This is a genomic window from Granulicella aggregans (assembly GCF_014203275.1).
Lineage (GTDB): Bacteria > Acidobacteriota > Terriglobia > Terriglobales > Acidobacteriaceae > Edaphobacter.
The window spans coordinates 57,098-114,768 of sequence record NZ_JACHIP010000008.1 but is presented as its reverse complement, the minus strand read 5'-3'; the positions used below and the strand labels follow the sequence as shown (position 1 = coordinate 114,768).

Genomic DNA, 57,671 nt, shown 5'->3' with positions numbered 1-57,671 from the left:
GGCGATGCTGGGTCGTCGCAAGGTCTGGCTGGCCACCCTGGCCAACTCTGTCTTCCCCGGCATAGCGGCCGGATTCGCAATCAACTTCTGGAACCGCCCGAAACCTGGCTATGTCCCGAACTACTGGCTGATCTACTGCTCGGTAGCTACCCTGTCGGCGATCGGCATGTGGTACATCCCTTACCTGCGCGGAGCTCCTGAGAAACAAAAGATCGAGTATCTCAACATGTATGCGGGAACCCGCCACGTTCTGCCCAAGCGCGGCGACAACCCGCGGCCGAACCTCTTTCACATGGGCATCCATGTCCTCTTTGTGGTGAACCTCTGTCTAGCGCTCGCGCTCCGCGAACACCGCACCTGACAAGTCTCCACCCGCTGGCCCCCAATCACATTCCAGCCCCGCAGGTCATCCCCGCATTCTCGGATTCACCACCGCATACGTCACATCCGTCAGCAGATTCACTCCCACATAAGTCAGCCCCACCGCCAGGATGCACCCCTGCACCAACGCATAGTCCCGGTTAGAGATCGCCGACAGCGTCAGCCTCCCAATCCCCGGCCAACTGAAGATCGTCTCCGTCACAATCGCCCCTGCCAGCAGACTCCCAAACTGCAGCCCAATCACCGTCAGCACCGGGATCAGCGCATTCCTCAGCGCGTGCCCGTAGACCACCTGCCGCTCCGTCAGCCCCTTCGCCCGCGCCGTCCGGATGTAGTCTTGCCCCAGCTCCTCGAACATCGCCGCCCGCACCATCCGCGTCAGAATCGCCGCCAGCCCCAGCGCCAGCGTCAGCGACGGCAACAACAGATGCAGCAGAAACTCGCCAACCTCGCCCGTCCCCGCGCCCGAAACCGGCAGCCGCCCCAGCCATATCGAAAAAATCAAAACCAGAATCGGCCCCAGCGCGAAGTTCGGAAAAGATAGCCCCCCAAGGCTCACCACGCCCAGCAACTTGTCCTGCCATCGCCCACGGTGCACCGCTGACCACACTCCCGCCGGCACCGCCACCAGCACGCCCATCAGCAGCGCCGCCAAAGTTAGCGCCAGCGTGTACGGATACCTCTGCAGCACCAGGTGCAGCACCGAGTCATGCATCCGCAGCGACTGTCCCAGATCACCCTGCAGCAGACCGCCCCAGTAATGCACATACTGCACCCGCAGCGGCTCATCGAACCCATACGCATGCCGCAGCGCGGACACATCCGTAGCCGTCGCTCCTTCGCCCAGCATCTGTACGATCGGATCTCCCGGCACAATGTGGATCAGCAGAAACACCACCGACACCACCACCCAGATCACCGGCAGAGTCACCACCACCCGCCGCAGCGCCGTCCAGACTGCTCTTCCTCTCACCGCGCTGTCAGCTCCACGGTCGGAGTCACACCGCTCACCGTCAGGTCTTCCACCCGCACCCGGCTGATCCGATGTCCCGTCATCTCGGCAACGATGTACCGCCGGCACTCGAAGTCCAGACTCTCACCATTCTTCGGAATATGTCCCAGGTGCGCCAGCATGAATCCCGCTAGCGTCTCCACGCCGGCCTCACGCGGAAACTCCCAGCGAAGCTGGGTTCTTAGGTCTCTAAGACTCGTCGATCCATCGAGCGACATCACGCCGGTGCTGCTGAACAACGCCGTCCGGCTGGCAATGTCGAACTCATCCTCAAGCTCGCCCACAATCTGCTCCAGCGCATCCTCTGCTGTCACCAGCCCTACCGTCGACCCAAACTCATCCACCACGATCGCAATCTGCCGCCGCCGGACTTGAAACTCCTGCAACAGCTCAACCGCCAGCTTGGTCTCCGGAACCACCACCACCTCGCGCATCACCTGCCGAACGGTCAAGCCTGAATTCCCGGCTCCCCCAAGGCCCAGTGAGACGCTGCGGAAGTGCATCAGACGCGAGATGTCCTTCGAGTACAGCACCCCGATAATCTGCTCCGGTCCGCCCTTCGGATCGAAGACCGGAACCCGCGAGTGCTGCTCGTCCACAATCCGCGCGCTCGCCTGCTCTACCGGCATGTCGGCAGGCAGAGAGAAGATCTTTCCTCTGGGAGTCATGATCTCGCGCACCGTCACGTGGTTCAGCTCGATCGCGCGATGAATAATCTCTTCCTGAAACTCCGGCAGCAGCCCCATCCGCCGCGTCGCCGTGGCAATCAGCTTCAACTCCTCGGGCGAATGTACCGCCCCCTCACCATGCAGCGGCGCCCGGAACAGCTTAAGCACCACCGCTGCCGACCCATTCATCACCTTCACCGCGGGCCGCGTCATCCGGATAAAGACATCCATCGGCCCCGCCACCGCCAGCGCAATCCGCTCCGCCCGTTGCAGCGCCAGCGACTTCGGCACCAACTCACCCAGCAGCACCTCGAAGTACGTAATGATCGAGAACGCAATGACCGTTGCAGCAATGTGGACATAAATCAGAGAGTGTCCGTCGACCATCCACCCCATACCCGTCCACAGTCGCAGGATCACCTCGGCGATCGCCGGCTCTCCCATCCACCCCAGGGCGAGACTCGCCAGCGTTACTCCAAACTGCACCGCCGGCAGGAACTCGTCGATGGACTTCTTCAGATGAAGCGCCGTCCGTGCTCCCGGGCGCCCCTGTGCCAGCAATGCCTGGATACGCGTCTCCCGGACGCTCACCAGCGCAAACTCCGCAGCCACAAAAAAACTGTTAGCCAGAATGAAGAAGGCCACCAGCATCGCGCGAAAGAGAGTCCACTCAAGCATCTTTGAAGTGTACTTGTAGCCACAAATCCGGGTGCCCCACATCTGGCTTTTGAGATGTGGGAAGTGACGCCACAAACGAAAAGGCCCGACGATCCCCTCGCCGGGCCTTTCCTATCCGCAAACAACCTCGCAAAAACTTACGCGAGAACCTTGATGATCGACTTGTCGATCGTATCCTTCGGTACAAATCCAACGATCTGATCCGCAACCTTGCCATCTTTGAAGATGAGCAAAGCGGGAATGCCGCGGATTCCATACCGCATCGGAGTCGATGTATTGCTATCGACGTCCATCTTCATCACCTTGATTTGGCCGTTGTACTGAGTTGCAACCTCATCCACAACCGGCGCAAGCGCGCGACAAGGACCGCACCACGCTGCCCAGAAATCGACCATTACAGGCTGAGAAGACTGAAGAACCTCTTTTTCAAACGATGAATCGTTTACTTCGGTGACGAACTGACCTGCCATTCCAACTCCTCCCGCTGCGCTGGCCTGTATCTTTCATCGGCGCAACGTAAGCATCTCTAATACTAGATGTACAAAACCACAAAACGTTGCGGACCGCGTAAAAATCGCCGTCCCACAAAGGAGGAACACGCGAACCGCCATTGGTACCGGAACCTGGCTGCCCTCCCACCTCACAACCTCACCTGTCCAAAACTTCTTCGTTAAAAGGAGAACGCCCGGACCTCTGAGATAAATCACCAGAGGTCAACGGGCGGCGCAGGAGCCCTCCCCAGAACTTCCTACGTTGATGACATTACGATAATCGGCCCTTCATGTACACGTCACTTACGTAACCGAAATGATGGTACCTTGCGTGGTATTCGCCTCAATCAACTCGACTTGCCCCGCCGCGCGGGCGATCGCCGACCGAACCTCCGACCCCACGGCGCGCTCGTGAATCACCAGAACCGACGGCCCGGCACCACTTAGCGAAACTCCGAGCACCCCCGGCTCACCAGCCAGCGGAAGCAGCAACGGAAGCAGAGGACAGGCCTCCATCCGGTACGGCTGATGCATCCGGTCCGCCATAGCCGTCCGCAGCAAATCGCCTCTCCCAAGCGCGAACGCCGCCACGATCAGCGCCGCATGTTGCACATTCAAAACAGCATCCGCCTTGCTGTAACTCTCCGGCAGCAGCGCCCGCGCCTTGGTTGTCGCCAGCCCGGCACTCGGAATTGCCAGCATCAGCCCCCACTCCTTCGACGCGGCAAAGCTCGCAGCGACAAACTCGCTGCCATTTCCAGGAATTTTCGGTGCCGATGTCGTCATTCCGCCCAGCCAGCAGGCAGCTACGTTGTCTGGATGACCCTCACGCCGACACGCCTCTTCCATTGCCTGGTAACCCGTCATACCAAGCCCGCCAAAATGGTTAGCCAAAAGCACACCAGTTAGTAATGCAGCTGCACTTGACCCGCAACCCATCCCTAGCGGAATCTCGTTGTGCAATAGCAGATGAAGCGCAAGCGGCTCTCCACCCGCGTTCCGAACCACATCCCTGTACGTGTCGAGAATCAGGTTGCCATCCAACCGCCCGCAGAGCTCAGCATCCCGCCCTGTCGCCTCAATGGCAAACAGCCCATCCGGCGACACCACGGCGTCGATCGACAGGTAAAACGACATCGCCAGCCCTAGGGCATCGAACCCCGGCCCAAGGTTCGCCGAAGTCGCTGGCAGCTTTAAATAGATTGATCCCGGCCTTCCCGAAGCCGTCAAAACCGCCTCGGTCATACCGTCTCTGCCACGCGCGACGACGCCATCTGCGCTTCAAGCTCCCGCAGCACCACGTCCATATCCGCTTCGAGCACCACCGGCGGCTTCCTCAGCCCAGCATGTTCTTCGCGCTCCGCCGCCGTCGCCCCGGCCGTCTCCTCGGCCGTCAGCAACTCGCCACGGTGATACTTGATGGTGTACTCCGAGTCCTTCAGCGTGTGCCCAGTCAGCACGATCACGACCCGCTCCTCGCGCGTAATCTTGCCCTGCGCCACCAGCTTCTTCAATCCCGCTAGCGTCACCGCCGAAGCCGGCTCGCAGCCAATCCCCTCAGCGCCGATCTGCGCCTTCGCCAGAGCGATCTCCTGCTCGGTCGCCTGCTCTACCCATCCGCCGGTAGCCCGCAGCACCTCAACCGTCTTCTTCCACGAAGCCGGGTTACCGATCCGGATCGCCGACGCCCGCGTCTCCGCCACCACCGGCTCCAGAGTGTCGCCGCCGTTCGCCTGCATCGCGCGATACAGTGGGTTCGCACCCTGCGCCTGTACCACGCTGATCTTCGGCACACGAGAGATCAGCCCCAACTGCTTCATCTCCGCAAATCCCTTACCCAAAGCAGCGCCGTTCGCCAGATTCCCGCCCGGCACAATCACATGCTCCGGAACCTGCCACTCAAGCTGCTCCACCATCTCGAACGCCGGAGTCTTCTGCCCCTCCAGCCGGTACGGATTCACCGAGTTCAGCAAATAGATCGGAAACTTCTTCACCAGCTCAGTCAGGATCTTCACGCAGCCGTCGAAGTCCGTCTTCAACTGGATCGTAAGCGCGCCATAGTCCATCGACTGCGAAAGCTTGCCCCACGCAATCTTGCCCTCGGGAATAAAAACGATGCTCCGCAGCCCAGCCCTTGCGGCATAAGCCGCCATCGCCGCCGAGGTATTGCCGGTCGAAGCGCAAGCGACCCACTCAAACCCACGCTCCGCCGCCACCGAGATCGCCGCCGTCATCCCCGTGTCCTTGAACGACCCCGTAGGATTCATCCCCTGGTGCTTCGCCAGCAGCCAGTCGACACCAGCAATCGCGCCGCACTTCGGCATCTCATAAAGCGGCGTATTTCCCTCGCGCAATGTCACCACGCGCTCGAAGTCCTTCACGATCGGGAAAAGATCGCGAAACCGCCATACTCCGCTCTGGTCAATCGAAAGCGTCGACGTCCGCCGCTCCTGCCAAAGCCAGCGCAGCGCATTCGGGTTAGGAGGCATCGCCGTCCCGCCAGAGCTAGCCGAAGGCACAGCGCTCCAGGGATAAACCACCTCGTACAAACTTCTGCAGTTGGTGCAACGGAAATCGCTCGCAACCTCACGGCCAGGTATCTCGTACCCGCACCCCGTGCATCGTAGACTGTGTGTATCGAATGTCATTGTCCCCTCTAGTCTATTGCAATCAACGGAAGCGACCAACCCACTCCCTGCAACAATTGGGCCAATTCCGACGCAAATCAGTCGCTCAATTCGTTATTAACTTTGTTGCCCTGCTGCTTGGCGCCGCCAGCTTTCAAGCACACGCCCAGGCTGCGAAGGAGATCCGCGTAGCCGCCGCAGCCGACCTCCAGTCCGCGCTACCTCCGATCGCCCAACGCTACGAAGCCAAGACCGGCGTGAAGCTTATGGTCAGCTACGGCTCATCAGGCACTCTTGCCACTCAGATCCTCAATGGCGCTCCATTTGACCTCTTCCTCGGCGCGGACTACGTCTTCCCAGAAAAAATAGTCGCCGCGAACCTCGCCGACTCGAAAGACGCCATCCCCTACGCCAAGGGTGCGCTCGTCCTCTGGGCACGCAAGGACAGCCCCCTCCAGCCGTTGCACCTCGAAGCTCTCTCCGACCCGCGCGTCCAGAAGATCGCCATCGCCGACGAACTCCGCGCCCCCTACGGCCGAGCCGCCGTCGCCGCCCTGACCAAGCTGAAGCTCTACGACCAGCTCAAGCCCAAACTAGTCGTCGCGGAGAACGTCGCCCAGGCCAGCCAGTTCGTGCAGTCCGGCAACGCCCAACTCGGCCTGATCTCTCTCACCACCGCCATGTCGACGACCTTCAAAGAACAAGGCACCTACGTCCTCGTCCCTGATGTCTACCCCGCCATCCGCCAGTGCGCCGTCATCATCGCCAAGTCCGACCGCCGAACCGAAGCCCACGCCTTCCTGGACTGGCTCTTGACCACCGAAATCCAAGCCGAACTCCCCAAATTAGGTCTAGACCCCGTCCGCTAAGAGCGGTCGCACAGTCGGGAATGATCGGGTGCCCATCCATCGCAGCACTATCGCGATGGGTGGGACGTGACATGTCCGATCGACAACGACCTACTTCCTACTTCCTACTTCCTACTCCCTCGCATTTAGACTTACCCTCAGCATGGACATCCCTGCCCTCCTCTTGACGCTGCGGCTAGCGCTCTCCACGACCGCAATCCTGCTCCTCATCGCGATCCCCTTCGCCTGGTGGATCGCCTCAGGCAATGGCCTCCTTCGCGCCTTGACGCAAGCGATCGTCGCCCTCCCGCTAGTCCTTCCCCCGACCGTCCTCGGCTTCTATCTCCTCGTCGCCCTCGGCCCGCTCACTGCTCCCGGTCGTCTCATCACCCATCTCCTCGGCCATCCACTGGCCTTCAGCTTCTCCGGACTCCTCATCGGATCGGTCCTCTACAGCCTTCCCTTCGCAGTCCAGCCTCTCGTCGCCGGATTCGCAGCCGTCGACCCCGCTCTCATCGAAGCTTCTACCCTCCTCGGCGCATCTCCCTCGCGCACCTTCCGCTCCATCGTCCTTCCCCTAACGAAGCCGTCGCTGCTCACCGCCGCCGTCCTTACCTTCACCCACACCGTCGGCGAGTTCGGCGTCGTCCTCATGCTCGGCGGCAACATCCCCGGCGCAACCCGCACCCTCTCCATCGCTCTCTACGATCAAGTCCAGGACTTCGACTACACCGCCGCCAATCACACTGCAATGCTCCTTCTCGGCTTTGCCCTCGCGGCACTTCTGGTCATCTATCTTCTTCCGGCGACTCGTCGCAGCAACGCTTTGCGAGACGGCCTTGCCTGAACCAATCCCCCACCTCTCCTGCGAGATCCGCCACCGCCTCGGCAACCTCGACATCGACGTCGCCTTCGAACTCACCCACTCTTGGACCGTTCTCTTCGGCCCCTCAGGCAGTGGCAAGAGCACCATCCTCCGCGCCATCGCCGGCCTCGCTAAACCGCAACATGCCAAGATCGTCCTTCGCACCGCCAACAGCACCCAAACCGTCGCCGACACCGCCGCCCGAATCAACCTCCCACCGCACAGGCGCAACGTCCGCTGGGCCGCCCAACGCCCCGCACTCTTCCCCCACATGACCGTCCGCGAAAACCTGCAGTATGCGACCGAGATAAGAAACGCTGACTCCGGGCAAGCCCTGGACCTCGCCCTCGAACGCTTTCATCTCACAAAATTCGCGGACAGCAAACCCGCAAATCTCTCCGGTGGCGAGCAACAAAGAGTCTCCGTAGCCCGCGCCGCCATCGCCGCGAATGGTCGACCCCTGCTCCTTGACGAACCCTTCACCGGCCTAGACGCCCCGCTCCGCGACGCTCTCCTCACCGACCTGAAAGCGTGGCTGGCCGTCTCGAAGACCGCCGTCCTCTCCGTCACCCACGACATCGCCGAGGCCTTCCACCTCAACGCCGAAGTCATCAAGCTCCACGAAGGCCGCATCGTCCAGCAAGGCGTCGCGGTAGAAGTTTTAGCCGAAGAACGCGCCCGACTGCTTAGCCAACTCAGCGACCGTCCATCCTTGTCAAGCCCCTAAAGTCCGCAACCGCTTCATTCTAAAAGGGATATCAAGTGCCCAAAGGATGTGTGCAACCTGCTATCCTTAAATCAGAGTGGAGGAAAGGCCAACCATTCACCCCTGCTTTTCCATTCACTCTAAGAATCGCGGCTAAGCCCTTTGTTTGCAGGACTTTGACACTCAAACCCTTTATTTTGAGGAACTTAGTTCCATCTAAACCGGGCAAACCATTCAGAATCAGTACTTTACCTCGAAAGTCCGATTGCTTTTTTCTCGGATTTTTCCACAGCCTTCCATAGGCAGGTGCCCTTGATCGCCACATGGGAAACCGAGCCATGCCGGTTTATGGGTAAAGGGTCACACCATCACCGGCTCCTGCTCCAGCCGCACCCCAAACCTCTCCTTCACCCTCCGCACAATCTCATCCCTGAGCGCCACAATCTCCCCCGCAGTCGCATCGCCGCGATTCACCACCGCCAGCGAATGCCTCGACGAAATCCCCGCCCGACCCATCACAAATCCCTTGTGAAACCCAGCCTGCTCCACCAGCCAGGCCGCCGCCAGCTTTACCTTCCCTCCACCAGCATCCCAATGCGGAACCGTCAAAACCGAGTGCCCCACCCATGGCTCGCTTCTGGCCCTGGGTGGGTTCCCAACCGCCCCAGCAATCGCTTCATACACCGCCAAATCCACCACCGGATTCTTAAAAAACGACCCGGCACTCCGGCAATCGTCTTCCCCGGGAACCAGCAGCATCCCCTTCCCATGCCGAATCTCCCGCACCACTCCGTAAACCTCGATCGGCGTCGGAGACTGCCCCTCAAACCGCCGCTTCAACTCCGCATACTTCAACTCCACGCGACGTCCGAGCGGAAACCGGAACGTCACCGCCGTCACCACATACCGCCCCCGCTCCGTCGAATTGAATACGCTCCGCCGATATCCAAACCCACACTCCACCGCGCTCAGCGAAACAAACTCCATCGTCGCCAGATCCAGCACCCTCACCGACACGATCGTCTCCGCGACCTCCTGCCCATAAGCTCCCACGTTCTGAACCGGCGTCCCGCCCACCAGCCCGGGAATCCCCGCCAGGCACTCCACCCCGCTCAGCCCGCGCTCGCAGACCGCCAGCACAAACGCATCCCAGTCCACTCCCGCCGCCGTCCGCACCTCGACCGCGCCGTCCTTCTCCTCAAACTCAAGAGCGCCATCAATCTCCATCCGCAACACCAGGCCGTCGAATCCGCCATCTCCTACCAGCAGGTTGCTCCCGCCGCCCAACACAAACACGGGAAGCCCTTGCGACCGCGCAAATGCCAAAGCCTCCACCAAATCGCCTTCGCTGTGAACGCGAACCATAGATTTCGCTGGCCCACCTACCCCCAGCGTCGTCAGCGGCCCCAGCAAAACATTCTCTTCAGTCGTCACCGCTTGAGACTACAACAGCCCTGCGCGCATCAGATCTCTGCTGGCGCCAGCGTTTGCCAGTTGGCGCGCCGCTGCCCCAGCCCTTACAATCAAAGTTGTCGCCAGTAATGCCGGCTTTAGCAGGTCAACGAAGAGCCAAGGAGAAAACATGTACCCAGAGATGATGCTGATCCCGATGCGCGAGGAACTCACCCGCGCCGGTCTCAAGGAAGCCCGCACCGCCGCCGAAGTGGATGCCGCCCTCGCCGAATCCGGAACCACGATGCTCGTCGTCAACTCCATCTGTGGTTGCGCTGCCGGCAAGATGCGTCCCGGCGTCCGCCTCGCGCTGCAGAACGGCACCCAGCCCGACCACAAGGTCACGGTCTTCGCCGGCCAGGACCGCGAAGCCACCGAGAAGGCCCGCGGCTACTTCGGCGGACACCCACCCACCTCGCCCGCCATTGCGATTCTCCGCGACGGCCAGCTCGTCTACCTCATGCAGCGCTCGGCCATCGAAAGCTCCACCGCTCCGGCCATCGCGCAGGAACTGGCCCGCGCCTTCGACACCTACTGCGTCAAGACGACCGCATAGCCGAAGCTGATTCAACGCAACTCGAACGGCCAGCGCCCATTGCGGTGCTGGCCGTTACCATTTGTAGCCAACCCGCTCATCTCGGCGGAGTTATCTGCCGATTACATCTCTGCAGATGAGCGAACAAGAACACTCCGTCAGGGCCTCCCGCGCATTCGCCCGTGCACCGGCCGCCGCCCTCCGCCCCTATCTTGAAGACCTCGGCCTCTGCGCGCTCGAGGACTACATCTGCCTCACCGGCGACAGCTTCGCCATGCGCTCTCTCCGCGCCCAGCTCCGCCGAGTCTCCCCACACTTCCGCGTCGCCCTGGTCACCGGAGAGACTGGCACCTGTAAGGAGACCGTTGCGCTAGCCCTGCACCGGGTCTCCGCCGACTCCGACGGCACCTTCTCCACCCATACCGCCTCATCCCTTCTCGAACTCCTCCCCGGCGTCTCCGCCCAGGTCCGCGCCACCCTCCGCGCCTTCGGCGGGCCGCCGCGCTTTCGCATCGTCGCATCGAATGGAGCGCCCCCCACGCTCCAGCCGATCCCTTTCCTTCCACCACCCACTACCACTCAACTTCCTCCCCGCACGGAACCCGAACTTCTCCCCACCTTCACCGGCCCCGGCCGGACGCTCTTCATTCGCGGCGTGGATGAGCTCTCCGCCCCACAGCAGGTCCAGCTACGCCAGACCCTGCAGCGCCTCTCCAGCGCCCGCATCGGGCCCGAACGCCCTCGCATGATCTTCTCCGCCGGTCGCGATCTTCGCTCCCTCGCCGGCGCAGGTCACTTCGACCGCAAGCTCTACCGCCTCATCTCCGCCGTCGAGATCCTCATCCCGCCGCTCCGCTCCCGCCTCGAGGATCTCCCCCTCATTACCTCCGCGATCCTGGGCCGATGCACCACCGAGGGCTGTCACCCCACCGCCGCATTCGATGGCCGCGCCCTCGCCCAGCTCCAGGCCCACGACTGGCCCGGTAACGTCCGCGAACTGGAGCGCGTCGTCGAACTCGCCCGCCCCCACAGCGCCGATGGTGATCCAGACTGTCCGGACGGAGTCATCGACGCCGCCCACCTCCCGCCCCTGGGCGAGTTCGACCGCGAAGAGCACTCCACCCAGATCGAAGTCCGCGTGGAACGCCTCGACGATGTCATCCACAACCACGTCCTTGACGTCCTTCTCCGCTGCAACGGTAACAAAGTCCGCGCCGCAGACCGCCTCGGCATCAGCCGTTCAACCCTCTATCGTATGTTGGAGGCTGGCGCCGCACCCGCAAGGAAAAAAGCGTAGCCTGCGACCAAATCGGAGCGTCGTTTCGTCGCACCACATTTGACCGAGCACAGCTCTGTCCCCCATTCATCGCGCCTCTGTCTTTCACGATGAGTGGGTCTCGCCACGAGCGTCGGTACCAACACCTCGCCAAGATAGACTGAAGACTCATCAACTCCGAGGTTTGCGTGAAGAGTTTGCTCCGTTCCACCGTCGTAGCTGTAGTGCTTGTCGTCACCCCGTTCTTTGCCGCCGCACAGGCGACCCCATCCGCAGCCCAGCGCAGCAAGGACCTCGCCGCTCTCTTCCACGACATCTGGGAAGACAACCTCAAGCACTCCCCCGAGTACGCCTCCTTCCTCGGCGACAAGCGCTACAACGACCAGCTCTCCGACTACTCCGCCAAAGAGGTCAACGCAGGGCTTGAGCGCGGCTTGGGCTTCGTCACCCGCCTCTCTATGATCGACACTACCGGACTCTCCGAGCAGGAACAACTCTCCGCTGACCTGATGCTTCGCTCCCTCACCGAAGACCAGGAGGCGGCCCGCTTCAAGGAGTGGGAGATGCCGGTCAACCAGTTCAACGGATTTCACACCGGCCTCGCCCAGATGCCCGAAGACCTCCAGTTCGAAACTGTCAAGGACTACGACGACTACATCGAACGCCTCAAGAAGGTTCCCACCGCCTTCTCCCAGATCATGACCAACATCCAGCTCGGCATCGACGAGAAGCGCGTCCCGCCGCGCTACATCCTCGAAAAAGTTCTGGCCCAAACGCAGGATCTTGCCGGCAAGCCAGCCAAAGATAGCGCCTTCGCTTTGCCACTCAAGAAGTTCCCCGCATCCATCACCTCCGCGCAGCAGACCCGCATCTCCGCCGACCTCATCGCGGTCATCAACGCCAGCGTTCTTCCCTCGTACCAGCGCTTCGCGAAGTTCCTCACGGCCACGTACATCCCCGCCGGCCGCACCGACCCCGGGGCATGGGCACTCCCCGACGGCGATGCTTACTACGCCTTCCGCATCCGTCAAAGCACCACCCTCGACAAGTCCGCGGCCGAGATCCACCAGATCGGCCTCGACGAAGTAAAGCGCGACGAAGCTGAGATGCTGGTCATCGTCAAGAAGCTCGGCTTCTCCGATATCAAGAGCTTCAGCGCAGCCCTCAAGACCAACGCCAAGGAACATCCGCAGTCGAAAGAAGCACTGCTGGAAACCTACCGCGGCTACATCAACCAGATGAAGCCCAAGCTCCCTGAGCTCTTCGGCCGCCTGCCTAAGGCGCAGCTTGAAGTCATTGCCATGCCCGACTTCATCTCCAAGGACCAGGCCGCCGCCTTCTATGACCAGGGCACCCCCGACGGCAAACGTCCCGGCCGCGTCGACGTGAACCTCTACAACTTCGCCGACCGCTCCCTCGCCCCCGTCGAAGCAGTCAGCTACCACGAGGGCATCCCCGGCCACCACCTCCAGATCACCATCGGACAGGAACTCGGCGACCTACCTGACTTCCGCAAGCAGTCCTACTACACCGCTTACACCGAAGGCTGGGCGCTCTACAGCGAGCGCCTCGGCAAAGAGATCGGCTTCTACCAGGACCCCTACTCGGACTACGGTCGCCTCGAAGCCGATATCTGGCGGGCAATTCGATTGGTGGTGGACACCGGCGTCCACTCCCAACACTGGAGCCGCCAGCAGATGGTCGACTTCTTCCACGACCACTCCGCGATTGACGAAACCAACATCCAGGCCGAGACCGACCGTTACATCGCCTGGCCAGGCCAGGCTCTTGGCTACAAGATGGGCCAGCTAAAGATCCTCGAGCTCCGCAAGCGCGCGCAGGACGCCCTTGGCCCGAAGTTCAACCTCAAATCGTTCCACGACGAAGTCCTCGACTCCGGCGCGCTGCCGATGGACGTCCTCGATAAACGCATCAACACCTGGATCGCCAAGCAGAAATAAACGAAGAGTCTTGTCATCCTTCGCGCAGCGGAGAAATCCGATACCGCTTACATCACTCGTCCCGTTCGAGCTTTGCAACCAGCTAAGAGTCCCATCATTTCCACGCCTTCATCACGGCCCGCATCTTCGCGTTCGTAAACAACTCCAAGGCCCGGTCCCTCTCCACCGGCCCCGTCACCGAGCACTTCAAATCCGTCCGCCGCGCCACCTCTACCGACGGAATCATGATCTGGTGCCCAAACCGCGCCGCATCCTCAATCGTCGCCCCATACACCACGCGGTCAAGCCCCGCCCACAGGCAACACGACATGCACATTGGGCAGGGCTCGCACGTCGTATACAGCGTGTAACCCTTCAGTAACCGCGCCTGCAACTTTGCGCACGCCTTCCGGATCGTCACGATCTCGCCGTGTCCGCTCGGGTCATGGTCTTCGCTCACTCGATTCACCGCACGCATCAGCGATACACCCGTCGTGCTGTCGAAGATCTCCGCCCCATAAGGTATGGGATGCGGCGTATCCATCGTCAGCATGGTAAACGCGATCAGCGACCGCATCCTCTCCGCATCGACCGCCGTCGCCGTATCCACCGTGACCACGCCGCCCTCGGCGGCTGATGCCCCGACCGCTCCCAGCAGCGGAACACCCAGCACCGAAACGCCACCGCGTAGAAATCGCCGCCGCGATCCTTGCCCATTCAAACTCAGCACAGATCTCACCTCTAAGTGATCGCCCTCTTGCTCGGCTCGGCATCGTGGCAATATATCAGACACGACTTTTCTCACCACGCAAGCAAGGCGCTGCATAGTTCATAAATTCAGAACTAATGAATCCACAGAATCGCTGCCACCATCCATTCAACTGAACCGCATGCCGCACAACGCAGTTCGAACGCAGCCATCAAATCAGGAGAATCGCAATGGGAAAACTTGACGGAAAAGTAGCGGTCATCACCGCAGCCACATCGGGCATGGCCCTCGCCACCGCAAAGCTCTTCGTTGAAGAAGGTGCCTACGTGTTCATCACTGGCCGCCGCCAGGAAAAGCTTGACGAAGCCGTAAAGCTGATCGGTCGCAACGTCACCGCCGTCCAGGGCGACGCCTCCAATCTCGACGACCTCGACCGCCTCTACGAAGTTGTGAAGAAAGAAAAGGGAAGGATCGACGTCCTCTTCGCCAGCGCCGGCCAAGGCGAGTTCGCTGCAATTGGCCAGGTCACCGAGAAGCACTTCGACGACACCTTCAACCTCAACGTTCGCGGCACCCTGTTCACCGTGCAGAAGGCCCTCCCTCTTTTCACCGACGGCGGCTCGATCTTCCTCAACGGTTCCATCGCCAGCATCAAGGGCTTCCCCGCCTTCGGTGTCTACGCCGCCAGCAAGGCCGCCGTTCGCTCCTTCGCCCGCACCTGGTTGGTAGACCTCAAGGAGCGCAAAATCCGCGTCAACATCCTCAGCCCCGGCCCCATCGACACTCCCATCCTCGACCCACTCGGCCCCGAAGCCAAGGAAGGCTTCAAGAGCATGATCCCGCGCGGCGAGATGGGACGTCCTGAAGAGATCGCCACCGTTGCCCTGTTCCTCGCCTCCAGCGACTCCAGCTTCGTCAACGGTGTCGAGCTCTACGTCGACGGCGGCGTAGCCCAGATCTAAACCACTAAGTCCCACAACTCTGTGCCCCACTCATCGCGGTCTCATCGCGATGAGTGGGTTTCGCCTCAAATCTTCAAGTCCCCGCTCACTCTGATAGCCTTTCCAGATGAGCACGCACGAAGAATCCTTCATCACCCCAGCCGCCATCCCCCCGTCCCTTCCCGGCATCCGCGTAGCCGTCCTCGGAGCAGGCAAGATGGGCGGCATCCTGCTCCAGGCCTTCCTCAAGAACAACCTCCTCGCGCCCGAGCAGATCGTCGCCACGGTCCAGCACCCGGAGCGCGCCCTCGCCTTATCCGCGCAGTTCGGCGTAGAAGTGATGACCGACAACCTCGAAGCTGCGCAACGCGCCGACGTCATCCTCATCGGCGTCAAGCCCATCCAGGTCCCCGCGCTTATCGAGAGCATCAAGCCCGCTCTGACGAAGGAAAAACTCCTTCTCTCCTTCGCCGCCTCCGTCACCACGAAGTCCATCGAGGCGGCGGCAGGCATCGACATTGCCGCAATCCGAGCGATGCCCAACACGCCGGCCATGCTCGCCGCGGGCATCACAGCGCTTTGTTCTGGTCGCTTTGTTTCCGATCAGCAGATGGCGATCGCCCAGCGCATCTTCCAGACGGTAGGCCGCACCGTCGTTGTCGACGAAAAGCACATGGACGCAGTCACAGGCCTCTCCGGCTCCGGCCCAGCGTTCCTCTACATCATCATCGAGGCCCTCGCCGAAGCCGGTGTCAACGTCGGCCTTCCCCGCGACGTAGCCACCCTCCTCGCCGCCCAGACCACCTACGGCTCCGCCCGCATGGTCCTAGAAACCGGGTACCACCCCGCGCTCCTGAAGGACGCCGTCACCACCCCCGCAGGCTGCACCGTAGACGGGATCCTCGAACTAGAAGAAGGTGGCCTCCGCGTCACCCTCATCAAGGCCGTCAAACGAGCCACCCAGCGCGCCAAAGAACTAGCCGCCGGCTAACATCCCTCGGCTCGTCATTCTGAGCGCAACGAAGAATCCCCGCATTCTCTTTACCCGAGCAACGATGATCGGGTGCCCCATTCATCGCAGCATTACCGCGATGAGTGGGACGTACGACGCCCACCCAGCCCTCAGTCGTAGAATGTCGGTATGGCAACAGCCACCGTCCTCGCCCCCGCAAAGAATACCCGAGCCACCGCCCGCTTCGCCTGGGTCACTCTCGGCTTCTTCCTCTTCGTTGTCCTCTGGGGAGCGGTCGTGCGCGCCACTGGCTCTGGCGGAGGCTGCGGCAGCAACTGGCCTCTCTGCAACGGAGACTTCGTCCCGCACCACCCCCGCCTCGCCACCATCATCGAGTTCACGCACCGGTCTACATCAGGCATCTGCACGGCTCTACTGGTAATCCTCGGCGTCTTCACCTTCCGGGTCACGCCGCCCGGCCACCGCGCCCGCAAGGCTGTCCTCTGGGCTGCCTTCCTTCTCGTCACCGAAGCGTTGCTGGGCGCGATGCTGGTCCTGCGCCATTGGGTCGAAGGCAACATCTCCACCGGCCGCGACATCGCCCAGTGCATCCACCTCACCAACACGATGCTCTTCATGGCCGCACTCGCGCTGACGGCGTTCTACCTCACTCCAGACACCCACCCCATCGCGGGACCACGTTCGGGCCGGCCCGCCGCGATTATCTCCATCGTCGCAACGCTCTTCATAGCCGCCACCGGTTCGCTAGCCGCACTCGCAGACACACTCTTCCCCTCACCCAGCCTGACCGCTGCCCTCGCCGCTGACATGTCCTCCGCCTCACCCATCCTTGTCCGCATGCGCTGGATGCACCCTGCCGCAGCGCTCATCGGCACAGCCTGCGTCCTCCTCATGCTCCGCACCACAGGTCTTCGCACACCATTAGCTCGCATCGTCGTCGCCCTGTTAGGCGCACAGTTCGTCCTAGGCATAGCGGACGTGCTTCTCCTCGCCCCCATATGGATGCAAGTCCTTCACCTGCTCGGCGCAGACCTTTACTGGATCGCCCTCATCCTGCTCGCCGCGAAGATCGTCTGGCCGACTCGCCAGATTCCGCTAGCCACCTAAAAGGCCAGCATCCTCAATGCGTGAGGGTGCTGGCCTTTTTGCGTTTGCTTCTAGGTAGCCAAGGCTTCAGCCTTGGCGATAAGACCCGCCAAAAACGCGGGCTTTAGCCCCTGAAGTATGCCTTCCTGTCCGAGCCACCATCTACTTCCCCACCACCTCCACCGTTGCCCCGCTCCCACTCAGCTTCCCCGCCGCATCATCCCACTTAAGCTTGGTCACTTCGAACTTGCCGCTCTCATACGCATACGTCTTGCCATCATCGTTGTAGAGCTCGAAGCTCCCATCCGCTCCCGGATACACCTTGACCTTTGCGATCTTCTGCACCTCGTTGGTGCTCTCTACATAGGAGCCCATCGGCAAAATCGAACCCGCCTTTACAAACAGAGGCAGCGTATCAATCGGCGCGTTCACACTGATCGTCTGTCCACCATGCACCTTCTCATTCGTCCAGAAGTTGTACCAGTCCGTCCCCGCCGGCAGATAGACCTCGCGCGTCGTCACACCCTGCTCGGTCACCGGAGCCACCAGCAGCGCCGGGCCAAACATATACTCATCGCCGATGTTCGCGACCTTCGGATCATCGCCAAAGTCCATGAACAGACCACGCATAAAGGGCGCCCCCGTCACATGCGTCCCGTAGCCCAGCGAGTAGATATAAGGCATCAACTCATACCGCAGCTTCAGGTACTTCTCCAGAATCGGCTGCGCCTGCTTGCCATACGACCACACCTCGTTGAACTTCCGGCCACCATGCGTGCGGAAGTTCGGCTGAAACGCCCCATACTCAAACCACCGCGTATACAGCTCCGGATAGTCATCGTTATGCCCGACATTGTCCCGCGCATCCGAAGGATCGATCAGCGGCGTCCGCTCCGGCGTATGCTGCATCGGAATGTCCTGCCATCCGCCAATGTCCGTGCTCCAGTAAGGCGAACCCGAGGCGACAAAGTTGATCCCCGTAGGCACCTGCCGCTTCAACACGTCCCAGGTCGGGCTAATGTCCGAAGACCAGAAGATCGCCCCGTTATGCTGCGCTCCGAGATACGAGTCGCGAGCCAGGATCAGCGCCCGCTCCTTCATGTCCTTGCGCATTCCGTTATAGAACGCCCCTGTATGAAATAGCGGATACACATTGAAAAACTGCGTCCCCGGCCCAACATGGAAGTAGCTGTTCCCAGGGCTCAGGTCCGGCTCGGTCTCATCCGCCCAGAACGAATCGAAGCCCTTCTTCACATAGTTCTCATTGACTACATTCCAGTACCACTTCGCCGCATCCGGGTTCGTCGTATCGATGTCTGATCCCGCAAGGTCATATGGCAGCCCATTCGTCGGCGTGCCATCCGCAAGCTTTTCAAACCAGTCGTTCTTCTTGATCGTGTCGTAGAACCGGCTCTCCGGAACGAACCGCGGCCACACGCTGATCATCACGTGGAAGTTCATCGCGTGCAGTTCCTTGTTCATCTCGGTGGGGTCCGGCCACATCGCTGGGTCCATGTCCATCTGCCCCATCTTCGTGTAGGTGAACCAGTCGATCACCAGGTCATCGATCGGCAGATGCCGTTCACGATATCCCTTTGCAACGGCGAGAATCTCCGCCTGGCTCCGGTACCTCTGCTTGCACTGGATATAGCCATACGCCGACTTCGGCAGCATCGGCGTATCGCCCGTCAGCAGCCGGTAGCCCTCGTAGATCTCGTCGTACGTCTTGCCAGCGATCACGAAGAACGACACCCGCTGTCCCACATCTGAGACGAAGTTCGTCGAGTTGTTCAACGCAAACGCGACCGTCGTCTTCGATGGGTTGTCCCACAGAATCCCATATCCCTTATTTGTAACTACAAAAGGAACACATACGCTCTGCCCTCCGGGAGCGTTGTAGTCATGCTCGCAATGCACTACATGCCCACGCCGATCGAGATACCCCTCTTGATTCTGCCCCAGCCCGTAGTAGTGCTCGTCTTTCTGCGCAGAGAAGTTCGCACCTACCGTGAAGAACGGCTTGTCCGTCGGACGTCGGTCGTACTCCACCCCATACGTTCCGTCCTTATGGTTCGGCGTGGCCATCTGCCATCCGCCCATATCGACAAGCGTCTTGCCCTCAGGCGTCTTGAACGTGATGCCGACATAAGGCGCGGATCCTGAGAAGAACTTTGAAGTCTCCGGCATCGGCCCACCCGGGTGCGGCGGCGGAGTCACCGTGACCACCATCCGCGACGACCTCAGCACATCGCGGTCTCCATCCTTGCTCGCCGACCAACCCTCCTGTATCGCCTTCGCTACGATCCCGTATCCCGGCTCAGCCAGAGCCTCATCCTTCATCAAACTCAGCGTGACGCGTACAACATTCGGCGCATACGGCTCCACCATCACCGTCGACTTGCCGCGCTCCAGCGTCAAAGTCTGCGCCGACGCCTGAATCCCGATGACCATTCCCGCCGCAACTGCGACCACACCAAGCCGTCTAGCCGACCGATTCATTCCCTGCTCCCATCGGAGGCTTCGTCGACACAACCAACCGAAGCCAACCTAAAACGATTTTTATCGAGATATATACGTCCCAAGCTAATCTAACGCGCCCGCCACGCACCTGTACAGAAGCGCACGCATTACCGCTTCGCCCGAGCCACCTTCAGCGCCGGCTTGGTCTCATGCGCATCACCTCGCGCTTTCGCAACAACCACCCTGGCCGCTCCCGAAGACTCCCTCACCATCAGCTCCGGCTCGAACGTCATCTCCTCCGGATACGCCTCGTGCGGCTTCGCAATCCGTTTCACCAGCAGTTGCGCCGCAGCCTCGCCCATCTTATGCAGTGGCTGACGAATCGTCGTCAAACTCGGGGTCTGATACATCGCGCTAGCAATATCGTCGAAGCCCACCACCGACACATCCCCCGGCACCGACAGCCCCACATCCGCCAGCGCCCGCACCGCGCCAATCGCCGCAATATCGTTGAAGCTGAAGATCGCCGTAAAATCCCGCGTCTTCTTCAGCAGGTCGCGAATCACCGGATACCCCAGTTCCGGCGATGAAGAGTTCGCCTCCAGATACACGCAAAGCTCCGGATGCACCGCCACGCCCATCGTCTTCGCGACCTTCAAAATGCTCTCCCATCGCGTCTCGGAGTCGGGGATATGCTTCTGCCCCTTCATGAACACGATTCGCTTGTGCCCCTGGTCGCGCAGATGCTTCAACGCCAGCGCCGCCGACCGGTCATGGTCCAGCACGATGTTGCTCACGCCCTTCATCTTCTTGTGCCCGGAGATCGACACCACCGGCTGGTTCACCGTCTCGTTCAGAGTCGTATTCACCAGGATGAACCCATCCACCGCCCGCTTGATCAGCAGCCGCGGATACTCATCGATCAGGTCCGCCCGCCCCTGATGGCACAGCACCATGTAGATGTAACCCGCCTCCATCAGCGTCCGCTCCACGCCGTTCATGACCATGGTGAAGTAGCCTTCACTCAGCTCCGGCACGATCACGCCGATCGTCAACGTCTGCCGCATTCTCAACGATCGTGCAATCGTATTCGGCCTGTAGTCCAGCTTCTTTGCCGCAGCAAGCACCCGCTCCCGCGTAGCCGGCGCAATCGACTTCGCCCCCGGAGCATCGTTCAACACAATCGACACCGTCGCCGGCGACAGATCCAGATACTCCGCCATCACCTTCAGGTTGACTGGCCGGTTCTCTGTAGGCTTCTCTGTTTTTTCTTTGGGCTTCTCTGGTTTCAAAGTCATGGCCGATCCTATCCCGCCAGCTTCTTAACAGTCCATCTCAATCCCGCTCACCGGACAGAAGCGTCATCTCGACTCGCATTTCCACTCGCCCCCGCGGAACCGTCATCTCGACCGGAGCGAAGCGCAGTGGAGAGAACCCCGCATTGGCCTTTGCACTTTTGGGTTGTCATCCTTCGCGATGCGGAGGATCTGCATTTGTTCCTGCCGTTGTCCGTTATTGCCGTCATTCTGAGCGAAGCGAAGGACCACGACGAACCCCCACTAACCCAAACCGTTTGAACCTTTATGTCACTAACCCAAGAACGAGCACCACAAAAAGCGTGGTCAGACCAATTTGGCGTACTATTTCCACGACGACTTTATCCATGAAAATCCTAAGCCTAGCCCTCGCCGCCCTCATCTCCGCCTCTGCCGCCGCCCAGTCCACCCCGACCGTCCTCGTAGACGCCGACCACCGCCCCTCCCAATCCCTCAACGGTCCCTGGCACTACATCCTCGACCCCTACTCCGCCGGCCTCTCCGACTTCCAGGGTGCCATCAACAAACACGGCTTCTTCGAGAACCGCGAGCCTGAAGCCAACTCCAACAACGCCGCCAACAACGGCTTGATCGAGTACAGCTTCTCCCGCTCGCCCACCGTTAAGGTACCGGGTGATTGGAACACCCAGAACATCGCCCTCCTGAATTACGAAGGCCTCTTCTGGTATCAGCGCGACTTCGACTTCACCCCGAAGCCAGGCAGCCGCACTTTCATCCACATCGGAGCCGCCAACTACCGCGCTCGCGTCTTCATCAACGGCCAGCACATCTGCGACCACGAAGGCGGCTTCACCCCCTTCGACTGCGACGCCACCGCCGCCCTCAAGCCGGGCAAGAACTTCGCCGTCATCGCCGTCGACGACACCCGCCTCGCCGATGGCATTCCCACCCTCAAGACCGACTGGTACAACTACGGCGGCCTCACCCGCGACGTCTCCCTCGTCTCCGTCCCGACCGCCTTCATCGACGACTACGACCTTCACCTAAGCCGTACCGACCACAAGACCATCGAAGGCTACGTCCACGTTGCCGACGCGCCCGCCAACACCGCCGTCCACCTCACCATCCCCGAAGCCCACGTAGACATCAACGCCACCACCGACGCATCCGGTCGCGCCGCCATCTCCATCGCCCCAGCCAGCCTCAATCTCTGGGCACCCGGCAACCCCAAACTCTACAAAGTCGAACTCTCCTCCGGCTCAGACAAGCTCACCGATGACATCGGCTTCCGCACCATCGAAGTCTCCGGCACGCACATCCTGCTCAACGGCAAGCCCATCGCCCTCAACGGCATCAACGTCCACGCCGAAGCTCCCATGCGCGGCGGCCGCGTCAACACTGACGCCGACGTCAAGACCCTCTTCGACTGGCTCCAGCAGCTCAACTGCAACTTCGTCCGCCTCGCCCACTACCCCCACGACGAGCGCATGACCCGCGAAGCCGACCGCCGAGGCATCATGGTCTGGAGCGAAGTCCCCGTCTACTGGGCCGTCCACTTCGACGACCCCGCCCTGCTCGTCAAAGCCAAGCAGCAACTCGGCGAAAACGTCCGCCGCGACCGCAACAAGGCCTCCGTCATCCTCTGGTCCATCGCCAACGAGACCCCCAACACCCCCGCCCGCACCGCTTTCCTCACCAAGCTGGCCGACCACGCCCATGAGATCGACCCCACCCGCCTCGTCACCGCCGCTCTCCTAGTCCGCGGCGAAGGCGACACCAAGATCGTCGACGACCCGCTCGGCAAATCCCTCGACGTCCTCGGCACCAACGAGTACGCCGGCTGGTACGAGATGTCCCCGGAAAAGATCCTGAACGTAAAGTGGGACATCCGCTACGACAAGCCCGTCATCATGAGCGAGTTCGGCGGCGGCGCCAAAGCCGGTCTCCACGGCCCCGAAACCCAGCGCTGGACCGAAGAGTTTCAGGCCGCCATCTATCGCAACCAGATCACCATGCTCAGCAAAATCCCCCAGCTCCGCGGAACCACCCCCTGGCTCCTGATGGACTTCCGCTCCCCCGTCCGCCTGTTGCCAGGAGTGCAGGACGGCTTCAACCGCAAAGGCCTCATCTCCGACACTGGCCAGAAGAAACAAGCCTTCACCATCCTGCAAAAGGCCTACAAAGAAAACGCCCTCGCCAAACCCGAGTAGCCCTTTTCGTTCTTGCCGTTGTTCGTTCTTGCCGTCATCCTGAGCGAAGCGAAGGACCCGCCACACCGCTCACATCACCCAATTCGTCCGAAGCTTTCCGCCACCAAAGCCCCAAACTCGTGCCCCATTCATCGCGCCGTTGTTTCACGCGATGAGTGGGACCGCCACGCAAGCCCACCCACGCTTTACCCCTGCATCTCCGTCACGCCATCATCTCCAGCCACAAGCGCCATAGCTGCCATCCCCAGAAACAACCCATGCTCCACTACGCCCACAATCCCACGAACCTCCGCCGCCGTCTCCTCCGGGTTCTCGATCACCCCCACCGAACAATCCAGAATGTAATTGTTCTCATCCGTCAGATAAACCGACCCATCCTTCGCCTTCCTCTGCTTCGGATTCAGCCCCAACTCCGTCAGCTTGCCTTCCACCAGCGGCAGCGCCATCTTGATCACCTCGATTGGCAGCGGAAACTTCCCCAGCTTCGCCACCACCTTCGACGAATCTACGACGACGATGAACTTCTTTGCCGAGCTGGCAACGATCTTCTCCCGCAGCAGCGCTCCGCCGCCGCCCTTGATCAACGCGAGGCTCCCGTCCGCATCGCGAGCCACTTCATCCGCGCCATCGATATAAACATCCAGCTCCGGCAATTCCGCAAGCGACACCACCTCTAGCCCGAGCGACTCTCCCAGCGCCTTACTCGCATCCGACGATGCCACGCATCGAATCTTGATCCCCGAAGCCTTCACCTTCGCGCCGAGCTCTTCAATAAACATCCGCGAAGTCGACCCGGTCCCGAGTCCGACGGCCATGCCGTCCTCGACAAACTCCACCGCCCGCTTCGCCACCAGCCGCTTCGCTTCGTCCTGTGTCATCTCGTTCCCTCCTCAAACCACCAGTAAACAGTAAACCAGCCAGGGCCGGGTGCCCTACCTTCGCGACGGTCGTATCGTCGCTAAGATGGGACATTCGCGCCACACGCTACCGCTTTCCTCCCGAACCGACACAATCCCACCGAAGATGCACCACACGCATACCCAACCTTCACCTTCCCGCGCTATACTTGCCCGCAAGGGGGCACGGACAATGCGCATCGCAAAGATTCTCGCAGCCACCATCCCCTCCCACTCCCGCCCCAACCTCTTCGGCGACTAACTCCCCAAACAATCCAGCCTCAGCTTCCCTGCCCTGCACTCGAACAGGCAGCAGAACAGCAGCGATCTCCCAACCACGCCCGAACTCCGTTCCGGCAGGAGCATCCCATGAGCGCCACCCTCCACATCCCCGAAGCCACCACCCCGAACGCACAGCTCCACGAAGACTTCGGCCCGCGCCTTAACACTCCTCTCCCGGGCCCCAACGCCGCCGCCATCATCGCCCGCGACGAAGCTCTCATGTCGCCCAGCTATACCCGCGACTACCCACTCGTCGTCCAATCTGGCCGCGGCTGTCGCCTCACCGACGTAGACACGAACGAGTTCCTCGACTTCACCGCCGGCATCGCCGTCAACTCCACCGGGCATTGTCACCCGGAGGTTGTGGCAGCGATTCAAGCGCAAGCCGCGAAGTTCCTGCACATGTCGGGCACCGACTTCTACTACGACCTGATGCCCCGGGTCGCCGAGCGTCTCTCCGCGCTTGCCCCCATGGCTGGCCCGCACAAGTTCTACTACGGCAACTCCGGCGCCGAAGCCGTCGAGTGCGCCCTCAAGCTCGCCCGCTACCACACTGGCCGCCAGCACATCATCAGCTTTCTCGGCAGCTTCCACGGACGCACCATGGGCGCGCTCTCGCTCACCGCCTCAAAGCCGCAGCAGAAACGCCGCTTCGGTCCCTTCGTTCCCGGCGTCACACACGTTCGCTACCCCTACGTCTATCGCGGCTGCAGCGGCGGTCCGCAGGCAGCGGAAGCCTTCGGTCTCGGCTGCGCCCGCTACATCGAAGACAAGCTCTTCAAGACCCACCTCCCGCCCGAAGAGGTCGCCGCCATCATCGTCGAACCGATTCAAGGTGAGGGAGGTTATGTAGTCCCGCCGAACATTTTTCTCGAAGAGATCCGTCGCATCTGCGACCGCCACGGCATCCTCATGATCGCCGACGAGGTCCAGTCCGGCGCTGGCCGCACCGGCAAGTGGACGGCGATCGAGCACACCGGCGTCCAGCCCGACATCGTCACCATGGCCAAGGGCATCGCCAGCGGCATGCCGCTCAGCGTCTGCATGGCCAAGGCGCACATCATGGACTGGGTCCCTGGCTCGCACGCCAGCACCTTCGGCGGCAACCCGGTCGCCCTCGCCGCCTGCCTCGCCACCATCGACATCATTGAACGCGAAGCCATGGCCAACGCCGCCGCCGTAGGCACCGCCGCCATCGAACGCCTGCAAACCTGGGTCTCCGAAAAAGGCATCGGCAAGCACCCTATCGTCGGCGACGTCCGCGGCCGAGGCCTCATGATCGGCGTCGAGATCGTCAAAGACACCATCACCCGCACCCCCGCTCCGGACCTCCGCAACCGCATCGTCGACCTCGCCTTCGAGCGCGGCCTCCTGCTCCTCGGCTGCGGCGAGACCAGCATCCGCCTCTGCCCTCCACTGGTCGTCACACCCGAAGAGATGGAAGTAGCCCTCGACATACTAGAAGAGTGCGTCATCATCGCCGCGCACAACTAACCTCTTGGCCCCGCCGTTTATCGTCGGCTGGCCCATTTGTTTGTCATCCCCGAAGGGGAGCTGCGCTTGTCGTTGTGCTGATAGTGCCAAGAACTCGTCATCCTGAGCGGAGACACTCACAGTTTCATCGCGAGTGCCGTAGTCGAACGACCTGCATCTCCGCCCACGCCACCGAAACCGCTCGAACCTTTCCACCCCGAACGCGCGTCTCACAAGAGACAAAGTAAGGAGCACAAATGTCCACCCTGAAGATCATCCTCGAACCGGTAATCGGCCTCACCCGCACCGACCGTCTTCTCCGCATCCTCCAAATCCCCCAAGCCCTCCTCGAAGAAAACGAGCCCAAAGCCTCAAGAGGCGTCATCGCCCAGGCCCTCAACATGCTTCTCTTCGAAGACCTCCTCGAGCGCGTCCCCGCCGCCAAGACCTACGCCTCAGACTGCCGTCTCGCAGGCCGCAAAATCATGCACGACCACGGCGCCGTCCGCACCGTTCTTCTCGCCAACATGGGCACCCTCCCCGCCGGCGAAGAGGCCATCACCCGCATCCTCCGCCCGCTCGGCTACGCCCTCAACGGCGTCTATCCCCTCGAGCGCCTCAAGATGACCGGCCGATCCCACGCCCAGGTCGAGTTCCCAGAAGCCATCGCCCAGTTCTTCGTCTCGGAGCTCCACCCCGACCGCTTCTCCCCTACCTTCCAGCAAGCCGTCGCCCACGTCACCGGGACTTCCGTCGACCCGCTCGCCCCTGAAGCGGTCAAGCTCCTCGCCGAACTCGACAAAGAACACGCGCTGCCCCGCGAAGCCGCCGCCCGCCTGCTACCGCTGCTCACCCGCTGCTTCACCCGCCAGCACGCCACCCCCACGCTCGCCGACTACGACACCCTCCTCGCCGAATCCGCCGAGATGGCCTGGATCTCGACTGAAGGCAATGCGTTCAACCACGCCACCGACCGCGTCCCCGACGTCGACGCCCTCGCCGCCGAACAGAAGGCCCTCGGCCAGCCCATGAAGCCCACCGTCGAGACCTCCCAATCCGGTCGCGTCCGCCAGACCGCCTTCCTCGCCGCCCGCGTCAAACGCTGGTTCCGCACCGCAAGTGGCGACCCGATCGAAAAAGAAGTACCCGGTTCGTTCTACGAGTTCATCACCCGTCTCCCGCTGCCCGAAGAGCAGGACGGAAAGCAGCACCTGGACCTAAGCTTCGACAGCTCCAACGCTCAAGCCATCTTCAAGATGACCGCCGGCGCAAAGTAGCGGTTGTCTTGATGACTAGACAGGCCGAGTACCCGTCATTGCTGGATCGCCGCAATGACGGGCGCTCGTCGCTACACTGAGAGCACATGATGTCCGCATCCGCCTTCACCATCCTCCCCAGCTCTCACGCCCGCGCCCACGACACCTTCCCCGGCGTCGACACCCTTGCCTCAGAGCTAGCCTCTGTCATCCGTGGCGAAGTCCGCTTCGACGCCGCCTCCCGCGCCCTCTACGCCACCGACGCGTCCAACTACCGCCACATCCCCATCGGCCTCGTCATCCCCCGCGACGAACAGGACGTGATGGCCACCGTCGACCTCTGCCGCAAACACAACGCCCCCATCCTCACCCGGGGAGCTGGCACCTCGCTCGCCGGCCAAGCCTGCAACGCGGCCGTCATCCTAGACTTCTCGAAGTACATGAACGCCATCGGCGAAGTGGATCTCGCGAGCAACACACTGCGAGTGCAACCCGGAGCCATCCTCGACCGCGTCCGCGAAAAAGCCGAGCTGCACAACCTCACCTTCGCCCCCGATCCCGCCACCCATAGCCGCTGCACCCTCGGCGGCATGATCGGCAACAACTCCTGCGGCGTCCACGCGCTGATGGGCGGCAAGACCGTCGACAACATCGTCGCCCTCGATCTCCTTCTCTACGACGGCACTCGCGTCACCGTAGGCGCAACCACCGAAGCCGAACTCGCCACCATCCTCGCGGCAGGCGGACGTAAAGCCGAGATCTACGCAGAACTCAAACGCATCCGCGACACCTACGCCGACCACGTCCTCACGAAGTTCCCGCGCATCCCGCGCCGCGTCTCCGGCTTCAACCTTGACGAGCTCCTACCCGGCGGCGATTTCAACGTAGCCCGCGCCCTCGTTGGCAGCGAAGGCACCTGCGCCATCATCCTCTCGGCAACCTTGCAGCTAGTCCGAAGCCCGCAATTTAGGACCTTGGTAGGGGTTGGATTTCAAGACATCTTCATCGCCGCCGACTTCGTCCCTCAACTCCTCACACATCCATTGATCGGCCTCGAAGGCGTCGACAGCCTGCTCCTCGAAGCCCTTCGCCGCAAACAAAAATCTCTCTCATCGCTCGAACTACTCCCATCCGGCGAAGGTTTCCTCCTCTGCGAGTTCGGTGCCGACACGCAAACCGCTTCTGACGCTCTCGCGGATGCCTTCTCGCAATTTGTAACCACGCTCGCTACAAATGTAAATCCGCGCATCTACACCAGCTCCGAGGCCAAACGCGTATGGCACATCCGCGAGTCCGCCCTTGGCGCAACCGCCTTCGTCCCCGGCAAAGGCACGGGCTGGGAGGGCTGGGAAGATGCCGCCGTCGATCCAGTCCAGCTAGGCTCTTATCTCCGCGCCATCTACGCCTTGATGAACGAGTTCGGCTATCAAAGCCCTATGTACGGCCACTTCGGCCAGGGCTGCGTCCATATGCGCCACAACTTCGATCTCGAAACCGCCCCCGGAATCCTCAAGTTCCGCGACTTCATGGACCGCGCCACGGACATCGCCCTGGCTCACGGCGGTTCGATATCGGGTGAACACGGAGACGGTCAGGCCCGCGGCGCTCTGCTCCCCAAGATGTTCGGCCCTGAACTCATGCATGCCTTCCGCGACTTCAAGCGCGCCTGGGATCCCGACAACAAGCTCAACCCCAACAAGCTCATCGACGCCCACCAGCCCCACGAAGACCTCCGCCTCGGTGCCGACTATGCCCCGTGGAAGCCCGCAACCCACTTCGCCTTCGCCGAAGACAACGGCAGCCTCGCCTCCGCCGCCTTGCGCTGCGTAGGCGTAGGAGCCTGCCGCAAGACCGACGCCGGCACCATGTGTCCCAGCTTCATGGCCACCGGCGAGGAACTCCACTCCACCCGAGGCCGCGCCCATCTTCTATGGGAGTTGATGCAAGGCGAAGTTCTCCCCAACCAGTGGCGCAACGAACAAGTCAAAGAGTCCCTCGATCTCTGCCTCGCCTGCAAAGCCTGCAAGTCCGAGTGCCCCGTCTCCGTCGACATGGCCACTTACAAGGCCGAGTTCCTTGCACACCACTACGAAGGCCGCCCACGCCCGCTCGCGCATTACGCCTTCGGCCGCATCGACGTGTGGGCCCGCATCGCCAGTTACTTCCCTACCCTCGTCAATACGATCAACGCCACCCCTGGCATCTCTCACCTAGCAAAATCTCTACTGCACATCCACCCCAACCGGACACTGCCTAAGTTCGCTAGAGCCTTCACCCGTAGCAAAGAAGCCCTGAATCCTGGTCATCCTTCGCCGAAGGTGGACGATCTGCATCTCCGTCCCACCGCAAAATCCGTCTTCCTCTGGGCCGACACCTTCAACAACTACTTCCACCCAAGCACGATGCAAGCCGCTCATGGCGTTCTGCAAGAAGCAGGTTTCGAAGTTCAACTCCCCACGAAGCATCTTTGCTGCGGTCGCCCACTTTACGACTTCGGCCTCCTCGAGACCGCGAAGGAATATCTACTCAGGGTTCTCGACGCCCTCGCCCCGCAGCTTGCAGCCGGAACTCCCATCGTCGTCCTCGAGCCCAGCTGTGCTTCTGTCTTCCGCGACGAACTTTGCAACCTCCTCCCCAACGATCCCCGCGCCAAAAAACTCCGCGAGCAAACGTTGTTACTCAGTGAGTTCCTGATCAAACACGCGCCGCACTACACACCACCGCAACTCAATGGCAACATCATTGTCCACGGCCACTGCCACCATCGCGCCACCATGTCGATGGACGACGAGATGACTCTCCTACGAGCAACTGGCGCAAACGTCACACTTCTCGACTCCGGCTGCTGCGGCATGGCGGGGCCTTTCGGCTTCGAAAAAGATAAGTATGAAGTTTCGCAAACACTCGGCAATCGCGTGCTCTTGCCTGCCGTTCGAAATGCCAGTACCAACACGCTCATCGTCAGCGACGGATTCAGTTGTAGCGAACAGATCACGCAGAACACCAGCGCGCGTCCGCTTCATTTAGCGGAGCTCCTTACAAAAAAAGCGATGCCATAACACAAGATCTGAATGTTAAAACTCGCCACTTTCTGAACCTTTCACCCCCTCGCGAGCGTCTCTTTCATAGGAATCCATTCACCTATGCGTTGCAGGCCTTTCGTACTTGTTTTTCTTCTTTCTCTTTTTGCTGTAGGCAATAGTCCAGCTCAGGCTGTTGTGGGTTCTCAGGCGTTGCTCGTCTCCGCGCCAGAGCCGCAACCATCCACCGTCTCCGGCCAGGTGTCGGATGTGGACGGCGGCTTGATCCCTGGCGCCACCATCGTCGCGTCCGGCCCACGCTCGCAGCAGAAGCAGACCGCCACGTCCGACTCTTCCGGCGCATTTCTTCTCAAAAATCTTCGCCCTGCCGTGCCTTATCGCATTACCGTCAGCGCAAAGGGATTCGCGCCAGCTACTTCGGCCGAGATCACGCTAACACCAGGCCAGCAACTCGAACTACCTGGCTTCAAACTCATCGTCGCTGCAGTCGAGACCAGCATCACTGCCGAGTCGCAGGAAGAGATCGCCACCGAGCAGGTCCACTCCGAAGAGAAGCAGCGCATCCTTGGTGTCATCCCGAACTTCTATGTCGTCTACGACAAGCAGTTCGTTCCACTCACGCCGAAGCTCAAGTTTCAGCTCGCTTTCCGTGCTTCGACAGACGTTGTGACGATCGCGGGCACTGCATTCCTCGCGGGCATCAACCAAGCCGCGGACACGCCCTCATACCAGCAGGGATGGAAGGGTTACGGCCAACGCTTCGGCGCCATCTATGCCGGCGGAGTCTCCGGCATCCTCATCGGCGGAGCGGCTCTTCCCTCCATCCTGCATCAGGACCCACGGTACTTCTACCAGGGCACCGGTACGAAGAAGTCCCGCTTCTACCACGCCCTCGAGGCGCCCTTCATCGCGAAGGGGGACAACGGCGAATGGCAGCCCAACTACTCCAGCGTCGGCGGTGATCTTGCATCGGGGGCGCTCTCTGTCACCTATCTTCCTCAGTCAGATCGCAATGCCAGCACCGTCCTGACAGGCATCGTCACCACGACTGCTGGACGCATCGTCAATGCCATGGCCCAGGAGTTCCTCCTGAGCCGCCTCACCTCGAAGACAACGAAAGCCCCATAGTGACTCCTTTATCTCGACTTCGCATTTGCCTCTAGCTCGACGCGATGCGCAGTGAAGATTCGCGACTGCGCATTGGTTCTCGGCGCGTTCCATAACACCTCCGCATAATCCTGCCCTCAATAGTGGGATGTACCAACCTCGTACATCTCTCTAGCTTTGGGATTGGACAGGCAGCCGCGCACGCAATCGAGCCGCCAGCCCACCCCAGCGCGGAGGTTTGCAATGCTGCCACAAAAGAAGATCCTCGTCGTCGATGACGACCCGGAGATGCGCCTCGCGCTTTCCGTAAGGCTTCGTGCCAACAACTACGATGTATGCGTTGCCGTCGACGGCGTCTCCGCCATTGCAGAAGCGCGCAAACACATGCCGAACCTCATACTCCTCGACCTCGGCCTCCCGGCCGGCGATGGGTTTACTGTGCTTGAACGCCTACACTCCATGGAGGCTGTCGCACATATCCCCGTCATTGTTGTATCCGGGCGAAATCGCCTCGCCAACCAGGAACGAGTCCTCCTGGCCCAGGCAAAGGCCTTTCTCCAGAAGCCAGTAAAGAACTCGCAGCTCCTCGCAGCCATTGAGAAGGTTCTCGGCCCGAACACGGTACCCAACTCCGAGCGCGCCGCTACCATCTATGACCTCGGCCAGCGCGAAACGACGACCGTCTAGCTCATGCCGACCAGCCCGTCTGCCTCCTTCAAACCCTGGCACGCTCTAGCCTCCGCCGCAACCGGCGCGGCCGCCACCTGCCTTCTCTTTGGATTCATTGGCGCTCCTCACACCAACGGACTCAATCTTCTCTGCGCCGTCATCTCCGTCCCAGCCGCAGCAGTCCTTCTCTTCAAGCTCACGCGCACGCCACGCAGTGTGAGCCACGCCTGGGTTGAACTCACACAACCCCATCCTTCGGGCAAGGCAGAAGCACTCCTCGATAAGACCGGCCGCATCGCCGGCGTCGGCGGATGGGAGGTAGACCTCATCACCGGAGAAGTGATCTGGTCGCTTCACACGTTCGAACTCCACGGTGCTCCCCTGGACTTCGTCCCGACACTCGAGACCGGCCTCAGCTTCTACGACGAACCTTCGCGCCCCATCATCGCTGCCGCCGTCGAGACCGCATGCCGCACCGGCCGGGGCTGGGACCTCGAACTGTCCATCATCCGCTTTGACAAACGCCGCGTCTGGGTTCGCACTGTAGGTGGCGTGGAGATGAAGGAGGGCAAGGCCGTTGGCCTCGTCGGAACCTTTCAAGACGTCACCGCCCGCGTCGCCGAGCGCGTCGCTCTCAGCGAAGCCAACGAACGTCTTACTCTTGCCACCGACAGCGGAAGAATCGGCATCTTTGAATGGGACCTTGTGAACAACGTTTTGCGCTGCGACCGCTGGATGCACCGTCTTCACGGCATCGAGCGAACCGACAATCGTGCAGATGCCTCGGCAAACATTCAGTACGATCCCCTCGACTGGCGTCAGCACCTCCACTCCGAAGATCACGAGCGCGTCATCAGCGCCATGCAGGACGCCATCGCCGGCAACACCGACTACGACACCGAGTTCCGCATCTTGTGGCCCGACGGCAGCATCCGCAATATCCGTGCCGCTGGGCAGGTGACCCGCGACGCACATGGAAAACCTCTTCGCATGATCGGCGCAAACTGGGACGTCACTGAGGCCCGTCGCCTCACTGCTGAACTCGCCCAGCAGAACGAACTCCTCCGCGTCACCCTCCACTCCATCGGCGACGGCGTCATCACCACCGACGCCCAGGGCAACGTCGTCTGGCTCAACTCCGTCGCGGAACGCATGACCGGCTGGACCAGCGAAGAGGCACTCGCCCGCCCCATCGCCTCCATCTTCAACATCGTCAACTACGTCACCCGCCGCCCTGTCGAAAACCCCATCATGACCTGCATCGCCACCGGCGTGGCAGGCAAACTCGCACCCGACACCATCCTTCTCTCGCGCGACGGCGCACGCTTCGGCATCGACGATTCCGCCGCGCCGATCCGCGGCGAACAAGGCGAACTCCTCGGCGCGGTCCTCGTCTTTCACGACGTGACCGAGCAGCGCCGCCTCTTCTACGAGACCACCCGCATGGCCAAGGTCGAACTCAAGCTCAAGGACGACTTCCTCTCCCGTGTCTCCCACGAGCTCCGCTCGCCTCTGACCTCCATCTACTCCTTTACCTCGATCATTGCCGATGACCTCGCCGGCAACACCACCTCGCAGCAGCAGGAGTACCTCCAGATCGTCCTCAAGAACGTCGACCAGCTCCAGTCCATGATCGAGGACCTGCTCACCGTCACCCAGGCCAACGAGGGCAAGCTCAGCATCGACCTCAAGCCGATCCAGCTATCCGAGTGCGTCACCGACGCCCTCCACACCATCCAGGGCCCGGCTTCCAGCAAGCAGATCGCGCTCCGATCAAACTGCGAAAAATCGCTGCCGCTGGCACTCGCCGATCCCACCCGCATCCTTCAGATCCTCATCATCCTGCTCGATAACGCCGTCAAGTTCACGCCCGAGGGCGGCCTTATCGGCGTCAAAGCATCACAAACGGATGGCGGGTTTCTCCTCGTGCAGGTCTCCGACACCGGTCGCGGCATCCCTCCCGAAAAGCGCGCCCGCGTCTTCGAGCACCTCTACCAGGTTCCCGGCCCGGAGCACTCCGAGAACGCCCAGTCCGATACCAGCCGTGCCGGCCGCAATGGCCTAGGCCTTGGCCTACACATCGCCCACGACCTGGTCGTACGCCAGGGCGGCCAGATCTGGATCACCGGCGAATTAGGCAACGGCAGCACCTTCTCGTTCACGTTGCCGATCCATCGCGAAACGCCATCGTTCGAACCTCAAGCGGACCTCGCCCAAACGACAGAACTCCCTGCCCTCACGACCGCCCAAGTCTCCTGATCGCCTTTAGTTGGCGAGGAAAATAAGAAAGCCGTCATTCTGAGCGCAGCAAAGGATCACCAGGGAGTTCATCTCCCCGAAACATTCTCCCGCTCTCAGGCCAGAACTTACTCGCAAACAGCAGAAGAAATCGGCAACAACACAAATGCAAAAAGCCCGCCGAAAGTCAGCGGGCTTTTTCAGTTTTCAATTTGTTCCACGGTTCTTACTTAGCGATGCCCACCAGGGTGACCGCCACCGGGCCGTCCGCCGCCAGCAAATCCGCCGGAATGCTCTCCTTCCGGCCCATGTCCTGCCTGACCGACGTGTCCCTGTCCATCCCTAGCCTCATTTCCGCGGAAGTGATTGAAAGCTCCTGATCCACGTTCCGGCATAGGTCCGTGGTAGCCATTGTGCGGATCATAGCGGTTATCGACGTGGCCGTAGAAGCCGCGCGGCCCGTGAAACCATGGCCCTGCTCCGTAGAATCTGCCGCCGACAAACCAGTCCGGGCCGTAGTAGCCATAGGGGGCGCAATCGTACGGCGCGTAGTCAAAGTACCCATACGGGCAAGCAGGTTCAACACCAATACCGATGGATATCTGCGCTGGAGCCACAGACCCAGCACTTAGCAACGCCGCGGTTAGAACAGCAAGAGGCTTCCAGCTAGACATGATCGTTCTCCTAAATTCATTTAAGTTAGATGTCGGCTACATAACCGAGTTGTGCGCAGACACGGATCCCGAATCTGCCAGCCGGGTTACCTCATGACAGACGGATGAGGCATAAACTAAGTTCACTATGTCCGCACTCGCTGAAACGCCGCAAGCCGCAACCGAATCGACGCCACTCTCTTCTGAAGTCCACGCTCTTCTCTCGGAGCTAGGCGTGCCCGCATCCGCCTACACCCACGGCGACCTCCTCGCCCGCTCGCCTATCACCGGCGAGACCCTTGCCCACCTCCCGCAAATTTCGAGCGTCGAGGCGACGGTCGCAATCGGGCTCGCCCACGCTGCCGCCAAGGAGTGGCGCAACGTCCCTGCCCCGCGCCGTGGCGAACTCATCCGCATCCTCGGCGAAGAGCTCCGATTCGCGCTCCCGGCACTAGGTCGGCTAGTAACCATCGAGTCCGGCAAGCTCCTCTCCGAAGGCTTCGGTGAGGTCCAGGAGATGGTCGACATCTGCACCTTCGCCGCCGGCCTATCCCGCCAGCTCGCCGGCCTCACGCTGCCCTCCGAGCGCGCCAACCACCGCATGATGGAGACTTGGCATCCACTCGGCGTCGTCGGCATCATCTCCGCCTTCAACTTCCCCGTCGCCGTCTGGAGCTGGAACGCCGCCCTCGCGCTCGTCTGCGGCAACTCCGTCGTCTGGAAGCCCTCCGAGAAGACGCCGCTCACCGCCTTGGCGACTCAGGCCATCTTCGAGCGCGCCGCCGCGAAGTTCACCGTCGCGACCGGCCACACCATCCCCGAAGGCCTCTCGACCCTGCTCATCGGCGGTGCTCCGATCGGGGAACTCCTCGTCGACTCCCCCCTCATCCCGCTCATCTCCGCGACCGGCTCAACCCGCATGGGGCGCGCCGTCGGCCCGAAGCTGGCCGCCCGCTTCGCCAAGTCCATCCTCGAGTTAGGCGGTAACAACGCCGCCATCGTAGCCCCCTCCGCTGACCTCGACCTCACCCTCCGCGCCGTCGCATTCTCCGCCATGGGTACCGCAGGCCAGCGCTGCACCACACTCCGCCGCCTCATCGTTCACGAAAGCGTCTACGACACCCTCATCCCGCAACTCAAGCGCGTCTACTCCTCAGTCGTCATCGGCGACCCCCGCACCCCCGGCACCCTCGTCGGCCCGCTCATCGACGAAGCCGCCTTCACAGCGATGCAGCAAGCCCTGGTCGCCGCAAAGGAAGACGGAGCAATCATCACCGGCGGCGAACGAGTCGAGATCACGAACCAGCCCGAAGCCTTCTACGTCCGCCCCGCCCTCGTAGAAATCGCGACCCAAACCAATACCGTCAAGCACGAGACCTTCGCCCCCATCCTCTACGTCCTCAAGTACCGCGATCTCGATGAAGCTATCGCTCTCCAGAACGACGTTCCCCAGGGCCTCTCGTCCTCCATCTTCACGTTGAACGTCCGCGAGGCCGAGCTCTTCCTTTCCGCTCGCGGCTCCGACTGCGGCATCGCCAACGTCAATATTGGCACCTCCGGCGCGGAGATCGGCGGGGCTTTCGGCGGCGAAAAAGAAACCGGCGGCGGGCGTGAGTCCGGCTCCGACGCCTGGAAGCAGTACATGCGCCGAGCCACCAACACCATCAACTTCGGCACCGACCTTCCTCTTGCCCAGGGGGTCAGCTTCTATATCGGCTAGCCCGCGCTCCTGACAGACGCCACGTAACGATCCCGCAACCGCGCACACGATAGCTCATCGACGCGGCTTGGCACTCGTGTATAAAGGCCGCGTCGCTTTATCCCAATCAGGCAGGAGCTTCCCCCCATGCCCCCGTTCAAACTTGGCATCAACATGGCCGGAGCCGTCTCCGCCGGAGCCTACACCGCGGGCGTCCTCGACTTCCTCACCGAGGTGCTCGACGACTGGTACGCCCAGAAAAAAGTCGACCCCACTGTCCCCACCCACGACATCTCCATCGAAGTCTTCACCGGCGCCTCCGCCGGCGGCATGTGCGCCGCCATCTCCGCCATCCTCCTGCAGGACGACTTTGAGCACATCTCCGACACCTCCAAGACCGGCACCACCAACCGCTTTTACGAGAGCTGGGTCAATCGCATCGACATCCAGCCGCTTCTCGGCAGCGACGACCTCGCCGACCCAAAATCCACCGTCGACTCACTCCTCGACTCCACCATCATCGAGCAGATCGCGGAGTACGCCCTGACCCGCAAAAATCCGCTCCCCGAGCCTCGCCCCTACGTATCACCCAACCTCAACATCTTTCTCTCGCTCACCAATCTCCGCGGCGTCCCCTACTCCATCGTCAGCGTCGCTCCCGGCTCGGTCGAAGAGTCCACCTTCTTCTACGGCGACCGCATCCGCTTCCAACTCGAATCCGCCAAATCCTTCCCCGCCTATCCGCCGCCGCCGCTCCCCGACCGCATCCTCGACGTCAACCCCGCTGCCATGTCCTATCCGCCCACCCTCGCCTGGAAGACCCTTCAGACCGCCGCCATGGCCACCGGCGCCTTCCCCGTCTTCCTCAAGCCACGCGTCCTTCCGCGCTTCCAGGCAGAGTACTGCCCGCCCGGCTGGGAAGCAGTCGCCACCGCCGACAGCACTTCGACCCCGACCGGTCCGCCGCACTTCCCGCCCGCCATGCCCGATCCCTTCAAGACCGTAAACGTCGACGGAGGCGTCACCAACAACGATCCCTTCAACTACGCTCACGACTTCCTGCTCGCATCGTCCTGCCCCGTGCCCGGTGCGAAACATCTCATTAGCGACGCCGTCGAGACCGACCGCGCCGTCCTCAGCATCGCTCCCTTCCCCACCACGCAGGCCTACGACTCCGTCTACGACCCGGCAAGACAATCGGCCGTCATCCGCGCCCTGCCCGCGCTCTTCGGAGCCCTCATCTCCCAGTCCCGCTTCTTCGGTCAATCCCTCAGCAAACTCCTCGGCGGAGCCAGCTTCAGCAACTTCATCATCGCCCCATCCGACGACGACCTCCGCAAGCAGCACCTCGCCGACCCAACCAGGACGCCACCCGCCCTCCAATGCGCCGCCCTCAGTGCCTTCGGAGGCTTCTTCGAGCGCGGCTTCCGTGCCCACGACTTCGCCCTCGGCCGCCGTAACTGTCAGAAGTTCCTCCTGGATCACTTCCTTCTGCCCCAGGACAACGTCATCATCGCCCCATCGCTACCGTCGGACCCCGCCGCCCTGGCCGCCCTCATCGCCCGCTACGGCCGCCCCGACCCCACTCCGCCGGACGCCTCGAAGACCTCCGCCGCGCCCGGCAAACCCTGGCTGCCTATCGTTCCCATCTGCTCTCCGCATCTCCGTGAGCCTATCCCCGAGGTCCCCCGCTTCCAGATGCGCGAGGCCAAGCTCGACATCATCGTAGACCTCATCTTCAAGCGTTTCCGCGCTGTCATCGCCAAGCTCATCGCTCCCGCACCCTGGGCCCTCCGCGCCTTCCTCTCACCGGGGCCAATGATCGTCTCCTGCCTCGCGAAGGGCGCACTCAGGAGGGCTCTGGTCAAACAGCTCGGCGACTCCTACAAAGCCTGATGTCGTTTAGAAGTGAACAATCAAATCGGTCGCAAACGTGAACTGGTTCGACCTCGTCCCTTTGTCATACCCCGGCCGATCCCACGCATGATCGAACCGTACCTCCGGCCGTATCTGCACCGTCGATCCCACCCAGTGACTCAGCATCACCGTGCCTTCGCTGTACTTCGTTGCCGTCCCCGTCCGCTGCCCCTTCTTGTCATTCAAAAAATCGCTGCGAAACGAAATAAAATCATGCGCCGATAACTGCCGGTTCGCATAGTTCACCATCGCCCACTCCGGGGCAAGACACTTCACCTCACCCGCCCTGCAAGCCGCTCCAGTCGTCCCTTTCTCGACTGCGATCGGACCCGTCACACTCGGCACATCGCGCTCATACATCGCGTAAGCCTCCGTCGCAAAGTGCCAGTTCTTCCCGACCTTGTGATACCAGGTCCCGTCGTACATCTGTAGATTGTTGAACGCATACTCCCCGTCGTTGATGCCGTTCGCGCAGAGATAGAAGTTATCGTTCACGCTCTTCGTCGTATAGTTCACGCACCCCGTAAACGACGGCTTCGCATCCGGAGTCCACAACGCCACATCGTGGCTCCCCGTTAGCCCCGCCTGCACCAGCCACTGGTCGTTCAATTGGATCGTCGCCAGCACTCCCGTATCGGTGAACGGATCAATTGAGTACAGCAGCGAGTGGCTGAAGTCATAGTTATTCGGCGTCAACTGCGCCTCAATCCCGGGTATAGAGATCCACCGCCCCACCCGCACATTCATCCCCTTCGCCAAATGCGGAAAGTAGACATCCACATACTCCAGCACCGGATCGAAACCATATTGCCGGTCGTGATCGATCAGTTGACTGCTCAGATAACCCTTGTCGGTCGTAGACCGATAGTCCGTCCCGAAGAATGAAGTCAAGTGAAAGCCCCAGTCGATATGCTCCCGCTGCACCGTGTCCGGCAGCCGCTCCACGTACACCACGAACTGATTCATCTCGAGCCGGTTCGAGTACACATCATTCGTCTCCGGATAGTTCCTATCCCTCGACGTACTCAAATTGAACGTTGGCTCAACCCATCCATACATTTTTATCCGGCTCTTCGCCCCGTTGATCGCAGTCATCAGCGGATACACATTCGTGTCCGCCTCGCCAATCTGCGGTGATCCGCCATAGGACCAGTCCACATTTGGAAATGGGGGCGAACTCAACGGCGAAGGCAATCCTCGTCGTGGCGCAGGAGGCCCCGAAGCCGCCGTCCCCTTGAAATCCTCTGAGTAGAATCTCTCCAACCGACGTAGAAATCCATCCGTCGACGTGCTTGCAGGGCCTTCAACACTCGCTGCTGTCTGGGCAAATGCAGCAAGTGAAAGCATTGCCCACAAACCACTCCCGATCACCCACCCCGACCTTCGCCGCACCTTCGACCTGCTCTCCTGCTTGCTCTCCGGGTTCAACTTCATCCAGGTCACAAGCGCTCATTAATCATAAGATTCAACACATAAAGAAACCGTCAATGTCATCGGGGCCCCTGTGACAGATACATCCGCCAGCCGCAAAATGTTATCTTCGGTACCGGTCGGGCAAACGCTTGTCCCGGTCGCCAATTTTGCTCAAGGTGGTCTATGCGCGCTCCGTTCCTCGCCTCACTTCTCTCGGTCTCCTGCCTCCTTCCTGCGCTCGCGACCGCTCAGTTCGGCCAGCAGCCTCCCGCGCCCCAGGCCACCCTTGACCCCGCAGCCACAGCCACCATCGACCGTCTCGGCTCCCTCGGCAGCTTCCCCGCCGTCGAATGGCGCTTCCACCCCGCCGACATCGCCCACGGCGAAGACCCCAAGCTCGACGACTCATCTTGGTCCGTCGCCAAGACCCCGCGCAACACGACGGATCACGAGGCCATCTGGTATCGCGCCCGCCTCACCGTCCCCAAGACCCTAAACGGCTACGACCTCGCCGGCACCCGCATCTGGATTCGCTTCGATGTCGGCGCGAACGGCCCCATGCCCGAGATCCTCTACTTCGATGGCCGCCGCGTGGCTCTCGGCGAAGACCTCGAACAGACCGTCCTCTTCGAAAACGCCAAGCCAGGCGACTCCGTCCTCGTGGCCGTCAAGCTCCTGCACACCAACGACGACAAGACCTTCAACGGCGTCAAGATGCACATTGACATGGCCCCCGGCCGTCCGAATCCTCTTGACCTCCGCACCCAGTTCGAAGTCGCGCAGAAGCTCCTGCCCTGGGTGGGAGACCACCACGGCACCGCCGACCCCGGCAACCTCTCCACCCTCAACTCCGCAATCAAGGCCGTCGATCTCTCCGCCCTCGACAAATCCGACCAGACCGCCTTCGATGCCTCCCTCACCAAGTCCCTCTCGCTCCTCGAACCCCTCCGCCCCATCCTGCAAAAAGACACCCTCCACATGACCGGCAACTCGCACATCGACGCCGCGTGGCTCTGGCCCGAGTCCGAGACCATCGACGTCGTCCGCCGCACCTTCTCCACCGCATTGCAGTTGATGAACGAGTACCCGGACTACACCTACACCCAGTCCGCCGCCCAGTACAACGAGTGGATGGCCGACAAGTACCCGGCCATGGACGCCGAGATCAAGCAGCGCATCAAGGAAGGCCGCTGGGAGGTCGTCGGCGGCATGTGGGTCGAGCCCGACCTCAACCTCCCGGACGGCGAATCCCAGGTCCGGTCACTTCTCCTAGGCAAGCGCTGGTTCAAGCAGCACTACGGCGTCGACGTCCGCATCGGCTGGAACCCCGACTCCTTCGGCTATAACTGGCAGCTCCCCCAGATCTACAAGCGCTCCGGCGTCGACTACTTCGTCACCCAGAAGATGACCTGGAACGACACCAACCAGCTCCCCTTCAAACTCTTCTGGTGGCAGTCGCCGGACGGCAGCAAGGTCCTCAGCTACTTCCCTCACGACTACTCGAATGACAACCTCGACCCCGTCCGGCTCTCCGGCGATCTCGCCGTCGCTCGTGAACGCGCCCCCGGCATGACGACGATGATGGACCTCTACGGCATCGGCGACCACGGCGGCGGACCGACACGCACCATCCTCGACCAGGGCGAACACTGGGCCCACGCCGACAACGCTGTCACGCCCCAGATGCACTTCGGCCTCGCCCAGACCTTCTTCACCGCCGCCGAACAGACCATCGCCGCCGAATCAAAAACCTGGAACTACCAGTCCATCGCCAAGGGCTACAACTTCCCCACGCCTGAAGCCGGCAAGATGGTCATCCCCACCTGGAAGGACGAGATGTATTTCGAGTACCATCGCGGCGTCCAGACCACCCAGGCTCAGCACAAGCGCAACATGCGCGAGGCCGAAGAGAACACCCTCAACGCCGAAAAGCTCTCGTCGATCGCCTGGCTCTACGGCGACGCTTACCCCAACGCCCAGTTCACCGACGCCTGGAAGAAAATCGCCTTCAACGGCTTCCACGACCTTGCCGCCGGCTCCGGCATCGGCATCATCTACAAGGACGCCCAGAAAGAGTTCGACATGGTCCGCCTCGAAGACGCCGAGGCCGCACAGCATGCGCTCAACTCCATCGCTGCCCGCATCGACACCGGCGAAGAGCCCGGCACTCCTGTCCTCGTGACCAACCCGCTGGCATGGCCCCGCGACGGCCTGGTCCGCCTCGAAGTCCAGCTCCCGAAGCCCGACGGCGAACCCTCGGTCCGCGATGCAAACGGCAACGTCCTTACCTCGCAGATCATCGCCGCCGACCCTAAGACGAACCGCTTCACCCTTGAAGTCCTGACCAATAAAACTCCCAGCATGGGCTACCAGGTCCTTCATGTCACAACAGCCGAGCACCTGGCCGGCGTAGGCTACGCTGCAACCTCTTCCAAGCTCGAAAACGGCAACCTCCGCGTCGCCGTCGATCCCACCACCGGCTGCATCACCAGCCTCGTCAATAAGAAGTCCAACTTCGAAGCCATCGCCCCGAAGTCCTGCGGCAACCAGCTCCAGGCCTTCAAGGACACCCCCAAGGACTACGACGCCTGGAACATCGACTACGGCACCTTCGATCACCCCATGCCCATCGACAAGGTCGACTCCATCAAGCTCATCGAGAGTGGCCCGGTTCGTTCAACCATCCGAATCGAACGCACCTGGCAGAGCTCGCACTTCACCCAGGACATCTCGCTGGCCGCTAACGCCGACACCGTCGTCATCGACAACACCGTCGACTGGCACGAGACCCACATCCTCCTCAAGGCCGCCTTCCCGCTAGCCGCATCCGGCCCCATGGCTACCTTCGAGATTCCCTACGGCACCATCCAGCGGCCTACAACGCGGAATAATTCATGGGAGTCCGCGAAGTTCGAAGTTCCTGCCCTCCGCTGGGCCGACCTCAGCGATGCCCACAACGGCTTCTCTCTTCTCAACGAAGAGAAGTACGGGTACGACGCCATCGGCAACACCCTCCGCCTCTCACTCCTACGCTCGCCCACATGGCCTGACCCCGAAGCCGACCGCGGCATCCAGCACTTCCGCTACGCTCTCTACCCGCACGCCGGAACCTGGCAGCAGGCCATGACCGAGCGCAAGGGCTACGAGCTCAACTACCCCCTGCAGGCCTCGGTCGTCGAAGCCCACATGGGCTCCCTCGCGTCCTCGCACTCCTTCGTTTCGGTCGACGACGACAACGTCATCCTCACCGCCATCAAGAAGTCCGAGGACACCAACTCCCTCATCCTCCGCGTCTACGACTGGTCCGGCAAGTCCTCCAGCGCGAAGTTCACACTGCCCCCCGGCGCAACCTCCGCCACCGAGGTCAACCTCATGGAGCAACCCATCGGCGAATCCATCTCGGTCACCAACAACACCGCAACCTTACCCGTAGGCCCCTTCGAAATCAAAACCCTCCGCGTCGACTACCCCCACTAAACTCGGTGCCCCACGTCTCGCTCCTGAGACGTGGGTTATCACGCAGCAACAAATCTGTGCCCCATTCATCGCAGCTTCATCGCGATGAATGGGAAAGCCACAAACGCGCTGCACCGTTCAGCTCTGGCTCTCCAGCGCCTCCCCCAACAAATCCTCCAATTTGCCCAGCGGAGTCCGATCCCGCATCATCGCCAGCGTCAGCGGTTCGCTCACCTTCAAGTCCTCCGCAAAATCGCCCTCGATCGTCGCAGCCAACTCACGATCCAGCACGGCCATGTTCACTTCGTCATTCAGCGCAAACGACCGGTGATCGAAGTTCGTCGACCCAATCACGCACCACATCCCATCCACCGTCAGCAACTTCGCGTGGATCATCGCCGGCTGATACTCGAAGATCTCCGCTCCCGCCGTCAGCAGATGCCGGCTGCTCCGCCGGCTCAGCGTCCGGATGAACTTGTGGTCAATATGCGGCCCAGCCGTCAGAATCTGTACGCTCACCCCACGCTTCTCCACCGCTTCGATCAGTGCCTCACGCGCCGACTTGTCCGGCAAAAAATACGGCGTCGTGATCCGAATCGTCTTCCGCGCACTCTTGATCAACGCCTGAAATAAAATCCTCGCCTGCGTTCCGCCACCCCTCGGCGTACTAGAAACCACAAAGCTCTCCGAGCCCTCAGGCATCGCCTTGAACCCGAACTGCTTCGGTCCCGAAAGTATCTCTCCCGAAGCCTCCAGCCAGTTTTCGCTGAACGCCGAGATCATCCCCGCAACCGCCTCGCCCTCCACACAAAAGACCGTATCCCGCCACGCCGGCTCCCGCTTTGTCGCCTCAATCCACTGGTCGGCCACTCCCGCGCCGCCCATAAACCCTGTCTCTCCATCGATGATCAGCAGCTTGCGATGAGTCCTCTGGTTCAGCTCCTGCCACGTATCCCAACGCAGAGGGTGATACCAGTACATCTGCCCTCCCGCCCGCCGCAGTTCGTCGAAGTACCGGTCGCTCGTATCGAGGCTCCCCACAGCATCGACGATCACCCGCACCTCGACGCCCGCCTGCGCCCGTTCCGTCAGCGCAGCCACCACCTCCGCACTCACCCAACCTTCAAGGAACTCGTAAAACTCCAGGTTGATCGAGTGCTTCGCTTTGCTGATGGCCGCGATGTACTCGGGATAGAACTCCGCGCCATTCTTCAACCGCTTCAGCCTCGACCGCCGCCGCGTCCCATCCGTCACCAGGCTGAGAAATTGAATGAACTCCTCCGAGTCCAGCGGCGCTCCAAGATCTTCGTTGATCGCAAATCTCGGCTGCGGCCCAAAGAGATTGAGCAGCACCTTCGCCCCATACAGCGCCACCGCCCCAGCACCAATCACCGCCAAACCCCGAACTATACCGCTCGTTGAATCTGCCTGCCGCTTCTCACCCATCCCCGCAGAATACACAGCGTCCAACTCGCGTGCCTCATTCATCCCAGGACCTGTGCTCCATTCACCGCAAACTGTGCGCCCCATTCATCGCAGTTTCATCGCGATGAGTGGGACTAACCACAAACGCCGGGTGCCCCATCCATGACTCGCTTTTGGTCATGGGTGGGACATTCGTGCAGAGCACGAGCCGCTTTCCTCCTGCTCCACCCAAACCCTGTCATCCTGAGCGGAGTTTGGCACGCTCTTGTGCCAAACGGAGTCGAAGGACCTGCTTTTCCTCCGCGCCACCACTCCCCGAGCCGAGCGCAACCTGCCACCAGATTTCTCTTGACCCCACACTCAATCCAGCTATCCTGTCCCCGACACCGAACAGCGCGTTTCGCCGTCCCCAAGCTCCCGAATTGAAACGTTCCCTCTCAGCCGTACACCATGGGAAGCGCTTTCCAGACCCTCCAGTTGGTCTGGCTCTCCCAGGTCGTAACTCAGTCGACCGTGACTGCACCTTAGCAAGATCAGCACGACCAGGGCCCGATACCACACCACTTCCAAGAGGTGCTCCGTGATCGTTCTCCCCCGTCTCGCTGCCGCCGCACTTCTGTTCACGCTTCCGGCACTCGCGCAGACACTCCCCGCCGTCACCACCCGAGCCTTCACCAACGACCGCGCCGGTGCCAACACCCACGAGACCATCCTCACGCCAAACGTCCTGCTCACCAAAGGCCTCGTCCGCACGACCACCATCCCCGTCGTCGGCGATGCGCGCGGCACCGAATGTCAGCCCCTCATCCTGCCCGGCGTGAAACTTCCCGACGGCACTACTCACGACATCATGGTCCTGCCCTCCATGGCCAACGTCGTCCGTGGCGTCGACGCCCACACCGGCGCGGCCATCTGGCAGACACCCGCGCTAGGCCGCCCCGTCGACGGCGGCGCAGCCATCGACTTCCACCTCATCAACGACAAGTGGGGCGTCCTCTCCACCGGCGTCATCGACCCCGACACCAAGCTCGTCTACCTCGTCGCCTGGATCTCGCCGGACGGTACGCCGGCGAATGGCGTCCACTTCATCTACACCCTCGATGTCGCTACCGGCAACCAGACCAAGCCTCCGGTCTCGCTCGCCGGCCTCACCAACGGCACTCAGACCTACTCCGCCACAATGCGCAAACAGCGCAGCTCGCTGGTGCTGACCAACATCAACAGCCGCAAGACCGTCTTCTTCGCCTACGGAACGGTCCAGGAAACAGGCCGCAACGCCGCCGGTGCCATCATCGCCTTCGATGTCGCGTCGAACACCATCACCGCCTTCCTACCCATGTCCGAAGGCATCGGCGCAGGCATCTGGATGGGCGGCCAGGGCGTTGCCGCAGACTCTGATGGCTTCCTCTACGGCGTTACCGGAAACGGCTCGTTCAACGGCGTCAACGACTTCGGCGAGACCATCTTCAAGGCCCAGTACACGCCTCCCACCACCGGCAGCACCAAAGGTTCCCTCGCCATCGTTAGCCACTGGAGCCCCTACTCCGACGCCGGCCGTGTCGGCAGGGATCCCACCCAGTCCGGCCCCGCCCCACCCGTCACCGCCAAGCTCGCCGGCGAGAGCGCTCCGTCGGAAGAGATGGCCGCCATGCCGGTCGGCGGAGGCATGTCCGTCTCGCTCGCCGGCGCGAAGGTCGTCACCACCTTCGACCAGAACACCGGCGCGGCTGTCCCTCTCGTCTTCCCCGCCGACCGCAACAACGGTGCCTGGAACGATGAAGACCTCGGCTCTGCCGGCTGCACCCTCATCGCCAAATCCGCCAAGCGCCCACTTCAGAAGACCGGCCTCTTACTCTGCTCCGGCAAAGATGGCATCGGCTACGTCCTCAACACCTCGAACCTCGGCAACACCATGCCCGCTGACTTCGCCAATGCCAAAACCAACTGCGCGAAACTCGCCGCACCACCCGTCTGGCTCACCTCCTCACCTGGCCCGGTCGATCCCTGTCCCCAGGACACCACCACCCTCAACTTCATGCCCTGGGGCAAGACCCGCCACCTCCACATGACGCCCGTCCAATACCAGAGTCCCACCCGTGGCATGACGCTCTTCGTCTGGGGCGAAAACTCCCAGCTCCACGCCTGGCAGATGTCCGCCACGGGTTCCCTGAAATACCTCGCCCAGGGCAATGAGATCGCCTCCATCGAAAGCTTCAACTCTCCCGGGGGCATGCCCGGCGGCTTCTGCTCTCTCTCCAGCAACAACAACACCCTCGGCACCGCCATCGTCTGGTGCAGCATCCCCTACGGCGACGGCAACGCCCGCATCACCAACGGGCGCCTCCTCGCCTACGACGCCGAAAACTTTATCACCAACACCGCCAACGGCAATAAGACACTCAAAGTCCTCTGGGACTCGCAGCGCTTCGGCGTCCCCTACGTCTTCAACAAGTTCATGCCGCCCATCGTCTGGGACGGCCAGGTCTATCTCCCCAACTACAACGGAGGCGTCGATGTCTACGCCATCCCGTAATGAGTCTGCCTCTGAAATGTGTAAAGGTCTGCTGTGATGATCATCGATGCTCTACGAATATCCGTCATCCTGAGCGAAGGTTGGCTCGGCTTTACCGTGCCAACCGAAGTCGAAGGACCCCGAGACCGCGCATACCGCTTGGACCTTTTGGCCCAGGAGTCCAGCCCTCAACCCGGCCCAACTCAGCCAGAAAAAGCCGGAGCCTTCCCATGGCAATAGGCCTCATAGCCTGGGCCCGCTTCCCAGGCCCCGCCGCTGGACAGCGTATTACCGTCCCCGCCCCCAACACCGATCCCGGCAAGCCCTTCCTCTGGGACTTCCTCCACTCCGAAGCAACCGCCATTGCCTCCAGCTTTGACATCGTTCAACTGCCGCCCTGGTCCCTCGCGGAAGGCGGCGCGTCGCCCGGGTCTGACGGCTACGGTCTCTTCGAACGCCGCAACCTTAACGGAACGCGCTACGGCTCACTCGAGAGCCTGATGGCTGCCATCGCCGCACTCAACGCCCACGGCTGCCAGACCTACGGCGACCTCGTCCTCCACCAGATGAGCGGCGAAAACGGCGGCCCCGGCATCTTCAAGTACTCCGGCAAAGATGGCAATAAGGTCGCTCGCGGCCAGACTGCGCCCGGATGGTTCCGCGGCGGCCTCGGCGGCAACGACCCCATCCCTCCCTTCCGCCCCGAAGACGATGTCCCCGATCGCCCCGACGACGAGCCCTTTGGCCGCGAACTCTCCTATCAGAACGCCATCCCCGCCGGAGTCACCGAAGACGACGCAAAGAATTACCTCACTTGGGTCCACGCCCGCACCGGGGCCGTCGGCTTTCGCTTCGACGACACCAAGGGCACCCACGCCCAGTCCGTCCGTCGCATCATGGACGCCCTTCCCGCCACCCCGTTCTACAGCGAATACTTCGATGGCAACCCCGCCAACCTCAACACCTGGGCCACTCAGCAGCCCATGAATGGCCGCTCCGCTGTCCAGGACTTCCCTCTCCACTTCCGCATCCAGGCCGCCTGTGACAACTTCGACGCCACCCAGCTTGAGCAGGGTGGCGCAGGCTACTTCGAATGGAACTCAGGCCTCTCTGTCGGCTTTGTCGACAACCCCGACACCGATACCAGCCCCGGCCAACAGGTCGTCTTCAACAAGGGCCTGGCTTACGCCTATCTACTCTCGCTCCCCCTCCGCCTCGCCCTCGTCTACGGCAAGGACTACTTCCCCGCCTCCGTCTGGCCCGGCGCCTACGGCCTCCATACCCTCATCGACAACCTCACCTGGATCTCCCGCACCTTCGCCTTCGGTGCCTATCAAGTCCTCTGGCTCGACCGCGACGTCCACGTCGCCTCGCGCGACGGCAACGGCGGTGCCGCCGGCAACAGCGGAGGCCTTCTGACCGCCCTCAACTTCAACACCCTCTCCCCGCGCACCATCACCTGCGCCACGCCCTTCGGCCCCAACCGCCAGCTTCACGACTACACCGGCCATCACGGCGACATCACCACCGACAACAACGGCAACGCCACCTTCACGATTCCCTCAAACGCCTTCGCCAGCGGCCAGTCCTACCTCTGTTTCGCGCCCGGCGGCGTCAACGAAGCCTTCAGCAACCGCTCCCGATCCACCACCCAGAGCTACTTCGGCATCTTCGACCTCGATGTCCGCCCAGCGATGAACGGTACCCACATCCTTCCGCAGCGAGTCTGTTGCGCCAAGGGCAGCCACATCTCGATCGCTTTATCGCTGCATGGTGCTCACGACGCTCTGCCAAAAGGCTGGGCTATCAATGCCACCGTCACCGACAAAGACGACGTCCTCATCGCCCAACTACGCATCGGCACGGCCTCAACCATCGCCCCACCGAAGGCCCTCGGCAAAGCCACGCAAACGGGATGGCATACGGTGACCGTGGAAGGCTTCAACATCCCAGCAGACGGCGCAGGCTACCGCCTCGACATCAACTACACCGGCCATCCAGCCTAAGTAGAAGGGGGGGCGGTTACTCCCACCCCAACGACCCACCCGTCTGATACTCAATCACCCGCGTCTCGAAGAAGTTCTTCTCCTTCTTCAGATCGATCGCCTCACTCATCCACGGAAAGGGATTCTCCACCTCCGCGAACACCGGTCCCAGCCCGATCTGTGCGCAGCGACGGTTCGCGATGAAGTGCATGTACTGCTCGCAAAGCCCCGCACTCAGCCCTAGGAACCCGTTCGGCATCGTATCGCGTCCATAAGCCGCCTCAAGCTCCGCGCCAGAGCGCAGCATCCCGCGAACCTCTTCCTGGAACTCCTCACTCCAAAGCGCCGGGTTCTCTGCCTTGATCTGGTTGATCACGTCGATCCCGAAGTTCAGGTGGATGCTCTCATCGCGCAGGATGTACTGGTACTGCTCCGCGATACCAACCATCTTGTTCCGCCGCCCAAGCGACAGAATTTGCGCGAATCCGGTATAAAACCACATGCCTTCAAAGACGACGTAGAACGCGATCAGATCCCGCAGAAACGCACGATCATTCTCGATCGTACCTGTCTCAAACAACGGATCCGAAAGCGCCTGGGTGTACTTGATCGCCCACTCCGCCTTGCGGGTGATCGAAGGCACCTCGCGATACATATTGAAGAGCTCGCCCTCATTCAGGCCAAGGCTCTCCACGATGTATTGGAACGTATGCGTATGCACCGCCTCTTCGAACGCCTGCCGCAGCAGGTACTGGCGGCACTCCGGGTTCGTCAGATGCCGATAGATCGCCAGCACGATGTTGTTCGCCACCAACGACTCCGACGCCGCGAAGAAGCCGAGGTTGCGCTTGATCGCGCGGCGCTCGTCTTCGGTCAGCCCATTCGGGCTCTTCCATACCGCAATGTCCGCCTGCATGGAGACCTCAGTAGGCATCCAGTGATTGTTGCAGCCGGAAAGATACTTCTCCCACGCCCACCGGTACTTCAGCGGCAGCAACTGGTTCACGTCTGCGCGGCAATTGATCATCGCCTTCTGATCGACCCGCACCCGAGAGCCCGATACCACGGGCTCAACCGCCAGAACGCTCTCAACCACAGGAGCAGCAGTCGCAACCGGCACCGCTACCGGCTGAACCTTTTCTTCTACTTCAACTTCCGCCCAATCCAATCCCATAGCACTCCCCCTTTTTCCCAATCGTCAAAATCCGTCATCCTGAGCGAAGGCCCTTGCGGCTTCACCGCAAGGGCCGCAGTCGAAGGACCCCGACTGCGCTCACATCACCCAAACCGCTCGGATCTTTCGACCACAAGCGGCAAAGCTCAGCCACAAAACCTACTGGCAAGCCTCGCAGCCCGGATCGCTCATATCGCAAACCGCACCCTTCGCCGGTAGCGGAGTCGCAACCGCCACCGCGTTCAACTTCCCATCCGTCCGATTCATCGTCGATTTCTCCACATGCGTAGCCGAGCGAGACCGCAGATAATAGGTCGTCTTCAACCCCGCGTGCCACGCCTCGCGATAAAGCCCGTCGAGCTTCTTCCCGCTCGGTTGGTCGATATACAGGTTCAAGGACTGCGCCTGGTCGATCCACTTCTGCCTGCAAGCCGCCGCCTGAATCAGCCAGGTCGCGTCCACCTCAAACGAGGTCGCATACAGCCGCTTCATCTCCTCGGGCACACGATCGATCGTTCCGACGCTGCCGTCGAAATACTTCAGGTCGGAGATCATCACCTCGTCCCAAAGGTCGAGCCGCTTCAAGTCGTTCACCAGCGACGCATTCACGACCGTGAAGTCACCGCTCATATTCGACTTCACAAAGAGGTTCTGGTACGTCGGCTCAATCGACTGTGTCACGCCGCAGATGTTCGAGATCGTCGCCGTCGGCGCAATCGCTAACGTGTTCGAGTTCCGCATCCCGCTCGTCTTCACGCGCTCGCGCAAACCATCCCAATCGAGCGTCGAGCTACGATCTACGCGCACCGGCAACTCGCGGTTGTCCTCGAGAATCGAAATCGAATCAATGGGCAGAATCCCCTTGCTCCACAGCGATCCCTCAAAGCTAGGGTACTTCCCGCGCTCTTCCGCAAGGTCGACCGAAGCCGAGATCGCCTCATAGCTCACGCGCTCCATCGACTCATCCGCGAACCGCACCGCCGCATCCGAAGCAAACGGAATCCGCAGCTTGTATAAAGCGTCCTGATGGCCCATCACGCCGAGACCGACCGGCCGATGCCGCAGGTTCGAAGCCCTAGCCTCAGGCACGGTGTAGAAGTTGATGTCGATCACGTTGTCGAGCATCCGCATCGCTGTCTTGACTGTCCGCGCAACGTGCGCGTGGTCGAGCCCGGTGTCGGTCATGTGGTTCGCCAGATTCACGGAGCCGAGATTGCAGACCGCAATCTCGCGCGATGACGTGTTCAGCGTGATCTCCGTGCAAAGGTTCGACGAGTGCACGACGCCCGCGTGCTGCTGCGGCGAGCGCAGATTGCACGGGTCCTTGAACGTGATCCACGGATGTCCCGTCTCGAAGATCATGGTCAGCATCCGACGCCACAGCTCTACCGCGCGCACCGTGCGGCTCACCCGCATCTCGCCTCGCGCCGCCTTCGCCTCATACTCCACGTACTTGTCCGCGAACGCGCGCCCGTACAGGTCATGCAGATCAGGAACCTCGTCCGGCGAAAACAGCGTCCAGCTTCCGTCCAGTTCCACGCGCTTCATGAACAGGTCCGGCACCCAGTTCGCCGTATTCATGTCGTGCGTCCTGCGGCGATCGTCGCCGGTGTTTTTACGCAGGTCGAGAAACTCCTCGACATCGATGTGCCACGTCTCGAGGTACCCGCAGACCGCACCCTTGCGCTTACCGCCCTGGTTCACCGCAATCGCCGTATCGTTCGCCACCTTCAGGAACGGAACGACTCCCTGCGATTGCCCATTGGTCCCCTTGATGTGCGATCCAAGCCCACGGACGCCGCTCCAGTCATTGCCCAGACCACCGGCATACTTCGACAGTAGAGCATTGTCTTTGATCGCCTTGAAGATTCCCGCGAGATCATCATCGATCGTCGTCAGGAAGCACGACGAAAGCTGCGGCCGCAACGTTCCCGCGTTGAACAGCGTCGGGGTCGAGCACATAAAGTCGAACTTCGAGATCAGGTCGTAGAACTCAATCGCCCGCGCCTCGCGATCGATCTCGCGAACGGCAAGTCCCATCGCCACGCGCATGAAGAACGCTTGCGGCAGCTCGAACCGAATGCCATCGTGATGCAGGAAGTAGCGGTCATACAGCGTCTGCAGCCCAAGCAACTGGAAGTTGCCATCGCGCTCCGGCAGTAGCGCCGCCGTAATCTTCTCGAGATCGAACGTGCGCAGCTCCTTATCGACCAACTCCAGCTCAATCGCCTTATTTAAGTACGCCGGGAAGTACGTCTTGTAGTCGATCGCGACGGACTCACGCATCCTCCGTACTTCGCCCGGAAGCATGAACGCCAGCGCCTCTTCTCGCAGGATATTGATCAGCAGCCGCGCGCTTACAAACGCATAGTTCGGCTCCTGCTCGATCAGCGTCCGCGCCGCCAGCGTCTGCGCCAGCCCTACCTCGTGCTCGAGTACACCGTCGTAAAGATTGCGTCGAACTTCAGCCATCACCGCTTCGGCGGAGACGCCATCGAGTCCCGCGCAGGCCATCTGTACCTCACGCCGCAGCCGGGTCTCATCGAGCGGCGATGTCGTCCCATCGGCGTGACGCACCGTGATGCCGGGGGCCGACGGCGCGGCAATCGCAGCCGTCTTGCGCAGCTGCGCTCGTTCCGCGCGATAGAGCACGTACGCCCGTGCCACCTTGTGTTCGCCGGAGCGCATCAGCGCCAGCTCTACCTGGTCCTGGATGTCCTCAATGTGCAGCGCCCGCGACTGGTCCGTCCGTCCGCTCAGAGCTTCGACGATCTGCCCCGTCATCTCTTCCACCAGGTCGTGAATCCGGCGCGACGAGGTCGCCCCCGTCCCTTCCACAGCGATGAAAGCCTTGGTGATCGCGACCGAGATCTTGCTCGCATCGAACGCCGAAAGCCCGCCGCTGCGGCGGATCACCTTGAAGTCCACGCCCGTATGAAGCGTTGAAGAAGGAATGTGATTTGTCGTGGACTCGATGCCCGGAAGAACGGATGCAGCCATGGGGAGATCTCCTTGGCCCGCGAAGTGTCGCGAAGAAACAGAGTCCGCACCCAAGAGGCTCGCTGCGTCGCGAACACTCTCATATCCAAAACTCTGCCACCTCGTCTCCCCTCGGAGGCGTTAGCAAATGATTCCAAGGCAGGTCTTCGGACTCTGCAGGTTCAACCCTACTTGCCGGACTTCCCAGGTCTTTCAACCCAGTGTCATCATCGACGTTCGTACCTGCTTACCGCTGCGGGGCAGTTCCGGATTCCCACCGGATTCCCTTTTCACCCTCAACATCGCTGTTGAGAGACCGTGGAATAAATCGACTATATAGCGTTTTAATGAAATAGCAACACTACAGAATGTGGATATCCTGCATTTGTTCAACAGTTGCACCATCCGCGCACATACCGCTTTACGAAGGAAGCTCAGCCAGAAACTCATCCACCTCTTCGAGTGTCGCCATGGAGGGCTGCGCACCCCGTCGTGTCACCGAAACCGCCGCTGCAGCGGCCGCAAACCGGCTGCTCTCCACCGGCGTTTTGCCGGAGACCAGGGCCATCGCAAACGCCCCATTGAATGCGTCCCCGGCCGCCGTCGTATCCACTGCCGTCACCGTATACGCTGGATGCACCTCCAACGATCCTCCCGCCGTCGCTAACAGAAATCCCTCGCTCCCGCGCTTCAACACCACGTTCTTCACACCCAGCATAAGCAGCGCCTGGGCGATGTTCTCCGCGTCATCCCCAGCCTGCGTGCCTTGCGCATAAAACGCCGCCTCCGTCTCGTTCGGAGTAAACCATGTCACCAACTTCAGCAGAGACCTTGGCAGCTCCCGCGCCGGGGCCGGATCGAGGACGAACGGAACCTTTGCCTCATGGCACATTTCAGCCAGCCGCTTCACCGTCTCAGGCGGAATCTCCAGCTGCGCCAGCACCGCCCCTGCCGACCGGATCGTCTCAACGTGCTCATCTAAGTCTTCGGGCCGCAGAGTCCCATTCGCCCCTGGAACCACCACGATGCAGTTCTCGCCACTCGCCGCCACCACGATCGCTGCGACCCCGGAGCTCCCCGCCACGCTCTTCACCCCAGATGTGTCTACACCCGCGCCTTCGAGACTCGCCCGCAGCTCTGCCGCAAACGCATCCTCACCCACGCGTCCAATCATCTTCACCGCAGCTCCGAGCCGTCCCGCAGCAACCGCCTGGTTCGCCCCCTTGCCACCGGGATGCGTCGCAAACCCGTCGCCAGAGATCGTCTCCCCAGCCAGCGGAATCCTTGCCGCATTCGCCACCATATCCATGTTGATGCTTCCCACCACTACGATCGACTTCCGCTCCATCCAATCCTCCTTACACACCGTGAAACAGCGGAGCCAAAGCCACCAGCGCCAGCCCGCACACAAACAGAACAAACATCCACCCGAGGTAGCTCTTCGCCTTCGCCGGAGCCCCCGCGAACTCCCGCCACACAAACACACCCCAGCAAGCCGAGACCATCGTCGCGCCCTGCCCAATCGAGTACGACACAGCTGGTCCCACGACCTCCGCTCGCGAAGCCACAAAGTTCAGCACCGCGCCCGTGCACCATATGCCACCGCCCAGCACGCCCGCCATATGCCATCCCGGTCGCGCCGACCAGAACTCCCGCATCGCCACCGGCACCTTGCCATCGAGAGGCCTCCGCATCAGCAGCAGGTTCACTGGCACCGCGCAGATCGCCACGCCTATCGCGAAGAAGAAGCACGTAGCGTAAGGCCCAGGGCCATGCACTCCAGACATGGCCTTCGACACCAGCGGAAAGAAACTCCCCATCAACACGCCGCTGATCAGACTGATCACCACGCCGCGCGTACTTAGAGATGCCCGCGTCGCCTCGCGCAGCCGATACGCAATCGCATCGCAGACAATCGCGCCGACAACCAGAGCGATCCCGCCGAACAGCATCCACGGATTCCCGTTCGGCGACAGGATGTAGCTGCTCACCGCGCCAATTACCAGCGCCAGCCCGATTCCGACAGGAAACGCCACCGCCAGCCCGGCGATATCGATCGCGGCTACCAGCAACAGATTGGCTACGTTGAAGACCGCGCCGCCAGCCATCGCCCACAGCACTGGCTCAGTCCCGCTTCTCGTAATGCCGTTGAGAAAAGAGCTGCCCGTCGCTCCGAAACTCCCCAGCGTCAGCCCCCAGGCCACGCTTCCGAGCAGCAGCCCGCCCACATAATCCCAGTAGAACAACTGGAACCTGTATCCGGGGCACAGCTTCAGCGTGTTCGCCCACGATCCCCAGCAAAGCATCGTGGCGACCATAAAGGTCAGCGCCACACCGTAAGTCTCTGGTTGATACAAAGCTGCGACCTCCGCCCGAAAGCAATAGGTAACAAGATAGCAACCAAACACCGTTGCCCGCGCGGCAGCTGTCCGCGCCTTCTCCTATCGAGGCCCCTCAGATTCCTCGCAGCAGCAAAGCCTCCAGCGCATCCACCAGCGCTACCTGCTCTTCACGGATGTATTCACGCGCTGCCGGAAGCCCGAACCACGCTCCTCGATCCACCTCCGGGATCTCGATCATCTTTCCCGACCGAGGAGGCCACTCCAGTTCACAGGTGTTGCTGATCAGCTTCGCCGGATCGCAATCCCCTTTGAACGCCCATCCCGTCACCACCTTGCCGCTCTTCTGCGTCACCGACCCGAGCTCAATAAATGGCCCTTTGGCCACGAATCCGGTCTCCTCGTTGAACTCCCGCTTCGCAGCATCCAGCGGCGCCTCCGCCCCTTCATGGCGCCCCTTGGGGATCGTCCACGCTCCCTTGTCCCGCTTCGCCCAGATAGGTCCGCCGGGATGCGCCAGAAAGACTTCCACCCCACCCGATCGCTCTCGATACATCAGCAGCCCAGCACTCTGCCTGACGCTACTCGCGCGCTTCACTGCCTTAACACTCTTTGCCATCCAACCAGTATCACGCACCCACTGGAAAGCAAGTGTGTACACCGCCGCAGAGATGCCAGCAGCTCCACCCCTTCGCAACAAAAAACTTACCGCCCTTGCGGCCCATCAACAATCCGGAACTCCCCACTACAGTGCAGCAGACTCATCAGATAAAGCATCCCGTCGAAGTACCTCTGGTCCCCCGCCGGAATCGGCGTCTGCCAAAGCTCCTCGACAAACGCCTTCTCATTCGCTCCTCGCGTAGCCGCCAATCCTCCCACCGTCGTCGCGGCCACCATCCCTGTCGAGTGCCGCGTCGACAGCGGCTTCCCTGCCAGGGTGTACTGGTCTGCAAATATGCCAATCCCCTGTCCCACCAGGAAGCCCTGTATCCGGTCGCTCAGCACTACCTCATCCGGATCCTTCTTCCACCAGCTATAGTCTACCGACCAGTTACTCGCCGTCCGCCAAGAGTCATAGCTGAACGGCATCTCTCCACCCGTCCAGTCCAACATCGAAGTCATATCGAAGTTGCTCCGCTCCGGCGAGAGACCAGTAGTTGGCCCCGTCACGCGTTTGAACAACTCCCGGCTCACGTCCGCCGCCTTCGCCCAGAAGTCCTTGTCCTCTGCTGGTCCCCATCGCGCAAATAACTCGTAGAACGCGGGCAGATGATACGAAGCATCGGTGAATCCCCCATTCACGTCCGCCACGAACCGCACCATCGAATGCGCCTCATCCACCATCGGCCCGACCGTCGTCGTCCGCACCGGATTCGATGCATTCCCTAGAGCCACCGGCGGCGTCTTCCCCTGCGCCTTCAACTCTTCGGCCAGCTTCGCCTCGGCCCGGAGCTTCTCCGTCTTGTTCGGGCTATGGAACTTCGACTCGTCATACACAAACGGCGGGTCTTCCGGATGAATTCGGAACGGCCCTGTAGCAGTCAACACCGGATGATGCCGCATCAGCCGCAGAATCTTCTCCGCCTGTGCCTGGTAGTCGTAGAGCCCCTTGCCATTGCCCCACCGCCGCGCCGCGAACAGCAAAGCCATTGCGTAGTACTCCTCGCCATCGGGAGCGGGGCCCGTCGCCTTCGGCGTTCCATCGGTATACATCGACCACGCAAAGTACCCGACGTTCGGATTCCTGGGGTCGGTGATTAGCATGTATGTGTTCGACCAGTTCCAGAGAGCGTCGAACTCGCGCTTCTTATCCATCTGTACGGCGATCATCATGCCGTAACTCATGCCCTCGGTACGAGCGTCGTTATTGGCCCAATCCGTCACATAACCCAGCGGCCCATTCGCATTTGCTCCCGTCTCGAAGTACACCCGCTCCCACTGCCCATCCCCATGAAAGAGCTGTTGAAAAGCCCGGTCAACCTTCGCTCTGATCTCCTCCGGCGACTTCCCCTCTTCCGCAAA

41 protein-coding genes and 1 riboswitch (2 of these 42 running past the window's edge) are annotated in these 57,671 nt (G+C 61.5%); of the genes, 22 read left to right on the top strand and 19 right to left on the bottom strand.

Annotated features, from left to right (window positions below):
• Positions 1 to 361 carry the 3' portion of a hypothetical protein gene (locus HDF16_RS22920; RefSeq protein ID WP_184222030.1) on the top strand. It extends 101 nt beyond the left edge of the window, so 361 of the gene's 462 nt are visible here — the last part of the coding sequence; the start codon falls outside the window, past its left edge; its stop codon occupies positions 359 to 361.
• 45 nt (positions 362 to 406) lie between these two features.
• Here the strand turns inward: HDF16_RS22920 and HDF16_RS22915 are convergent, their stop codons facing one another.
• The 5 genes from HDF16_RS22915 to thrC all read right to left on the bottom strand — a co-directional run bounded on the left by HDF16_RS22915 (position 407) and on the right by thrC (position 5,878).
• On the bottom strand, positions 407 to 1,354 hold the full coding sequence (locus HDF16_RS22915) for an ABC transporter permease subunit (protein ID WP_184222028.1): 948 nt from the start codon (positions 1,352 to 1,354) through the stop codon (positions 407 to 409).
• Positions 1,351 to 2,739 (bottom strand): hemolysin family protein, encoded by a 1,389-nt coding sequence (locus HDF16_RS22910; protein WP_184222026.1) that lies wholly within the window; start codon positions 2,737 to 2,739, stop codon positions 1,351 to 1,353. Before HDF16_RS22910 ends, HDF16_RS22915 begins: the two co-directional genes overlap by 4 nt.
• Positions 2,740 to 2,876: 137 nt before the next feature.
• The gene (gene trxA, locus HDF16_RS22905) at positions 2,877 to 3,209 is read right to left on the bottom strand and encodes a thioredoxin (protein WP_184222024.1); all 333 of its coding nucleotides are present in this window, start codon (positions 3,207 to 3,209) and stop codon (positions 2,877 to 2,879) included.
• Positions 3,210 to 3,533: 324 nt separating this feature from the next.
• Positions 3,534 to 4,475, bottom strand: coding sequence for a homoserine kinase (gene thrB, locus HDF16_RS22900; RefSeq protein WP_184222022.1), 942 nt, complete (start codon positions 4,473 to 4,475; stop codon positions 3,534 to 3,536).
• Positions 4,472 to 5,878 carry a threonine synthase gene (gene thrC, locus HDF16_RS22895; RefSeq protein ID WP_184222020.1) on the bottom strand — a complete coding sequence of 469 codons (1,407 nt, stop codon included), beginning with the start codon at positions 5,876 to 5,878 and terminating at the stop codon, positions 4,472 to 4,474. Before thrC ends, thrB begins: the two co-directional genes overlap by 4 nt.
• Positions 5,879 to 5,934: 56 nt before the next feature.
• On the opposite strand from thrC, the gene modA reads away from it, so the two are divergent.
• The 3 genes from modA (at position 5,935) to HDF16_RS22880 (ending at position 8,297) form a co-directional block, all read left to right on the top strand.
• The gene (gene modA / locus HDF16_RS22890; RefSeq protein WP_246409746.1) at positions 5,935 to 6,726 is read left to right on the top strand and encodes a molybdate ABC transporter substrate-binding protein; all 792 of its coding nucleotides are present in this window, start codon (positions 5,935 to 5,937) and stop codon (positions 6,724 to 6,726) included.
• Between the two features lie 142 nt (positions 6,727 to 6,868).
• On the top strand, positions 6,869 to 7,552 hold the full coding sequence (gene modB / locus HDF16_RS22885) for a molybdate ABC transporter permease subunit (protein ID WP_184222016.1): 684 nt from the start codon (positions 6,869 to 6,871) through the stop codon (positions 7,550 to 7,552).
• Complete coding sequence (locus HDF16_RS22880; protein ID WP_184222014.1) at positions 7,545 to 8,297, top strand: ATP-binding cassette domain-containing protein; 753 nt, start codon at positions 7,545 to 7,547, stop codon at positions 8,295 to 8,297. The genes modB and HDF16_RS22880 overlap by 8 nt, the downstream gene beginning before the upstream one ends.
• A gap of 339 nt (positions 8,298 to 8,636) precedes the next feature.
• Here the strand turns inward: HDF16_RS22880 and HDF16_RS22875 are convergent, their stop codons facing one another.
• Positions 8,637 to 9,710 (bottom strand): UDP-N-acetylmuramate dehydrogenase, encoded by a 1,074-nt coding sequence (locus HDF16_RS22875; RefSeq protein WP_184222012.1) that lies wholly within the window; start codon positions 9,708 to 9,710, stop codon positions 8,637 to 8,639.
• A gap of 148 nt (positions 9,711 to 9,858) precedes the next feature.
• On the opposite strand from HDF16_RS22875, the gene HDF16_RS22870 reads away from it, so the two are divergent.
• The 3 genes from HDF16_RS22870 (at position 9,859) to HDF16_RS22860 (ending at position 13,500) form a co-directional block, all read left to right on the top strand.
• Positions 9,859 to 10,284 (top strand): BrxA/BrxB family bacilliredoxin, encoded by a 426-nt coding sequence (locus HDF16_RS22870; RefSeq protein WP_184222010.1) that lies wholly within the window; start codon positions 9,859 to 9,861, stop codon positions 10,282 to 10,284.
• A 115-nt stretch (positions 10,285 to 10,399) separates the two neighbouring features.
• On the top strand, positions 10,400 to 11,560 hold the full coding sequence (locus tag HDF16_RS22865) for a sigma-54-dependent transcriptional regulator (RefSeq protein WP_184222008.1): 1,161 nt from the start codon (positions 10,400 to 10,402) through the stop codon (positions 11,558 to 11,560).
• Positions 11,561 to 11,727: 167 nt separating this feature from the next.
• Positions 11,728 to 13,500, top strand: coding sequence for a DUF885 domain-containing protein (locus HDF16_RS22860; protein WP_348641397.1), 1,773 nt, complete (start codon positions 11,728 to 11,730; stop codon positions 13,498 to 13,500).
• 94 nt (positions 13,501 to 13,594) lie between these two features.
• On the opposite strand, the gene HDF16_RS22855 is transcribed toward HDF16_RS22860, so the two are convergent.
• Positions 13,595 to 14,209, bottom strand: a complete 615-nt coding sequence (locus HDF16_RS22855; RefSeq protein WP_184222006.1) for a deaminase — start codon at positions 14,207 to 14,209, stop codon at positions 13,595 to 13,597.
• A gap of 209 nt (positions 14,210 to 14,418) precedes the next feature.
• On the opposite strand from HDF16_RS22855, the gene HDF16_RS22850 reads away from it, so the two are divergent.
• The 3 genes from HDF16_RS22850 (at position 14,419) to HDF16_RS22840 (ending at position 17,209) form a co-directional block, all read left to right on the top strand.
• Positions 14,419 to 15,150, top strand: coding sequence for an SDR family NAD(P)-dependent oxidoreductase (locus tag HDF16_RS22850; protein WP_184222004.1), 732 nt, complete (start codon positions 14,419 to 14,421; stop codon positions 15,148 to 15,150).
• Positions 15,151 to 15,256: 106 nt separating this feature from the next.
• Entirely contained in the window at positions 15,257 to 16,120 is an 864-nt protein-coding gene (gene proC, locus HDF16_RS22845) for a pyrroline-5-carboxylate reductase (RefSeq protein WP_184222002.1), read from the top strand.
• Between the two features lie 150 nt (positions 16,121 to 16,270).
• Positions 16,271 to 17,209, top strand: a complete 939-nt coding sequence (locus HDF16_RS22840; RefSeq protein ID WP_184222000.1) for a COX15/CtaA family protein — start codon at positions 16,271 to 16,273, stop codon at positions 17,207 to 17,209.
• Positions 17,210 to 17,350: 141 nt separating this feature from the next.
• Here the strand turns inward: HDF16_RS22840 and HDF16_RS22835 are convergent, their stop codons facing one another.
• Both HDF16_RS22835 and HDF16_RS22830 read right to left on the bottom strand, forming a co-directional pair.
• The gene (locus HDF16_RS22835) at positions 17,351 to 19,687 is read right to left on the bottom strand and encodes a TIM-barrel domain-containing protein (protein WP_184221998.1); all 2,337 of its coding nucleotides are present in this window, start codon (positions 19,685 to 19,687) and stop codon (positions 17,351 to 17,353) included.
• Between the two features lie 128 nt (positions 19,688 to 19,815).
• On the bottom strand, positions 19,816 to 20,946 hold the full coding sequence (locus HDF16_RS22830; protein ID WP_184221996.1) for a LacI family DNA-binding transcriptional regulator: 1,131 nt from the start codon (positions 20,944 to 20,946) through the stop codon (positions 19,816 to 19,818).
• Positions 20,947 to 21,311: 365 nt separating this feature from the next.
• Between HDF16_RS22830 and HDF16_RS22825 the strand changes: the two genes are divergently transcribed.
• Positions 21,312 to 23,135 carry a glycoside hydrolase family 2 protein gene (locus HDF16_RS22825; protein ID WP_184221994.1) on the top strand — a complete coding sequence of 608 codons (1,824 nt, stop codon included), beginning with the start codon at positions 21,312 to 21,314 and terminating at the stop codon, positions 23,133 to 23,135.
• A 185-nt stretch (positions 23,136 to 23,320) separates the two neighbouring features.
• Here HDF16_RS22825 and rpiA read toward each other — a convergent pair whose 3' ends face one another.
• Positions 23,321 to 24,013, bottom strand: coding sequence for a ribose-5-phosphate isomerase RpiA (gene rpiA, locus HDF16_RS22820; protein WP_184221992.1), 693 nt, complete (start codon positions 24,011 to 24,013; stop codon positions 23,321 to 23,323).
• Positions 24,014 to 24,400: 387 nt separating this feature from the next.
• Here rpiA and HDF16_RS22815 point away from each other — a divergent pair, with 387 nt between their 5' ends.
• The 6 genes from HDF16_RS22815 (at position 24,401) to HDF16_RS22790 (ending at position 34,118) form a co-directional block, all read left to right on the top strand.
• Entirely contained in the window at positions 24,401 to 25,807 is a 1,407-nt protein-coding gene (locus HDF16_RS22815) for an acetyl ornithine aminotransferase family protein (RefSeq protein WP_184221990.1), read from the top strand.
• Between the two features lie 236 nt (positions 25,808 to 26,043).
• Positions 26,044 to 27,063, top strand: coding sequence for a DUF1338 domain-containing protein (locus HDF16_RS22810; protein ID WP_184221988.1), 1,020 nt, complete (start codon positions 26,044 to 26,046; stop codon positions 27,061 to 27,063).
• Between the two features lie 89 nt (positions 27,064 to 27,152).
• Positions 27,153 to 30,101: an FAD-binding and (Fe-S)-binding domain-containing protein gene (locus HDF16_RS22805; RefSeq protein WP_184222056.1), complete on the top strand. Its 2,949-nt coding sequence runs from the start codon at positions 27,153 to 27,155 to the stop codon at positions 30,099 to 30,101.
• Between the two features lie 84 nt (positions 30,102 to 30,185).
• Positions 30,186 to 31,211, top strand: a complete 1,026-nt coding sequence (locus HDF16_RS22800) for a carboxypeptidase-like regulatory domain-containing protein (protein ID WP_184221986.1) — start codon at positions 30,186 to 30,188, stop codon at positions 31,209 to 31,211.
• Positions 31,212 to 31,433: 222 nt separating this feature from the next.
• A complete protein-coding gene (locus tag HDF16_RS22795) occupies positions 31,434 to 31,877 on the top strand; it encodes a response regulator (protein WP_184221984.1) in 444 nt (147 codons plus the stop codon).
• A 3-nt stretch (positions 31,878 to 31,880) separates the two neighbouring features.
• The gene (locus HDF16_RS22790; RefSeq protein WP_184221982.1) at positions 31,881 to 34,118 is read left to right on the top strand and encodes a PAS domain-containing protein; all 2,238 of its coding nucleotides are present in this window, start codon (positions 31,881 to 31,883) and stop codon (positions 34,116 to 34,118) included.
• Positions 34,119 to 34,327: 209 nt separating this feature from the next.
• Here the strand turns inward: HDF16_RS22790 and HDF16_RS22785 are convergent, their stop codons facing one another.
• A complete protein-coding gene (locus HDF16_RS22785; RefSeq protein WP_184221980.1) occupies positions 34,328 to 34,771 on the bottom strand; it encodes a hypothetical protein in 444 nt (147 codons plus the stop codon).
• Between the two features lie 127 nt (positions 34,772 to 34,898).
• Between HDF16_RS22785 and amaB the strand changes: the two genes are divergently transcribed.
• Together amaB and HDF16_RS22775 are read left to right on the top strand one after the other, a co-directional pair.
• Positions 34,899 to 36,470 (top strand): L-piperidine-6-carboxylate dehydrogenase, encoded by a 1,572-nt coding sequence (gene amaB / locus HDF16_RS22780; RefSeq protein WP_184221978.1) that lies wholly within the window; start codon positions 34,899 to 34,901, stop codon positions 36,468 to 36,470.
• A 126-nt stretch (positions 36,471 to 36,596) separates the two neighbouring features.
• Complete coding sequence (locus HDF16_RS22775; protein ID WP_184221976.1) at positions 36,597 to 38,345, top strand: patatin-like phospholipase family protein; 1,749 nt, start codon at positions 36,597 to 36,599, stop codon at positions 38,343 to 38,345.
• 6 nt (positions 38,346 to 38,351) lie between these two features.
• Here HDF16_RS22775 and HDF16_RS22770 read toward each other — a convergent pair whose 3' ends face one another.
• Positions 38,352 to 39,800: an outer membrane beta-barrel protein gene (locus HDF16_RS22770; RefSeq protein ID WP_246409728.1), complete on the bottom strand. Its 1,449-nt coding sequence runs from the start codon at positions 39,798 to 39,800 to the stop codon at positions 38,352 to 38,354.
• Between the two features lie 162 nt (positions 39,801 to 39,962).
• On the opposite strand from HDF16_RS22770, the gene HDF16_RS22765 reads away from it, so the two are divergent.
• Positions 39,963 to 43,256, top strand: a complete 3,294-nt coding sequence (locus HDF16_RS22765) for an alpha-mannosidase (RefSeq protein ID WP_184221974.1) — start codon at positions 39,963 to 39,965, stop codon at positions 43,254 to 43,256.
• A 117-nt stretch (positions 43,257 to 43,373) separates the two neighbouring features.
• Here HDF16_RS22765 and HDF16_RS22760 read toward each other — a convergent pair whose 3' ends face one another.
• On the bottom strand, positions 43,374 to 44,723 hold the full coding sequence (locus HDF16_RS22760; RefSeq protein WP_184221972.1) for a phospholipase D-like domain-containing protein: 1,350 nt from the start codon (positions 44,721 to 44,723) through the stop codon (positions 43,374 to 43,376).
• A gap of 517 nt (positions 44,724 to 45,240) precedes the next feature.
• Between HDF16_RS22760 and HDF16_RS22755 the strand changes: the two genes are divergently transcribed.
• On the top strand, positions 45,241 to 47,193 hold the full coding sequence (locus tag HDF16_RS22755) for a hypothetical protein (RefSeq protein ID WP_184221970.1): 1,953 nt from the start codon (positions 45,241 to 45,243) through the stop codon (positions 47,191 to 47,193).
• A gap of 209 nt (positions 47,194 to 47,402) precedes the next feature.
• Positions 47,403 to 49,178, top strand: a complete 1,776-nt coding sequence (locus HDF16_RS22750) for a hypothetical protein (protein WP_184221968.1) — start codon at positions 47,403 to 47,405, stop codon at positions 49,176 to 49,178.
• A gap of 16 nt (positions 49,179 to 49,194) precedes the next feature.
• Here the strand turns inward: HDF16_RS22750 and HDF16_RS22745 are convergent, their stop codons facing one another.
• The 6 genes from HDF16_RS22745 to HDF16_RS22720 form a co-directional block, all read right to left on the bottom strand.
• On the bottom strand, positions 49,195 to 50,331 hold the full coding sequence (locus HDF16_RS22745) for a ribonucleotide-diphosphate reductase subunit beta (protein WP_184221966.1): 1,137 nt from the start codon (positions 50,329 to 50,331) through the stop codon (positions 49,195 to 49,197).
• Between the two features lie 159 nt (positions 50,332 to 50,490).
• Positions 50,491 to 53,331 carry a ribonucleoside-diphosphate reductase subunit alpha gene (locus tag HDF16_RS22740; protein ID WP_184221964.1) on the bottom strand — a complete coding sequence of 947 codons (2,841 nt, stop codon included), beginning with the start codon at positions 53,329 to 53,331 and terminating at the stop codon, positions 50,491 to 50,493.
• A gap of 120 nt (positions 53,332 to 53,451) precedes the next feature.
• Positions 53,452 to 53,646: riboswitch (cobalamin riboswitch) on the bottom strand.
• Between the two features lie 85 nt (positions 53,647 to 53,731).
• A complete protein-coding gene (gene rbsK / locus HDF16_RS22735; RefSeq protein ID WP_184221962.1) occupies positions 53,732 to 54,658 on the bottom strand; it encodes a ribokinase in 927 nt (308 codons plus the stop codon).
• 10 nt (positions 54,659 to 54,668) lie between these two features.
• The gene (locus tag HDF16_RS22730) at positions 54,669 to 55,667 is read right to left on the bottom strand and encodes a GRP family sugar transporter (protein ID WP_184221960.1); all 999 of its coding nucleotides are present in this window, start codon (positions 55,665 to 55,667) and stop codon (positions 54,669 to 54,671) included.
• A 97-nt stretch (positions 55,668 to 55,764) separates the two neighbouring features.
• Positions 55,765 to 56,268, bottom strand: coding sequence for an NUDIX domain-containing protein (locus tag HDF16_RS22725; protein ID WP_184221958.1), 504 nt, complete (start codon positions 56,266 to 56,268; stop codon positions 55,765 to 55,767).
• A gap of 86 nt (positions 56,269 to 56,354) precedes the next feature.
• Positions 56,355 to 57,671, bottom strand: partial view of a glycosyl hydrolase family 8 gene (locus tag HDF16_RS22720; RefSeq protein WP_184221956.1) — the 3' portion only. Its footprint extends 180 nt past the window's final position; only the last 1,317 of its 1,497 coding nucleotides appear in the window; its start codon lies off the right edge, out of view; it ends in the stop codon at positions 56,355 to 56,357.

Bases quoted from the DNA above. Each gene is read 5' to 3' on its own strand.
- HDF16_RS22910 (WP_184222026.1), bottom strand. From the start codon at position 2,739: ATGCTTGAGTGGACTCTCTTTCGCGCGATGCTGGTGGCCTTCTTCATT.
- HDF16_RS22750 (WP_184221968.1), top strand. From the start codon at position 47,403: ATGGCAATAGGCCTCATAGCCTGGGCCCGCTTCCCAGGCCCCGCCGCT.
- HDF16_RS22770 (WP_246409728.1), bottom strand. From the start codon at position 39,800: ATGAAGTTGAACCCGGAGAGCAAGCAGGAGAGCAGGTCGAAGGTGCGG.
- amaB (WP_184221978.1), top strand. From the start codon at position 34,899: ATGTCCGCACTCGCTGAAACGCCGCAAGCCGCAACCGAATCGACGCCA.
- rpiA (WP_184221992.1), bottom strand. From the start codon at position 24,013: ATGACACAGGACGAAGCGAAGCGGCTGGTGGCGAAGCGGGCGGTGGAG.
- HDF16_RS22760 (WP_184221972.1), bottom strand. From the start codon at position 44,723: ATGAATGAGGCACGCGAGTTGGACGCTGTGTATTCTGCGGGGATGGGT.
- HDF16_RS22810 (WP_184221988.1), top strand. From the start codon at position 26,044: ATGTCCACCCTGAAGATCATCCTCGAACCGGTAATCGGCCTCACCCGC.
- HDF16_RS22725 (WP_184221958.1), bottom strand. From the start codon at position 56,268: ATGGCAAAGAGTGTTAAGGCAGTGAAGCGCGCGAGTAGCGTCAGGCAG.
- thrC (WP_184222020.1), bottom strand. From the start codon at position 5,878: ATGACATTCGATACACACAGTCTACGATGCACGGGGTGCGGGTACGAG.
- HDF16_RS22870 (WP_184222010.1), top strand. From the start codon at position 9,859: ATGTACCCAGAGATGATGCTGATCCCGATGCGCGAGGAACTCACCCGC.
- trxA (WP_184222024.1), bottom strand. From the start codon at position 3,209: ATGGCAGGTCAGTTCGTCACCGAAGTAAACGATTCATCGTTTGAAAAA.
- HDF16_RS22815 (WP_184221990.1), top strand. From the start codon at position 24,401: ATGAGCGCCACCCTCCACATCCCCGAAGCCACCACCCCGAACGCACAG.
- HDF16_RS22745 (WP_184221966.1), bottom strand. From the start codon at position 50,331: ATGGGATTGGATTGGGCGGAAGTTGAAGTAGAAGAAAAGGTTCAGCCG.
- HDF16_RS22800 (WP_184221986.1), top strand. From the start codon at position 30,186: ATGCGTTGCAGGCCTTTCGTACTTGTTTTTCTTCTTTCTCTTTTTGCT.
- modB (WP_184222016.1), top strand. From the start codon at position 6,869: ATGGACATCCCTGCCCTCCTCTTGACGCTGCGGCTAGCGCTCTCCACG.
- HDF16_RS22790 (WP_184221982.1), top strand. From the start codon at position 31,881: ATGCCGACCAGCCCGTCTGCCTCCTTCAAACCCTGGCACGCTCTAGCC.
- HDF16_RS22865 (WP_184222008.1), top strand. From the start codon at position 10,400: ATGAGCGAACAAGAACACTCCGTCAGGGCCTCCCGCGCATTCGCCCGT.
- HDF16_RS22850 (WP_184222004.1), top strand. From the start codon at position 14,419: ATGGGAAAACTTGACGGAAAAGTAGCGGTCATCACCGCAGCCACATCG.
- proC (WP_184222002.1), top strand. From the start codon at position 15,257: ATGAGCACGCACGAAGAATCCTTCATCACCCCAGCCGCCATCCCCCCG.
- HDF16_RS22825 (WP_184221994.1), top strand. From the start codon at position 21,312: ATGAAAATCCTAAGCCTAGCCCTCGCCGCCCTCATCTCCGCCTCTGCC.
- HDF16_RS22740 (WP_184221964.1), bottom strand. From the start codon at position 53,331: ATGGCTGCATCCGTTCTTCCGGGCATCGAGTCCACGACAAATCACATT.
- rbsK (WP_184221962.1), bottom strand. From the start codon at position 54,658: ATGGAGCGGAAGTCGATCGTAGTGGTGGGAAGCATCAACATGGATATG.
- HDF16_RS22835 (WP_184221998.1), bottom strand. From the start codon at position 19,687: ATGAATCGGTCGGCTAGACGGCTTGGTGTGGTCGCAGTTGCGGCGGGA.
- HDF16_RS22840 (WP_184222000.1), top strand. From the start codon at position 16,271: ATGGCAACAGCCACCGTCCTCGCCCCCGCAAAGAATACCCGAGCCACC.
- HDF16_RS22765 (WP_184221974.1), top strand. From the start codon at position 39,963: ATGCGCGCTCCGTTCCTCGCCTCACTTCTCTCGGTCTCCTGCCTCCTT.
- HDF16_RS22785 (WP_184221980.1), bottom strand. From the start codon at position 34,771: ATGTCTAGCTGGAAGCCTCTTGCTGTTCTAACCGCGGCGTTGCTAAGT.
- HDF16_RS22830 (WP_184221996.1), bottom strand. From the start codon at position 20,946: ATGACTTTGAAACCAGAGAAGCCCAAAGAAAAAACAGAGAAGCCTACA.
- HDF16_RS22795 (WP_184221984.1), top strand. From the start codon at position 31,434: ATGCTGCCACAAAAGAAGATCCTCGTCGTCGATGACGACCCGGAGATG.
- HDF16_RS22775 (WP_184221976.1), top strand. From the start codon at position 36,597: ATGCCCCCGTTCAAACTTGGCATCAACATGGCCGGAGCCGTCTCCGCC.
- HDF16_RS22805 (WP_184222056.1), top strand. From the start codon at position 27,153: ATGTCCGCATCCGCCTTCACCATCCTCCCCAGCTCTCACGCCCGCGCC.
- thrB (WP_184222022.1), bottom strand. From the start codon at position 4,475: ATGACCGAGGCGGTTTTGACGGCTTCGGGAAGGCCGGGATCAATCTAT.